The organism is Cellulophaga omnivescoria (genome assembly GCF_027915275.1).
Lineage (GTDB): Bacteria > Bacteroidota > Bacteroidia > Flavobacteriales > Flavobacteriaceae > Cellulophaga > Cellulophaga omnivescoria.
Genome location: NZ_CP115819.1, coordinates 2,248,257 through 2,305,927, shown reverse-complemented (window position 1 = coordinate 2,305,927; position 57,671 = coordinate 2,248,257). Strand labels below are relative to the sequence as shown.

53 protein-coding genes and 2 tRNA genes (2 of these 55 cut by a window edge) are annotated in these 57,671 nt (G+C 33.2%); 18 read left to right on the top strand and 37 right to left on the bottom strand.

Annotated features, from left to right (window positions below; translation table 11 throughout):
- The 10 genes from PBN93_RS10230 to ccoS all read right to left on the bottom strand — a co-directional run.
- Nucleotides 1–128, bottom strand: the 5' end (the start) of a protein-coding gene (locus PBN93_RS10230; RefSeq protein ID WP_271080578.1) for a heavy metal translocating P-type ATPase. It extends 2,368 nt beyond the left edge of the window; the window shows 128 of its 2,496 coding nt (coding positions 1–128); the start codon lies at nucleotides 126–128; the stop codon falls past the left edge of the window.
- 68 nt (nucleotides 129–196) lie between these two features.
- Nucleotides 197–754 carry a helix-turn-helix domain-containing protein gene (locus PBN93_RS10225; RefSeq protein ID WP_271080577.1) on the bottom strand — a complete coding sequence of 186 codons (558 nt, stop codon included), beginning with the start codon at nucleotides 752–754 and terminating at the stop codon, nucleotides 197–199.
- 183 nt (nucleotides 755–937) lie between these two features.
- Complete coding sequence (locus tag PBN93_RS10220) at nucleotides 938–2,206, bottom strand: acetyl-CoA hydrolase/transferase family protein (protein ID WP_271080576.1); 1,269 nt, start codon at nucleotides 2,204–2,206, stop codon at nucleotides 938–940.
- A gap of 19 nt (nucleotides 2,207–2,225) precedes the next feature.
- Nucleotides 2,226–2,927: a sulfite exporter TauE/SafE family protein gene (locus tag PBN93_RS10215; protein WP_271080575.1), complete on the bottom strand. Its 702-nt coding sequence runs from the start codon at nucleotides 2,925–2,927 to the stop codon at nucleotides 2,226–2,228.
- Nucleotides 2,928–2,929: 2 nt separating this feature from the next.
- A complete protein-coding gene (locus PBN93_RS10210; protein WP_077407014.1) occupies nucleotides 2,930–3,376 on the bottom strand; it encodes a FixH family protein in 447 nt (148 codons plus the stop codon).
- Nucleotides 3,377–3,387: 11 nt separating this feature from the next.
- Nucleotides 3,388–4,803: a cytochrome c oxidase accessory protein CcoG gene (gene ccoG / locus PBN93_RS10205; RefSeq protein ID WP_271080574.1), complete on the bottom strand. Its 1,416-nt coding sequence runs from the start codon at nucleotides 4,801–4,803 to the stop codon at nucleotides 3,388–3,390.
- Nucleotides 4,804–4,833: 30 nt separating this feature from the next.
- Entirely contained in the window at nucleotides 4,834–5,721 is an 888-nt protein-coding gene (locus PBN93_RS10200; RefSeq protein ID WP_077407020.1) for a cbb3-type cytochrome c oxidase N-terminal domain-containing protein, read from the bottom strand.
- A 4-nt stretch (nucleotides 5,722–5,725) separates the two neighbouring features.
- The gene (locus PBN93_RS10195) at nucleotides 5,726–5,920 is read right to left on the bottom strand and encodes a CcoQ/FixQ family Cbb3-type cytochrome c oxidase assembly chaperone (protein ID WP_271080573.1); all 195 of its coding nucleotides are present in this window, start codon (nucleotides 5,918–5,920) and stop codon (nucleotides 5,726–5,728) included.
- Nucleotides 5,921–5,924: 4 nt separating this feature from the next.
- The gene (ccoN, locus tag PBN93_RS10190; protein WP_271080572.1) at nucleotides 5,925–8,123 is read right to left on the bottom strand and encodes a cytochrome-c oxidase, cbb3-type subunit I; all 2,199 of its coding nucleotides are present in this window, start codon (nucleotides 8,121–8,123) and stop codon (nucleotides 5,925–5,927) included.
- 3 nt (nucleotides 8,124–8,126) lie between these two features.
- On the bottom strand, nucleotides 8,127–8,327 hold the full coding sequence (gene ccoS / locus PBN93_RS10185) for a cbb3-type cytochrome oxidase assembly protein CcoS (RefSeq protein WP_034642949.1): 201 nt from the start codon (nucleotides 8,325–8,327) through the stop codon (nucleotides 8,127–8,129).
- Nucleotides 8,328–8,510: 183 nt separating this feature from the next.
- Here ccoS and PBN93_RS10180 point away from each other — a divergent pair, with 183 nt between their 5' ends.
- Nucleotides 8,511–9,770, top strand: coding sequence for an alginate export family protein (locus tag PBN93_RS10180; RefSeq protein ID WP_077407031.1), 1,260 nt, complete (start codon nucleotides 8,511–8,513; stop codon nucleotides 9,768–9,770).
- Nucleotides 9,771–9,828: 58 nt separating this feature from the next.
- Here PBN93_RS10180 and PBN93_RS10175 read toward each other — a convergent pair whose 3' ends face one another.
- The gene (locus PBN93_RS10175) at nucleotides 9,829–12,204 is read right to left on the bottom strand and encodes a heavy metal translocating P-type ATPase (protein ID WP_271080571.1); all 2,376 of its coding nucleotides are present in this window, start codon (nucleotides 12,202–12,204) and stop codon (nucleotides 9,829–9,831) included.
- A 117-nt stretch (nucleotides 12,205–12,321) separates the two neighbouring features.
- Here PBN93_RS10175 and PBN93_RS10170 point away from each other — a divergent pair, with 117 nt between their 5' ends.
- Complete coding sequence (locus PBN93_RS10170) at nucleotides 12,322–13,008, top strand: Crp/Fnr family transcriptional regulator (RefSeq protein WP_271080570.1); 687 nt, start codon at nucleotides 12,322–12,324, stop codon at nucleotides 13,006–13,008.
- Between the two features lie 78 nt (nucleotides 13,009–13,086).
- Nucleotides 13,087–13,929 (top strand): universal stress protein, encoded by an 843-nt coding sequence (locus PBN93_RS10165; protein WP_077407039.1) that lies wholly within the window; start codon nucleotides 13,087–13,089, stop codon nucleotides 13,927–13,929.
- A 71-nt stretch (nucleotides 13,930–14,000) separates the two neighbouring features.
- Here the strand turns inward: PBN93_RS10165 and PBN93_RS10160 are convergent, their stop codons facing one another.
- From PBN93_RS10160 to PBN93_RS10125, 8 genes are all read right to left on the bottom strand, one after another.
- Nucleotides 14,001–14,861: an outer membrane beta-barrel protein gene (locus tag PBN93_RS10160; protein ID WP_077407042.1), complete on the bottom strand. Its 861-nt coding sequence runs from the start codon at nucleotides 14,859–14,861 to the stop codon at nucleotides 14,001–14,003.
- A 282-nt stretch (nucleotides 14,862–15,143) separates the two neighbouring features.
- Nucleotides 15,144–15,218, bottom strand: a tRNA-Val gene (locus tag PBN93_RS10155).
- Between the two features lie 89 nt (nucleotides 15,219–15,307).
- Nucleotides 15,308–16,519 (bottom strand): bifunctional folylpolyglutamate synthase/dihydrofolate synthase, encoded by a 1,212-nt coding sequence (locus PBN93_RS10150; protein ID WP_271080569.1) that lies wholly within the window; start codon nucleotides 16,517–16,519, stop codon nucleotides 15,308–15,310.
- A gap of 54 nt (nucleotides 16,520–16,573) precedes the next feature.
- Complete coding sequence (locus tag PBN93_RS10145) at nucleotides 16,574–17,485, bottom strand: energy transducer TonB (RefSeq protein WP_077407048.1); 912 nt, start codon at nucleotides 17,483–17,485, stop codon at nucleotides 16,574–16,576.
- The gene (locus PBN93_RS10140; protein WP_034642970.1) at nucleotides 17,485–17,871 is read right to left on the bottom strand and encodes an ExbD/TolR family protein; all 387 of its coding nucleotides are present in this window, start codon (nucleotides 17,869–17,871) and stop codon (nucleotides 17,485–17,487) included. The genes PBN93_RS10145 and PBN93_RS10140 overlap by 1 nt, the downstream gene beginning before the upstream one ends.
- A gap of 10 nt (nucleotides 17,872–17,881) precedes the next feature.
- Nucleotides 17,882–18,574, bottom strand: coding sequence for a MotA/TolQ/ExbB proton channel family protein (locus PBN93_RS10135; protein ID WP_077407051.1), 693 nt, complete (start codon nucleotides 18,572–18,574; stop codon nucleotides 17,882–17,884).
- 50 nt (nucleotides 18,575–18,624) lie between these two features.
- Nucleotides 18,625–19,959 (bottom strand): sodium:proton antiporter NhaD, encoded by a 1,335-nt coding sequence (gene nhaD, locus PBN93_RS10130; protein WP_077407054.1) that lies wholly within the window; start codon nucleotides 19,957–19,959, stop codon nucleotides 18,625–18,627.
- A 21-nt stretch (nucleotides 19,960–19,980) separates the two neighbouring features.
- Nucleotides 19,981–21,207 carry a Glu/Leu/Phe/Val dehydrogenase dimerization domain-containing protein gene (locus tag PBN93_RS10125; RefSeq protein ID WP_077407057.1) on the bottom strand — a complete coding sequence of 409 codons (1,227 nt, stop codon included), beginning with the start codon at nucleotides 21,205–21,207 and terminating at the stop codon, nucleotides 19,981–19,983.
- Nucleotides 21,208–21,510: 303 nt separating this feature from the next.
- Between PBN93_RS10125 and PBN93_RS10120 the strand changes: the two genes are divergently transcribed.
- The 9 genes from PBN93_RS10120 (at nucleotide 21,511) to PBN93_RS10080 (ending at nucleotide 34,208) form a co-directional block, all read left to right on the top strand.
- Nucleotides 21,511–22,653: an acyl-CoA dehydrogenase gene (locus PBN93_RS10120; RefSeq protein ID WP_271080568.1), complete on the top strand. Its 1,143-nt coding sequence runs from the start codon at nucleotides 21,511–21,513 to the stop codon at nucleotides 22,651–22,653.
- A 235-nt stretch (nucleotides 22,654–22,888) separates the two neighbouring features.
- Nucleotides 22,889–27,400 carry a glutamate synthase large subunit gene (gltB, locus tag PBN93_RS10115; protein ID WP_271080567.1) on the top strand — a complete coding sequence of 1,504 codons (4,512 nt, stop codon included), beginning with the start codon at nucleotides 22,889–22,891 and terminating at the stop codon, nucleotides 27,398–27,400.
- Nucleotides 27,401–27,406: 6 nt separating this feature from the next.
- A complete protein-coding gene (locus PBN93_RS10110) occupies nucleotides 27,407–28,873 on the top strand; it encodes a glutamate synthase subunit beta (RefSeq protein ID WP_077407066.1) in 1,467 nt (488 codons plus the stop codon).
- A gap of 68 nt (nucleotides 28,874–28,941) precedes the next feature.
- Nucleotides 28,942–29,133, top strand: a complete 192-nt coding sequence (locus PBN93_RS10105; protein ID WP_013621600.1) for a cold-shock protein — start codon at nucleotides 28,942–28,944, stop codon at nucleotides 29,131–29,133.
- 163 nt (nucleotides 29,134–29,296) lie between these two features.
- Complete coding sequence (rpe, locus tag PBN93_RS10100; RefSeq protein WP_077407069.1) at nucleotides 29,297–29,956, top strand: ribulose-phosphate 3-epimerase; 660 nt, start codon at nucleotides 29,297–29,299, stop codon at nucleotides 29,954–29,956.
- Nucleotides 29,956–30,921 carry a YpdA family putative bacillithiol disulfide reductase gene (locus tag PBN93_RS10095; RefSeq protein ID WP_271080566.1) on the top strand — a complete coding sequence of 322 codons (966 nt, stop codon included), beginning with the start codon at nucleotides 29,956–29,958 and terminating at the stop codon, nucleotides 30,919–30,921. Before rpe ends, PBN93_RS10095 begins: the two co-directional genes overlap by 1 nt.
- 162 nt (nucleotides 30,922–31,083) lie before the next feature.
- Nucleotides 31,084–33,075 carry a tetratricopeptide repeat-containing sensor histidine kinase gene (locus PBN93_RS10090; RefSeq protein ID WP_077407075.1) on the top strand — a complete coding sequence of 664 codons (1,992 nt, stop codon included), beginning with the start codon at nucleotides 31,084–31,086 and terminating at the stop codon, nucleotides 33,073–33,075.
- Nucleotides 33,062–33,709 (top strand): response regulator, encoded by a 648-nt coding sequence (locus PBN93_RS10085; protein ID WP_077407078.1) that lies wholly within the window; start codon nucleotides 33,062–33,064, stop codon nucleotides 33,707–33,709. The genes PBN93_RS10090 and PBN93_RS10085 overlap by 14 nt, the downstream gene beginning before the upstream one ends.
- Nucleotides 33,710–33,815: 106 nt before the next feature.
- A complete protein-coding gene (locus PBN93_RS10080; protein ID WP_077407081.1) occupies nucleotides 33,816–34,208 on the top strand; it encodes a hypothetical protein in 393 nt (130 codons plus the stop codon).
- A 366-nt stretch (nucleotides 34,209–34,574) separates the two neighbouring features.
- On the opposite strand, the gene PBN93_RS10075 is transcribed toward PBN93_RS10080, so the two are convergent.
- The 15 genes from PBN93_RS10075 to mraZ all read right to left on the bottom strand — a co-directional run bounded on the left by PBN93_RS10075 (nucleotide 34,575) and on the right by mraZ (nucleotide 50,662).
- A tRNA-Arg gene (locus PBN93_RS10075) sits at nucleotides 34,575–34,648 on the bottom strand.
- 21 nt (nucleotides 34,649–34,669) lie between these two features.
- On the bottom strand, nucleotides 34,670–35,119 hold the full coding sequence (locus tag PBN93_RS10070; RefSeq protein WP_077407084.1) for a GatB/YqeY domain-containing protein: 450 nt from the start codon (nucleotides 35,117–35,119) through the stop codon (nucleotides 34,670–34,672).
- Nucleotides 35,120–35,217: 98 nt separating this feature from the next.
- A complete protein-coding gene (gene ftsZ, locus PBN93_RS10065; protein WP_271080565.1) occupies nucleotides 35,218–37,191 on the bottom strand; it encodes a cell division protein FtsZ in 1,974 nt (657 codons plus the stop codon).
- A gap of 45 nt (nucleotides 37,192–37,236) precedes the next feature.
- Nucleotides 37,237–38,595: a cell division protein FtsA gene (gene ftsA / locus PBN93_RS10060; protein WP_077407091.1), complete on the bottom strand. Its 1,359-nt coding sequence runs from the start codon at nucleotides 38,593–38,595 to the stop codon at nucleotides 37,237–37,239.
- Between the two features lie 3 nt (nucleotides 38,596–38,598).
- The gene (locus tag PBN93_RS10055) at nucleotides 38,599–39,318 is read right to left on the bottom strand and encodes a cell division protein FtsQ/DivIB (RefSeq protein ID WP_077407094.1); all 720 of its coding nucleotides are present in this window, start codon (nucleotides 39,316–39,318) and stop codon (nucleotides 38,599–38,601) included.
- Nucleotides 39,315–40,661: a UDP-N-acetylmuramate--L-alanine ligase gene (gene murC / locus PBN93_RS10050; protein WP_271080564.1), complete on the bottom strand. Its 1,347-nt coding sequence runs from the start codon at nucleotides 40,659–40,661 to the stop codon at nucleotides 39,315–39,317. The genes PBN93_RS10055 and murC overlap by 4 nt, the downstream gene beginning before the upstream one ends.
- A complete protein-coding gene (gene murG, locus PBN93_RS10045) occupies nucleotides 40,658–41,749 on the bottom strand; it encodes an undecaprenyldiphospho-muramoylpentapeptide beta-N-acetylglucosaminyltransferase (protein ID WP_271080563.1) in 1,092 nt (363 codons plus the stop codon). Before murG ends, murC begins: the two co-directional genes overlap by 4 nt.
- On the bottom strand, nucleotides 41,736–42,929 hold the full coding sequence (locus tag PBN93_RS10040) for an FtsW/RodA/SpoVE family cell cycle protein (protein WP_077407103.1): 1,194 nt from the start codon (nucleotides 42,927–42,929) through the stop codon (nucleotides 41,736–41,738). Before PBN93_RS10040 ends, murG begins: the two co-directional genes overlap by 14 nt.
- 18 nt (nucleotides 42,930–42,947) lie before the next feature.
- Nucleotides 42,948–44,282 carry a UDP-N-acetylmuramoyl-L-alanine--D-glutamate ligase gene (gene murD / locus PBN93_RS10035; RefSeq protein ID WP_077407106.1) on the bottom strand — a complete coding sequence of 445 codons (1,335 nt, stop codon included), beginning with the start codon at nucleotides 44,280–44,282 and terminating at the stop codon, nucleotides 42,948–42,950.
- Nucleotides 44,283–45,506: a phospho-N-acetylmuramoyl-pentapeptide-transferase gene (gene mraY / locus PBN93_RS10030; RefSeq protein ID WP_077407109.1), complete on the bottom strand. Its 1,224-nt coding sequence runs from the start codon at nucleotides 45,504–45,506 to the stop codon at nucleotides 44,283–44,285.
- 25 nt (nucleotides 45,507–45,531) lie between these two features.
- On the bottom strand, nucleotides 45,532–46,995 hold the full coding sequence (locus PBN93_RS10025; protein WP_077407112.1) for a UDP-N-acetylmuramoyl-L-alanyl-D-glutamate--2,6-diaminopimelate ligase: 1,464 nt from the start codon (nucleotides 46,993–46,995) through the stop codon (nucleotides 45,532–45,534).
- Nucleotides 46,992–48,998, bottom strand: coding sequence for a penicillin-binding protein (locus PBN93_RS10020; RefSeq protein ID WP_077407115.1), 2,007 nt, complete (start codon nucleotides 48,996–48,998; stop codon nucleotides 46,992–46,994). The genes PBN93_RS10025 and PBN93_RS10020 overlap by 4 nt, the downstream gene beginning before the upstream one ends.
- Nucleotides 48,998–49,315 carry an FtsL-like putative cell division protein gene (locus PBN93_RS10015; protein WP_013621583.1) on the bottom strand — a complete coding sequence of 106 codons (318 nt, stop codon included), beginning with the start codon at nucleotides 49,313–49,315 and terminating at the stop codon, nucleotides 48,998–49,000. Before PBN93_RS10015 ends, PBN93_RS10020 begins: the two co-directional genes overlap by 1 nt.
- Nucleotides 49,315–50,211, bottom strand: a complete 897-nt coding sequence (gene rsmH / locus PBN93_RS10010) for a 16S rRNA (cytosine(1402)-N(4))-methyltransferase RsmH (RefSeq protein ID WP_271080562.1) — start codon at nucleotides 50,209–50,211, stop codon at nucleotides 49,315–49,317. Before rsmH ends, PBN93_RS10015 begins: the two co-directional genes overlap by 1 nt.
- Nucleotides 50,198–50,662: a division/cell wall cluster transcriptional repressor MraZ gene (mraZ, locus tag PBN93_RS10005; protein ID WP_013621581.1), complete on the bottom strand. Its 465-nt coding sequence runs from the start codon at nucleotides 50,660–50,662 to the stop codon at nucleotides 50,198–50,200. Before mraZ ends, rsmH begins: the two co-directional genes overlap by 14 nt.
- Nucleotides 50,663–50,901: 239 nt before the next feature.
- On the opposite strand from mraZ, the gene PBN93_RS10000 reads away from it, so the two are divergent.
- On the top strand, nucleotides 50,902–51,666 hold the full coding sequence (locus PBN93_RS10000; protein WP_271080561.1) for an alpha/beta fold hydrolase: 765 nt from the start codon (nucleotides 50,902–50,904) through the stop codon (nucleotides 51,664–51,666).
- Nucleotides 51,667–51,689: 23 nt separating this feature from the next.
- On the top strand, nucleotides 51,690–52,310 hold the full coding sequence (gene yihA, locus PBN93_RS09995; protein ID WP_077407126.1) for a ribosome biogenesis GTP-binding protein YihA/YsxC: 621 nt from the start codon (nucleotides 51,690–51,692) through the stop codon (nucleotides 52,308–52,310).
- Nucleotides 52,311–52,313: 3 nt separating this feature from the next.
- Here the strand turns inward: yihA and PBN93_RS09990 are convergent, their stop codons facing one another.
- On the bottom strand, nucleotides 52,314–52,712 hold the full coding sequence (locus PBN93_RS09990; protein WP_245799651.1) for a GTPase: 399 nt from the start codon (nucleotides 52,710–52,712) through the stop codon (nucleotides 52,314–52,316).
- Between the two features lie 87 nt (nucleotides 52,713–52,799).
- On the opposite strand from PBN93_RS09990, the gene PBN93_RS09985 reads away from it, so the two are divergent.
- The 3 genes from PBN93_RS09985 to PBN93_RS09975 all read left to right on the top strand — a co-directional run bounded on the left by PBN93_RS09985 (nucleotide 52,800) and on the right by PBN93_RS09975 (nucleotide 56,171).
- Complete coding sequence (locus PBN93_RS09985) at nucleotides 52,800–53,111, top strand: hypothetical protein (RefSeq protein ID WP_077407129.1); 312 nt, start codon at nucleotides 52,800–52,802, stop codon at nucleotides 53,109–53,111.
- Between the two features lie 68 nt (nucleotides 53,112–53,179).
- Entirely contained in the window at nucleotides 53,180–55,576 is a 2,397-nt protein-coding gene (locus tag PBN93_RS09980) for a TonB-dependent receptor (RefSeq protein ID WP_271080560.1), read from the top strand.
- A gap of 19 nt (nucleotides 55,577–55,595) precedes the next feature.
- Entirely contained in the window at nucleotides 55,596–56,171 is a 576-nt protein-coding gene (locus tag PBN93_RS09975) for a type 1 periplasmic binding fold superfamily protein (protein ID WP_271080559.1), read from the top strand.
- A gap of 73 nt (nucleotides 56,172–56,244) precedes the next feature.
- On the opposite strand, the gene gldC is transcribed toward PBN93_RS09975, so the two are convergent.
- Both gldC and gldB read right to left on the bottom strand, forming a co-directional pair.
- Nucleotides 56,245–56,580 (bottom strand): gliding motility protein GldC, encoded by a 336-nt coding sequence (gene gldC, locus PBN93_RS09970; protein WP_077407138.1) that lies wholly within the window; start codon nucleotides 56,578–56,580, stop codon nucleotides 56,245–56,247.
- On the bottom strand, nucleotides 56,581–57,546 hold the full coding sequence (gene gldB / locus PBN93_RS09965; RefSeq protein ID WP_077407140.1) for a gliding motility lipoprotein GldB: 966 nt from the start codon (nucleotides 57,544–57,546) through the stop codon (nucleotides 56,581–56,583).
- Between the two features lie 96 nt (nucleotides 57,547–57,642).
- On the opposite strand from gldB, the gene nadE reads away from it, so the two are divergent.
- Nucleotides 57,643–57,671: the 5' portion of an NAD(+) synthase gene (gene nadE, locus PBN93_RS09960; protein WP_077407143.1), read on the top strand. The gene runs 760 nt beyond the window's last position; the window shows 29 of its 789 coding nt (coding positions 1–29); the start codon lies at nucleotides 57,643–57,645; the stop codon falls past the right edge of the window.

The following is a 57,671-nucleotide window of genomic DNA, read 5'->3' as shown; positions in this document are numbered from 1 at the left end:
ATTGTAGCTTCTGCTTTATCTAAATTAACACTAGCATTGGTAACACCTTCTACATTAGCCAGTGTTTTTTCTACGTGTCCGCGGCAGCCATTACAGGTCATTCCGTGTATATGATAGGTATGTTTCATTTTGTATATTTTACACTACAAAACTAAGCAGACATTGTTTGTAGCACTTTCACAATTCCGATTCTTATTTACACAATTTTGTCTAATGTTTTTCTATCCCAATTCTCCAAATTTTTATAATCACTCATAGACATTCCTGTAACAGTTTTAAACTGACGGGCTAAATGGCTACTTGTTTTATAATTTAAACTATAAGCTATTTCAGAAAAATTAAGTTGTCCTAACTGTATGTGCTCTTTTACTTTTTCTATTTTTAAGTTGATGGTGTATTTCTCTAACGTTACACCTTCAGACTTGCTAAAAAGCTTACTAAGAGCTGTTTCTGTTTTGACAAATTCTTTTGCTAAAGCCTGAAAAATATGAGCTGTTTCTCCACTTTCAATCTTATTAATTATAGCCACTTTTAATTGTTCAATTAAAGTATCTGTCTTGTTAGCTATTACTTCAAAACCTGTTTTATCAAGCACTTTACTTAAGTTTTTAAAACTACTTTTAGCACCTTTTGTAGCAATAACTTTTCCTAATTCTACAGATTCCACCACATAATCTTCAGCATTAAAAATATCTAAAACCGAAGCTATACAACGGTTACAAACCATATTTTTTATATAAATTGTTTCCTGCATAATGTATTGAGGGTACTATTTTTTTAATAAATTGACATAAAAAAATACACTAATGAGCAATTTATAGCTGCTACAATGGTGTATTTTATAATGAATACATTGTAGACAATGCATCAAAATTACTTAAAATAAAAATTTATTACTGTTATATCCCTCTTAAAACAATGTATATAACATTTATAATTAGCTTTTAAAACGATTATAAGCTTCTTTACTTAACTCCTCTCTAAAATTAGGGTGAGAAATAGATATTAATGCCTTTGCTCTTTCTTGCAAATTTTTGCCATATAAATTAACTACACCGTATTCTGTGGCTACATAATGTACGTGAGCACGTGTTGTAGTAACGCCCGCTCCTTGTTTTAAAAACGGTGTTATTTTAGAAATACCTTTTGCGGTTACAGATGGCATTGCAAAAATAGGTTTACCACCTTTAGATAAAGAGGCTCCGCGTATAAAATCCATTTGTCCGCCTACGCCAGAATATTGCCTACTACCTATGGTATCTGCACAAATTTGGCCCGTAAGATCTATTTCTATGGCACTATTAATTGCGGTAACTTTTGGATTTCTGCGTATAATAGAAGTATCATTAGTATAAGCAGCTTCTTTAAAATGCACCAATGGGTTATCATCTACAAAGTCGTATAATTTTTGAGAACCTACAGCAAAACAAGTTACAATTTTTCCGTGTTTTACAGCTTTGTCCTCACCTGTAACTACTCCGCTTTCTATTAAAGGTAACACACCATCAGAAAACATTTCTGTATGTATTCCTAAACGCTTATGGTTACCCAAATTGCTTAATACAGCGTTTGGTATGTTACCAATACCCATTTGCAAAGTTGCACCATCATCTATTAAACCTGCAACATGTTTACCTATCTCTTGCTCTATCTTAGATATTGGTGTAATACTATGTGTATGTATTGGAGTATTGACCTCAACAGCACAGTCTATATCATTAATGTGTATAATTCCGTCACCGTGAGTTCTGGGCACGCAAGAGTTTATTTGTGCTATAACTTTTTTTGCTGTTTGTATGGCTGGTAATGTTATGTCTACAGAAACACCTAAAGAACAATACCCGTGTTTATCTGGTGGAGACACTTGCACCACAGCAACATCTAACGGAAGAATACCGTTTCTGAACAACAGGTTAATTTCGCTTAAAAAAATTGGAATATAATCTCCCTGTGTGGTGTTTATTAATTGCCTGACATTGCTGCCAACAAAGCAACTATTCATTTTAAAACTTTTACTGTAAGGCTCTTGTGCGTATTTTGCTTGCCCCTCTGTATGTATAGATACAATTTCTACGTTTTGTAACTCGTTATACCTGGCACACATAGCATCTATTAACACATTAGGTGTCATTGCTGCACCCTGTAAAAATACTCTATTACCAGATTTTATAGATTGTGCTGCTTGCGCTGCAGAAACAATATTCATAACATTAAAAATTTAGTGATTAGTGACATTCCATATTGGTAGAAACCATTTCTACCACAGGTTTTGGAGAAACATAAGGAATACCAAGGCCCAAGCCCCTAAGAATAAACAAGACTCCAATTACAATTACAAAAACAGGAATTAATTGCTGTACCTTTTTACGCGCAACACCTTTTAGCATTCCACCAAAATAAACAGCAATTGTCATAAGTGGTATAGTACCAGCGCCAAAGATTATCATATACAAAGAGCCTTGCACTGCATTACCCATAGCAATAGCACCAAACAATGCCATATATACCAAGCCGCAAGGTAAAAATCCGTTTAAAAAACCAATGGTTAAAAACGTATCTGGAGTTCTTTTTTTAAGCTCTTTTCCCAGTCTAGATTTTACTTTAGAAATAAGCCTATAAATAGGTTTAGACACATTGTATTTTTGTAATTTTTTAGATGGAATTAAAACAATAATAATCATTAAAACTCCAATTGCAATTGATAATTTCTGCTGTAAGCCAAAAACATACAAGCCTTTGCCTAACAACCCAAAAACAAGACCTATTACTCCATAAGCAAGCAACCTACCAAAATGATAAATAAATATCTGAATTGTTTTTTTAAACTTGCTATGCCTATCTACCGGTAACATAAAGGCTATTGGTCCGCACATACCAACGCAGTGCAAACTCCCCATTAACCCTAATATAAAAGCAGAAAATAGCATACTTAATACGTTATACTTTGTTTGTGTAAATACTCTTCTTTGTTGTATTGCCAAGCAATTTTAATGTCCCAACGACCATCTAATAAACGTTTGTCAGGTATGAGCAAATGTGTTTTGGATAAACTTATGGGTAAGCTAAAATCCAATTGTTTATTAGATGGCCTATATAGGGACACCTTACCTGTTATTTTATTAAAATCTTGATCCTTTGGAAAAACTATTAATAAGCCATCTTTAGTTTTATCTACAGCTAGTTTATTAGTTAATTTATAAGCATTGGTAACGTCATTAATTTCTTTTTGATACCCTAACTCTGCCTTATAATACTCTTCTGTAACCAAATCATGTTTTGCTCTGTTCTCAGAATTCATTCTAACAACAAAGTATAATATAAAGCTAATGAAGCCTACAAATGCCAGTACTATTCCTGTTCCCCAATTTATTTTCATAACTTATTTTTTTATTTGTAGCTTCTTGGTGCCAAAAAGCGTGCTGTAGTTGTTTCTACCAATTTATTATTGCTATACACTCCTATTTTAAGCTTGTCTTTATCACCATTTAAAGCTGCATTATTAATTTCTATAAATAATGTGCCTTCTGCCAGCTCTTGTGCTGGCACGTTAAAGTTTTTATGTGTAACCAGTTTAATTGTTCCTTTGTGGGATAGCAGTTTAAAACTAACATCTGTAACATCTTCTGTTGTTTTATTCACCAGTTTAAACGTATATACATTACTAATTATATTACCTTCTTTATGCTCGTATAACTGACCTGGAAGTCGTAAAATATTTGCTTCTAAATCGTTTCTTAAAAACAGCATACCAATAAGCAATCCAATTAAAATTATTAAAACAGCCGAGTAACCTTTTAGTCTTGGTGTAAATTTAAACTTGGCTTTCTTCTCTATATTATCTTCACTGGCATACCTAATTAAACCTTTTGGCAAGTTTACTTTTTCCATTATGGTATTACACTCATCTATACAAGCAGTACAATTAACACATTCTAGTTGCGTACCATTTCTTATGTCTATACCTGTAGGACAAACGTTTACACATTGCGCACAGTCTATACAATCTCCGTGACCAAGTGCTGTGCGATCTTCATTTTTTCTAAACTTTTTTCTTCCATTTTGTCCTTCGCCTCTTTTATGGTCATACGCTACTACAATAGATTTATTATCTAAAAGTACACCTTGCATACGACCGTAAGGACAAGCTATTATACATACTTGCTCTCTAAACCAAGCAAAAACAAAATAGAAAACCGCAGTAAAAATCAACAATGAAATTATTGTACTGGTATGCAACAATGGTCCGTCTGTTATGTATTTAATTAGCGTATCACTACTAATTAAATACGCCAAAAAAACGTTAGCAATTATAAATGAGATGATAAAAAAGATAATCCATTTGGTAACTCTTTTTCTTATTTTATCTGCATTCCATTTTTGCTTATCTAAACGCATTTGTGCACCACGGTCACCCTCTATCCAATATTCTATTCTGCGAAAAACCATTTCTAAAAAAATGGTTTGCGGACACATCCAGCCACAAAAAATACGCCCAAAAGCAACGGTAAAAAGAGCAATAAAAACAACACCTATAATCATTGATATTACTACCAAATGAAAATCTTGTGGCCAAAAAGGAAAACCAAATATGTTAAAACGACGATCTATGACATTAAATAATATAAATTGGTTGCCCTTTATTTTTATAAAAGGAGATACTAGTAAAAACAACAGCAAAGTGTAGCTAACAATTTTGCGATAATTGTAAAATTTGCCACTAGGTTTTTTAGGAAAAACCCAAGCTCTTTTGCCGTCAGTATCTATTGTACCAATAGAATCTCTAAACTTTTCATCTGCAGCCATTGTGTTGTTTTTACTAGTAATACTCCGTTGTTATTCTTCTGTTGGTTCTGGTTTCCAAATTTCTCCTTGCGGTTCTTTAGGACTAGCAGGGGTTGTACCTTGTAATGTTAAAACATAACTTGCTACCTGTGCACGTTCTAAAGGTTTTAATATTTGTTTCCAGGCAACCATACCTTTACCGTCTCTACCACCTTCAGATATGGTATTAAAAACGTTTTTAATACCACCACCTAAAATCCAATATTCATCCGTAAGGTTAGGTCCTATACCGCCTCCACCATCTGCTATATGACAAGCAACACAACTTGTTTGATATATTTTTTCACCAGCTTTTATATCTGCAGTTTCAGTTAGCACCTCAACTGTATTAACATCTACCAAACCCTTAGCTGTTTTTTTGTACTCTTCTATTTCTATTTTGGCTGCAGCAACATCTTGCTCATACTCCAAAGCCTGGTCATAATCATTAAACACATGAAATCTTGCTAAATACACCACACCAAATATTATACCTGCATAAAAAAGGTACACCCACCAAGGCGGCAAATTGTTATCTAACTCTTGTATACCATCATAATTATGATCTAAAATTATTTCATGCTCTTCTTCCATAGGCTTAGAACCTAATAGTTTAGCATAAACTCTTTTCCCCCATTTCCACTCAAACTTTTTAGTATCTTCTTCTAAATACTTCTGTTTTGCTTCTTCTGGTAAGGTCTGGAACATTACATTTTCTATAGACCTAACTATTACTTCTGATGCTATTAAGATTAATAACACTAGTACTAAAAAACCTAAAACAATTGGGTAAGCAATAAACGCTGGCTGGTCACCAGAATCTATAAAGTATTCCATTAATCCAAAAACGATAAAGAAAACTAGAGGTATCCTTATCCACCAAGGTGTCATATTTTTCATAGTACTATTCTTTTGTTAGGTTGGTTATATCATCATCTTCTAGAGGTATATTACTTACCTCTTTAATATGCTCTTTTGTTGCTGTAAACACCCACCAAAAAAGTATGGTGAAGAACACAAAAAATATAAGTAGCGATATCATAGGATATGTTGCTATACCCTCCATACTCTCCATATGTCCTTTTATAAATTTTAGCATAACTTTATTTCTTAGCTGTTGTTTCTTCTGTGTTTTTTATTTTAATATCTGTACCTAAACGCTGCAAGTAAGCTATTAGAGATACTATTTCTCTGTCTCTCATTTCTACAAAAGGCTGTCCGTTATCTTTAGCAAACTTTTTATCTGCCTCGTAGCTCTTTGCAAAATCTGGATCTGTATATAAGTTCTTTTCTATTTTAGTAGCCTGTACCTCCATAGATTTTTCTGCGTTAGCAATATCTTCTTCTGTATATGGTACACCAAGAGCTATCATTGCTTCCATTTTAGCTTTAATATTACTTCTATCGTGCTCATTACGAACAAGCCATTGGTAAGCTGGCATTATAGAGCCAGATGAGGTACTTTGTGGATCATACATATGGTTTAAGTGCCAATTGTCTGAGTATTTACCACCAACTCTTAATAAATCTGGACCTGTACGCTTACTTCCCCATAAAAAAGGATGATCATACACAAACTCTCCTGCTTTGGCATACTCACCGTAGCGCTCTACCTCCCCTCTAAAAGGGCGAATCATTTGCGAATGGCAACCAACACAACCTTCTCTTATGTACAAATCTCTACCCTCTAACTCTAAAGGTGTATAGGGTTTTACACTAGTTATAGTTGGTATATTAGATTTTACCAATATTGTTGGTATTATTTGCACAATGCCACCAATTAAAATAGCCACAGTAGCCAATATTGTTAACTGTACAGGCTTACGCTCTAACCAAGAGTGGTATGTTTCTCCTTTTGTTCTTTTTTTAGATACTCTGGTAAGCGGTGCAGCTTCTGCCAACTCATCTTCTACTTTTTGTCCAGAACGCACTGTTTTAAACACATTATACAGCATAATAAACGCACCTAATATGTACATACTACCACCTATTGCACGCATCCAGTACATTGGTATAATTTCTTTTACTGTTTCTAAAAAGTTACCATAAACTAATGTCCCATCTGGATTAAAATCTTCCCACATTAAAGCTTGTGTAAAACCAGCCACATACATTGGCAATGCATAAAGAATAATACCCAAAGTACCTATCCAAAAGTGTGCATTAGCTAAACCTGTAGAATGTAATTTTGTTTTAAACATTTTAGGTACCAACCAGTAAATCATACCAAAAGTTAAAAAGCCGTTCCAGGCCAATGCCCCAACGTGTACGTGTGCAATAATCCAGTCACTAAAATGCGCAATTGCATTTACATTTTTTAATGATAGCATAGGACCTTCAAAAGTTGCCATACCATAACCTGTGATAGCTACTACCATAAATTTAAGCATTGGGTCTGTACGTACTTTATCCCAAGCACCACGCAAGGTTAAAAGTCCATTTATCATTCCACCCCAAGATGGTGCTAGTAACATTATAGAGAATGCCACTCCTAAGTTTTGTGCCCAATCTGGCAATGCAGAATACAATAAATGGTGAGGTCCTGCCCAGATATAAATAAATATTAAGGACCAAAAGTGTACTATAGATAACCTGTAAGAATATACAGGTCTGTTAGCTGCCTTAGGCACAAAGTAATACATTAACCCTAAAAACGGCGTTGTTAAGAAAAATGCAACGGCATTATGCCCGTACCACCACTGTACCAATGCATCTTGTACACCTGCATAAACAGAGTAACTTTTTAAGGCACTAACAGGCAACTCCAAACTATTAAAAATATGTAGTACAGCTACAGTTACAAATGTTGCTAGGTAAAACCAAATTGCTACATATAAATGTCTTTGTCTTCTGCGTAACATTGTACCAATAAGGTTCCAACCAAAAGCTACCCAAACAACAGCAATTGCAATATCTATAGGCCACTCTAACTCTGCATATTCTTTAGAAGTACTGTAACCAAGTGGTAGTGTAATAGCTGCAGCAACAATAATAGCTTGCCAACCCCAAAAGTTAAAATTACTTAGGCCATCACTAAACATACGTGCTTTTAGCAAACGTTGTGTAGAGTAATATACACCTGCAAAAATAGCATTACCTACAAAGGCAAAAATTACCGCATTGGTATGTAATGGTCTTAACCTACCAAAACTTAACCATGAAATACCATCGGTTAAATTTGGGAAAAGAAACATAAAGGCTAATAACAGACCTACTGACATCCCTACAATACCCCAAAATATTGTAGCATAGAGAAATTTCTTTACGATTTTGTTATCGTAATAAAACTGTTGTACTTCCATAATTTAATTCATCTTAGTTTGTTCGATTTTTTTACTTTCTTGAGTCTTAGAGCTCTTTTGTACAAGTTCGTCTTCAAAAAGCATACGTATAGATGGTGTATAAGAATCATCATACTGACCACTCTTTACCGATATTATAAATGCTAAAAAGAAAAACAGCGCCACTATAATACTTATAGACAGCAACACATAAATTACACTCATACCTACCTGAATTTATAAGACAAAATTACCGGCTATGCACTTCTTATAATATGATATATATCATACTTTAAAGAAATTTGAGAAAAAGATAGTTTAGTTTATTCTTAATAAGATTACTATAGTGATTAGCCTATGAAATAAAAGCTAGTATATTTGAATAAACATTACAAATAGAGAACTACAATGAAGTTATTGAAAAATGTATTTTTTACTACATTCCTAATTATTATACAGCAAGTAAATGCACAACAGTTTAATTTAGATGCAGAAATAAAACCTCGTTTTGAGTTTAGAAACGGTTACAGCACCTTAAATTCTGATGCTGTTGATCCTGCTTCTTTTGTATCACAAAGAACTAGATTAAATTTTGGTTACAAAGGAACCGAATTTAACGCTTTTGTTGCTGCACAGAACGTTAGGGTTTGGGGAGATGCCGCTACATTGTCTACTACAGATGCTAATGGCATAACACTACAACAAGCTTGGGCTGAAGCTTTTTTAGGAAAATGGAGTTTTAAACTAGGAAGGCAACATATTGCTTATGATACAGAACGTATTTTTGGACGTGCAGACTGGAACCAACAAGGTAGAAGCCACGACGCTCTTAAAATAAAATTTAAACCAAATGCAACTAACAGAATAGATATTGGTTTTGCGCTAAATGAAACGTCACAATCTATTTTTGAGGAAGATTACACCTTAAATAACTATAAAAACTTTCAATATTTATGGTACAACACCAAGTTTAACAAAATAGGCTTAAGTTTTTTATTTTTAAATACTGGTTTTGCTTTTGATGATAATAATGAGCAAAAAATAGCGTACAACCAAACCATTGGTTTAACAAGTGCCTTAAATGATACTAGATGGAGTGCAAATGCATCAATTTATTTACAAACTGGTAAAATTGAAAATTCAGATTTATCTGCTTTAAATGCTAGTGCAACCATAAACTACAGCTTAAACTCTGAGTTTTTAGTAGGGCTTGGAGCCGAGTATATGTCTGGTACAGATATGAACGAAACAACTGGCGATTTAAATTCTTTTACGCCTTGGTTTGGCACCAACCACAGGTATAATGGTATTATGGATTATTTTTATGTTGGCAACCACAGCAACTCTGTTGGTTTAGTAGATATTAACGCTAAAATTAATTACAGTAAAAATAAGTTTTCTGTAAACTTGGCACCTCACTTTTTTAGTTCTGCTGCTACTATAGTAAATGGTAACGGTATAGAGCAAGATAGCTATTTAGGAACTGAAATAGACCTTACATTTGGTTACAAAGCATCTAAAAGTATACTTTTTAATGCCGGATACTCACAAATGTTTGCTTCTGATTCTATGGAAATTATTAAAGGAGGAGACGCCTCTATGACCAACAATTGGGCTTGGGCTATGATTACTTTTAAACCACATTTTTTTAGTTATAACGGCAATTAAACTTTAATGTTTTACGCATAAAAAGAGCAGTTTTACAAATTGTAAAACTGCTCTTTTTTTATTCTAATTTTTTACCTACTAAATTGGTTGCAATAGTAGTAAACAAAACAATACTTATAGAGCTTAAAGGCATTAATATAGCTGCAATAACAGGCATTAATTGTCCTGTAGTAGCAAAATACAAACCAATTAAATTGTATAACAATGAAAAACCAAAACTTAGTTTTATAATCTGCATTGCACTTTTAGATGCTTTAATATAATTATTTAACTCTTTAAATTTTGATGCATCTAAAATACCATCGCAAGCGGGAGAAAACACATTTACATTTTCTGATATAGCAATACCAACATTACTTTGTGCCAAAGCACCGGCATCATTTAAACCATCACCAACCATAAGTACTTTTTTACCTTGGTCTTGTAAACTTTTTATAAAGTTTAATTTATCTTCTGGTTTCTGATTAAAGTAAAGCGGAGTTAATTTAGGCAATAAAGCTTGTAAACGTTCTTTTTCTCCTTCATTATCACCAGATAAAACACCTAAATCCAAAGAGTTCTGCATTTCACTAAACAATTTAGATACACCTTTTCTGTATTGGTTACTAAAAACAAACTTGCCTTTATAAGCATCATTACTACTAATATACACCGCTGTATTTTCTTGACCACTTACAGTACCGTTTCCTGCAAAATTTGCAGATCCTACTTTTATATTATTATCTTCTAAAACTCCTATTATCCCTTTTCCTAAATGTTCTTGATACTCATCCAAAGTTAAAATATCTTGTGCTGCTAATAAATTGTAAAGTGTTCTACTTAATGGGTGGTTAGAGGCTCTTAATGTATTTTTTAATAACGATTCTTCTTCTGCACTTAACGCCATACCCTCATAGCTAGCTGTACTCTTTTGAGCTGTTGTTAAGGTACCTGTTTTATCAAAAATAGCTGTAGTTAACTGTGCTAACTGCTCTATAGTTTGTGTGTTTTTTAAATAGAATTTTTTACGCCCAAAAATGCGTAACATATTACCCAATGTAAATGGTGCTGCCAATGCTATGGCACAAGGGCAAGCAATGATTAAAACCGCAGTAAAAACATTTATAGCCTTACTACTGTCTATAAACATCCAAATAAATGTAGCTATAAAAGCAATACTTAAAACTGCAATTGTAAAACGCTCACTTATTTTATCTGTAATGGTTTGGAACTTGCTTGTTTTATCTACTGTAAAAACAGAATTCCCCCAGAGTTGCGTTAAATAACTTTGTGATACCGATTTTAAAGCTTCCATTTCTATTGCTCCTTGCAACTGCTTACCACCTGCTAAAATTTTATCGCCACTTGCCTTTTCAACAACTTCAGATTCACCTGTAACAAAGCTATAATCTATACGCGCATTACCTTTTAACACAATACCATCTACAGGTATTAACTCTTCATTTCTTATTAAAAGTTTATCTCCTTGCTTAATATCATACACTTGTACTGTTTCTTCTTCTCCTCCAGGCAAAATTCTAGTCACAGCAATAGGAAAATAAGACTTGTAATCTCTCTCAAAAGATAAAAAGGAATATGTTTTTTGCTGAAAAAATTTACCTAAAAGCAGAAAAAATATCAACCCTGTTAAACTATCAAAAAAACCAGTTCCCCAATCAAAAATAATTTCTAATGTACTACGTACAAAAAGCACTAAAACACCTAATGCAATTGGCACATCTATATTTAAAATTTTAGAGGAAATACTTTTGTAAGCAGATATTAAATAATCTTGTGCAGAATAAAAAACTACAGGCAATGAAAAAGCAAACATTAACCACCTAAACACATTTTTATACTGGTCTAACCAAAACTCTTGTACTTCAAAATACTCTGGAAAAGACAAAAACATAACATTTCCAAAGGCAAAACCAGCTACTCCTAATTTATAAATAAGACTGCGGTCTACGCTTTTTTTACCTTTGCTATAATCCTCTAAAGAAATATATGGCTCATAACCAATTTTAGCCAATAAAATTACCAACTGCTTTAAACTTAATTCTTCTGGATTATAAGCTATACGAACCATTTTTTTAGGAAAATCTACTTGAGATGATCTTACTGCTTTTGCTAATTTATTTAAGTTCTCTAAAACCCAAATACAAGAACTACAATGTATATGTGGTATATATAAATTTACTATTTGGTGATTTTCTTCATTAAACTCTATTAGTTTATCTAAAATTTTAGGAGAGTCTAAAAAGTTATATTTATCCGCTACTTCATTTGGTGTGGCACCAGCAGCAGATTGTAAGTCATAGTAATAAGTTAAGTCGTTAGACTCAAAAATTTCAAAAACTGTTTTACAGCCATTGCAACAAAAATGCTTACCTTTAAATTTAATAGGTATTGTGTCACAATCATCTCCACAATGAAAACATTTTTCTTTTATCATCTTTAACATTTTAGACCAAAACAAAGGTCTGTTAAAGTGCTATTTTAAAATATGACAAATGTCAGGTTTTGATTTTAACATTAACCGTAAATTTGTAATGCAAGCAAAAACAATGTTATGAGTAGGTGTGAAAATTGTATTATTCGTCAGTTTAATTCGTTACGAGCAATGAGCAAAGACGAGTTAAAAAAAGTATCTGATACTAAGGTTTCTAAAACTTTTAAAAAGGGAGATGCAATTTTTGAAGAAGGAGAACGCTTAGATGGTGTTTTTTGTGTTAGAAATGGCGTGTCTAAACTATCTAAACTTAGTTCTAACGGAAAAGACCAAATAATTAAGCTTGCAACAAAAGGAGAAATTTTAGGGCAACGTTCTGTAATTGCAGAAGAATCTGCTAACTTAAGCGCTGTAGCTATTAAAGATGTAGATCTTTGTTTTATTCCTAAAGAAAGTATTTTACATACTTTAAACACCAACCCTAATTTTGCTGTTGAGGTATTGCGTCATATGGCAAACGATTTAAGAGAGGCAGATGATGTTATTGTAAATATGTCTCAAAAAACCGTTAAACAACGTATAGCAGAAGCCTTTATTTATTTAAAAAACGAATTTGGCGAAGATGATAATGGTTTTTTAAAACTAAGCTTAAGCAGAGAAGATATGAGTAATGTTGTGGGTACTGCAACAGAGTCTACTATTAGAATTATATCTGAATTTAAAAAGAAAGGTATGATTGAAACCTCTGGAAAACAAGTTAGAATTAAAGATATAGCAAAATTACAAAACGTTGTAAGCGGATTATAAGTTTTTAAAACTGACAAATATCATAGTTTACGGTTGTAACTACTTTTATTTTTACATCAGATATTTTAACACAGTCTGATGAAAAATATACTCTTACCCACAGATTTTTCTGAAAATGCAAACAATGCAATTACGTATGCTCTTGAGCTTTTTAAAAAAGAAAAGTGTAATTTTTACTTATTAAATACTTACGTACCCGCTATAACACATAGCAGGTTTATGGCAGAAAGCTCTAAAACTCTGGTTGTAGAAAAGAATACAGAAACAAGCTCTAAAAATGGGTTAAAAAAGACAATAGAATATATTAGGCAAAAACACGCTAACCCTTTACATAGTTTTAAAACCATATCTTCTTTTGATTTACTAACCCATGAAGTTGTAGATATTATTAAAAACGAGCATATAAATTTTGTAATATCTGGCACTAAAGGAATAACAAATTTTAAACGTGTATTTATTGGTGCAAATACTATGCACATAATTAATGCAATTAAAGACTGTCCTGTTTTAGCAATACCAAATAACTATAATTTTTGTGTTCCAAAACAATTGGTTTTGGCAACAGACCTTAAACGCAGCTTAAGTCCCGAAGCATTGCAAGCACTTTTGTTTATAACAAAATTGTATAGTTGCACAGTACATATTCTTCATTTAAAAACAAATGTATTGTTAGATGATTTTCAGCAATCTAATTTAAAAATAGTACAAAATTGTTTAGCTAGTGCCCCTTTAAAACTACATTTATTACCATATTACGCAAATAAATCTGAAATTATAAGCAGATTTATAAAAGACCACGCAATAGATACTTTGGCATTAGTTTATAATAACCGTAGTTATTTAGAAGAATTAATACAAGAACCCGTTGTAGAAAATGCAGATTACCATACAAAAATTCCATTACTGGTTTTACCTAGCTAATCATTAGCAATAAAAAAGCTCCAAAAATGCAAAACACATCTTTAGAGCTTTTTTAAAGTTTTAATTTAAGCTTACTGTTTAGCAGCCTTTTTAAACTTATATGTTATACCTACGTTAACTCCAAAAGAAGAATATGGTACTTTTTGTGATAATTTTTTAGATGGATCTGTATTGTCATTTCTTAACTCATCTACATAAGTAGTTTTTTTACTGTAACCTGGAGGTAAGTTATCTAAAGTAAAAACACTTTCTGCAACCATATTACCATCAGGAGTAAATAGGTTTGTATTAAACTCTTGCAATTCAGAATCTTTACGTTTTAGGCTAATACCGTAGTATTCTGCCTCTACGTATATACTAAAGTTGTTATCTATAGGGAATTTATATCCTAAAGCACCAACAAAACCTAAAGGAAACTTACCGTGAAAATCTTCTGTGTAATTCGTTTCTGAGTAAGAACCCTCAGGAAGGCTATATGGCTCTCTCTCTGCCTCAGACATTAATGTACTACTAAAAACTACAGCTTCTGTTTTACCTGCTATTTTTAATAATGCACCTGCACGACCATAAAAATTATCTGTAAATTTGTAAGCTACAGCTACAGTTGCACCATAAGCTCTACCTCTTGCAATTGCATCTACATCTACTCCTGGTACTGTGGTCTTATTTATAGTATGGTCTGCTCCATTTAAATAACCAACACCCACATCTAAACCAACTTTTTCATTAAAAAAATAAGTTCCTCTTAGCTGAAAGTTAACACCCTCTCCGTAACTACCATAAGTATTTTCTACACTTGTTGTTGTTGTTTCTGTTCCTAATTTCATCTCAGCGCTTCCAATTGCATAACCTGTACCTGCCGAAATTTCAAATTGAGCATAAGACATAGTACTAATTAAAATACCGACTAATAATATTACTCTTTGTTTCAAAATATATAGTTTTAAGTTAATATAATGTAAAGGTAGAAAAAAGGAAAATGAAGAACACACCAATTGTAGTAATTTCTGACGTTTAACACTAATATTATAGAAATGATAATTTATTATTTAAATTATAGAACAATAATAAACACAGCTACCAATAAGCTTAATTATACCTAAATTTATTAAGATATATTGTAGTTTCAGTATAAGATTGTATAACAAGAAGTTTACTTACAAAACGATATAAAATAAAAAAGCTCCCGATAAAATCGGAAGCTTTAATTACTGTGGGCCCTACTGGATTCGAACCAGTGACCCCCTGCTTGTAAGGCAGGTGCTCTGAACCAACTGAGCTAAGAGCCCTCATTCACAATTTAGAAATTTGTTTTCCGTATTGCGAGTGCAAATATATAACTGTTTTTCGTTTCTCGCAAATAAAAAATGAAAAAAAATTAAACTATTTCTGCAACAACAAAAGTGCTGCCTCCAACGTAAATTAAATCTTCTTTTTTTGCTAAAGATTTTGCTTTTTCAAGTGCTTCTTTTACAGATGAATAAGCATCACCCCGTAATAAAAAGCTACTTGCTTTAGCTTGTAATTCCTCTGCATTTAATCCTCTTTCTATTTTTGGACAACAGAAAAAATAATTTGCATTTTTTGGAAAAAGAGGTAAAATAGCATCCAAATTCTTATCCTTAACAACTCCTAAGACAATAAAAAGCGACTTATATTTTTGCTGTTTTAATTGATCTAAAGTTAAACTTAAGCCTTCTTTATTGTGTGCTGTGTCGCAAATTACCCTAGGTTGCTCCTGTAATAGTTGCCACCTACCCATTAATCCAGTATTTTCTACCACATTTAACAGCCCTTTTTCAATTGCACTATTCGTAATTGTAAATTCTTTTAATTGTTTAAGTGTAGCTAAAACACCTTTTATATTTTTTTGCTGATAATTACCCAATAAAGATGTTTTGTATGTTTTTACTAAAATAGCATCTGCATAAATTAAATGCGCGTTTTTAGACTCTGCAATTTCCTTAAACACAGCTACTGTTTCTTTTTGATTTTCACTTACTACAACCGGCACATTATTTTTTATAATACCTGCTTTTTCTGCTGCAATTTTTTCTAATGTATCTCCTAATAAATCTGTATGATCTAGTCCTATATTTGTTATTAATGAAACCTCGGGCGTAATAATATTAGTAGAATCAAGTCTTCCACCTAAACCAACTTCTATAATGGCTATGTCTACTTTTTCTTTAGCAAAGTAATTAAACGCCATTGCCACAGTCATTTCAAAAAATGAAAGTTTATGATCATTAAAAAAAGGCATATTACTTTCTACAAAGTTTATAACATCATCCTCTGGAATTTTAATTCCATTAATTCTTATGCGCTCCCTAAAATCTTTTAAATGCGGAGAAGTATATAAACCTACATTGTAACCAGCTTCTTGTAAAATAGATGCTAACATATGGCTACTAGAACCTTTACCGTTAGTACCAGCTACGTGTATACTTTTAAACTGTTGTTCTGGAGATCCTAAAGCTTTAGAAAATAGCTTTATATTGTCTAGCTTTACATTAAACGCAGATTTTCCTTTGTTTTGGTATATTGGAAGTTGAGCAAACATCCAATCTAACGTTTGGCTATATGTCATTAAAGTATATTAAATTGAGTAAATAAGGAGTAAAATTAAAGTAATTTTAGATAATTACTCTCCTAATTTAAAGTTTACAACAACAAAACCTATTTGTCTGCTTGGAGCATTAGCATCTAAGTTCCACTTATGTAAACGTGCAGTTGCCTCTGCTGGCTTTAATAAACAAGGATGGTTGTTAGTTGTACCTTTTACGCCTGGTGTTGCAGATAGCACTTTACCGTTACGGTCTACAATAATTTTAACAACAACTCTACCCTCTTCATTACACTCTTGCTTTACTTTACCTTTTGCTAGTAGTTTTCTTCCAGATAATCCGTAACCAGCCCCACCACTACCAGAACCTGGAGAACCATAATAACTAGTTGCATAAGGGTCTCCTTGTGGATTTCCCTTGTCACCAGCTTTATTATCATCTCCTTCTCCTCCTGTGGCTTTACCGTCAGACTTAGCTAAGCCACCAAAAAGGTTATCTACCTTATCCCTTTTTGCCTGCTCTGCTTTACGCTTACGCTCTGCTTCTGCTTTTTCTGCAGCAATACGCTGCTGCTCCTTACGCTCTGCCTCTGCCTTAGCTTTTTTTGCTGCGGCATCTGCTTTACGTTTAGCTTCTTGCTGTTGTTTTATTAAAATTGATTCTTCATTATCTTGAGTAACCAATTTTTCTGCTGCCTTTTCTTGTGCAGACTCTTGTTGTACTTGTGGTTCTGCTACAGGCTTAACTTCTTCTTGTTGTTCTTCTACAACCTCTTTTGTAGTCTTTACTGGTTCAGATTTTATTTTCTCTTTTGGTTGTACGTTACCTTTACCAAAATCCATCTGACCAAAATTAACCGCAATACCCTTTTCTTCTGGCGGATCCATATAAGTTAAACCAACATAAAAAAGCAACAACAAGAAAACGCTTAACAACAAGGTTGTAAGCGTAAAAGATTTTTTCTTGTGTTTGGTATCTAAGAACGACATTATTTTGCTCGCACAGCTAAAATAACCTTGTAATTATTTTTATTAGCAATATCCATTACGTTTACTGCTTCTTTTACAGGCACTGTTTCTTCTGCCCTTAAAATAATTGTAGGTTTTTCTTGACCTTCTAGTGCTTTCTTTAATTCAATTTCTATGTATTTCCCGTTTATTTTTTCATTATTCACAAAATACTCTAAGTTTTTATTAATACTTACAGATACATTTTGTGTGTTGGTTGACTTCCCTTTTGCCTTAGGAAGCAACAGATCTAGTGCATTTGGTGCATTTGACGTTAGCATAAAAAATACCAACAATAAAAACACAATGTCTGTCATAGACGACATACTAAAGTCCGGACTTACTTTATTTCTTCCTTTTAATTTCATCTAAAGGAATTTAAAGTGGTTCGTTTAATAAGTCTAAAAAGTCTACAGCGTTAGCTTCCATAGCGTGTACAACTTTACCCGTTCTGTTTACAAGGTGGTTGTAGCCAATGTATGCAATAATACCCACAACTAAACCAGCTACTGTAGTTGTCATTGCTGTATAAATACCAGATGCTAAAGAACCCATTTCTGCTTGCCCTCCTGCAGATGCCATTTCATGGAATGCCAAAATCATACCAATTACAGTTCCTAAGAAACCAATCATAGGTGCAGCACCAGCAACAGTAGCTAAAACACTAACATTTTTTTCTAATTTATATACTTCTAAAGTACCCGCATTTTCAATAGCAGTATTAATATCATCTAAAGGTTTTCCTATTCTAGATATCCCTTTTTCAGTTAATCTTGCCACCGGAGAATCTGTTTGTGCACACAACATACGAGCAGCGTCTAGCTTACCATTTGTTACGTGGTCTTTAATCTGATTCATAAAATTTTTATCAATTTTAGAAGCAGCCTTTATTGCAAAGATTCTTTCAAAATAAATATATAGAGCAACAAACAAAAGAATTCCTAAAATTGCTATAATAATAATGCTACCCGCACCACCATTTACAATTAAATCTATTACTGATAGTGTTTTTTCTTCGGATACACTTTCTCCCATTACTACCTCATTAGCAGCATCTTGAAACAATAACATATATTTTCCAGTATTTAAGTTGCTCTTATAACGCTATTTTACAAATAAAATTATACGTTTAATATAAAATCTCTGATTAAAATAAAAGAAGCTGCACCTGCTAAAAAGCCTACTAAAGCCAACCAAGTGATTTTCTTAAAATACCAGAAGAAATCTATTTTTTCCATACCCATTGCAACTACACCTGCAGCAGAGCCAATAATTAACATACTACCACCCGTACCGGCAGAATATGCAATAAAGTGCCATAAAGGATCATCCATAGTTTGAGGAAACATACCAATACTAGCTGCTACCAACGGAACGTTATCTATAACCGCAGAACCTGCCCCTAATAACATTACTACAATATCTGAATTTGGAATTGCCGCATTTAGATTTTCTGCAAAGTGGAATAACATACCTAACGATTCTAAAGCAGCTACAGCTAACAATATACCCAAGAAAAATAAAATACTTGGTAACTCTATCTTAGACAAAGAATGATGAACTGGACTATGGTGAGCAGCAGCTTCACTTTCACCATCTACATTAGATATACTAAATTTAGAGTTACTGTAAATTTCTGCAAAAGTTGCAACAACAGCTAAAGACAACATCATACCTACATATGGTGGTAAGTGCGTAATAGTTTTAAAGAAAGGAACAAAAACAATAGCTCCTAAACCTAAATATAGCATTGTAGATCCAAATTTAGATTTTTTATCGCTATCGGTTTCTTCAATATCTTCAATATTACCTTTAAAGGCTTTAAATCTACTTGCAATAAGTGTTGGTACTACCATACAAACAATAGATGGTACAAATACGTGCTCTACTAATTGTGCAGCAGAAACTTTATCTGCTATCCATAGCATTGTGGTTGTAACATCTCCAATAGGAGACCAAGCTCCACCAGCATTAGCTGCAATAATAATCATACCAGCAAACCACAAACGAGTTTCTCTGTTTCTAATTACTTTTTGTAAAATTGTTATTAATACAATAGTAGCTGTTAAGTTATCTATAATTGCTGATAAGATAAAAGCAAGAATGGAGAACAACCATAATAGTTTACGTTTGCTTTTTGTTTTTATAAACCCTTTAATTGTGGCAAAACCATTAAAGTAATCTATAATTTCTACAATAGTCATTGCCCCTAATAAAAAGACCAATATTTCTGCAGTTTTTCCTAAGTGATGTAGTAAAATTTCATCTACGTGGCTTGGTGCTAATTCTCGCAAAGCCGCATCAACTTCAAAAACTGGCATATGAGCTAATGCTATTACCGCCCAAAGTAATGCCATCATGGCAAGTGCAGGTATTAGCTTATCTATTTTAAGATTGTGCTCTAAGGTTATTGCTAAATAACCAACAAAAAAAATAATTATTATAATGGTCTCCATTCTTCTTCTTCTTAGTTTAGTTTATATTAATTGTTTTAAAGCTATCTCAAAAGCAGTCTTACTTAACTGTTTTTTTGAAGCGTTATTTTTATATACATTTTGCATTGCTTTCTTTATAGTTTCAGATGTATCTAGAAAAACCAACTCATCATTCATTTCTACTCTTCTTTCCATAAAGTAAGCAAATACTCTAGCCATACCACAGTTAGATATAAAATCTGGAATTAAACTTACACGCTCATCTGTATACTCCATTATAGGACCAAAGAAAATTTCTTTATCTGCAAATGGCACATTAGCTCCACATGTAATAACTTCTAGACCTGTATCTATTAACTGTGTTATTTGTTCTTTGGTTATTAGTCTAGATGCGGCACAAGGTGCAAATATTTCAGCTTCTAAACCCCAAATTTGTTTATTAATTTCTTCAAACGGAATCATATTATCCGCTACAAGAGTATTTCCGTTTTTGTTAAGGTAAAGCTCTTTTACTTCTTCAAAAGAAAAACCGTCTTTGTTAATTATACCACCATCACGGTCTATAATACCTACAATTTTAGCTCCCATTTGACTAAGGTAATATGCTGCAGCAGCACCCACGTTACCAAAACCTTGTACTATTGCTCTTTTACCTTTTATGGTACCACCATAAATATCATAATAATGTTTTGCTGCTTCTGCTACGCCAAAACCAGTAATCATATCTGCTACTGTGTACTTACGCTCTACAGAAGGAGAATACGTATTACTCTCTATCACTTTTATAACACCCAAGCGCAATTGGCCAATACGGTTAATTTTATCTGCTTCTGTAGGTTTAAAATGTCCGTTAAAAACCCCTTCTTGTGGATGCCAAACACCAGCATCTTCAGTAATAGGAATTACTTCGTGTATTTCATCAACATTTAAATCTCCGCCAGTACCATAATAACTTTTTAATAATGGAGCAACGGCATTGTACCAACGTTTTAGAACTCCTTTTTTTCTTGGATCACTAGGATCAAAATTAATTCCTGATTTTGCGCCACCAATTGCTGGCCCAGAAACTGTAAACTTCACCTCCATAGTTTTTGCCAAAGACAAAACTTCATTCATATCCAAACCTTTACGCATTCTTGTGCCACCACCGGCTGCACCGCCACGTAAAGAATTTATAACCGTCCACCCTTCGGCTTCCGTTTCAGAATCTTTCCAATTAAAAACTATTTCAGGTTGTTTGTCCTCGTATTTTTGTAGTAAATCTTTCATTTTAAATTGATTGTAAATTATGTAACATATTATTGCATTGCTATTGTTGTTAAAAATATCCCTCCCAAACGGGAGTTACTGCTGTCTCATAATTTTAATATTAAATCAATTACTAAAAGTTCAATTCAACAAATATAAAAATATTGCGGCATTTTTAAACTTTTAACAACCATAGAATGATTAATTTTTCATTAATTTTACGTTGAACCGTACTAAAGTATAGAGAAAGAGAACAATATACTGTTGAATATATCACAATATAAAGCTATATTTGTACACATAAATTAACATTATCGCAATAAGATGGACTTTAAGTTAACAGAAGAACAATTAATGATTCAGCAAGCAGCAAGAGATTTTGCTCAAAATGAATTATTACCAGAAGTAATTGAAAGAGATGACGCCCAAAGATTCCCTGAAGAAGAAGTAAAAAAAATGGGCGAGCTAGGCTTTTTAGGAATGATGGTAGACTCTAAATACGGAGGAAGCGGCCTAGACACCCTTTCATACGTTTTAGTAATGGAAGAATTGTCTAAAGTAGATGCTTCTTGTTCTGTAATTGTTTCTGTAAACAACTCTCTAGTTTGTTGGGGCTTAGAAACTTTTGGCACAGAAGAACAAAAACAAAAATACTTAACTCGTTTAACAACAGGAGAAAGTATAGGTGCTTTTTGTTTGTCTGAACCTGAAGCTGGTAGTGATGCTACATCACAAAAAACTACAGCAATAGACAAAGGAGATCACTACGTATTAAACGGTACAAAAAACTGGATTACCAATGGTAGTTCTGCAGACATATACTTAGTAATTGCACAAACAGACATAGAAAAAGGGCACAAAGGAATTAATGCTTTAATTGTAGAAAAAGGAGCTGAAGGGTTTGAAATTGGACCAAAAGAAAATAAATTAGGTATTAGAGGTAGTGACACACACTCATTAATATTTAATGATGTAAAAGTACCTAAGAAAAACAGAATTGGAGAAGACGGTTTTGGTTTTAAATTTGCTATGAAAACACTTTCTGGTGGAAGAATTGGTATTGCTGCACAAGCATTAGGTATTGCTGCAGGCGCATATGAATTAGCATTAAAATACTCTAAACAAAGAAAAGCATTTGGTACTGAGATTGCCAACCACCAAGCTATTGCTTTTAAATTAGCTGATATGCACACTTCTATAGAAGCTGCAAGGATGTTAGTTTACAAAGCTGCTATGGATAAAGATAATCATGAAAATTATGATTTATCTGGTGCAATGGCAAAACTCTACGCATCTAAAGTTGCTATGGATGTTGCTGTAGAAGCCGTACAAATACACGGTGGTAACGGTTTTGTTAAAGATTACCATGTAGAGCGTTTAATGAGAGATGCTAAAATTACACAGATTTATGAAGGCACATCTGAAATACAAAAAATAGTAATTTCAAGAAGCATTTTAAGAGATTAAATTACAATAATATCTTTTTTTAATAGAAATGCTGCACAAGTTCACTTGTGCAGCATTTTTTTATGACAAATTCATAATTTAACATTATGAATTTGATAATTTATACACCCTTAAAAATTTAAAATTTCACATAATTTATCAATACACTGAAAATGATGAATTAATTTCTTACTTATCATTAAATCTTTAAATATAATTTAACGATTGTAATATATTTGAAGAAATGTGATAATTTATGAAGCTGAAAAAACAAGGGTTATACCTACCGGATTTTGAACATGACAACTGTGGAGCAGGTTTTATATGTAGCTTAAAAGGAAAGAAGTCTAACGACATAATACATAAAGCCTTAGAGATATTAGATAAACTAGAGCACCGAGGAGCCGTTAGTTCTGATGGCAAAACGGGTGACGGGGCTGGTATCTTAATAGATATACCACATGATTACTTTGTAGAGGTTTGTAATTTTACTCTGCCAGAACCAGGCGAATATGCTGTTGCAAACATATTTTTGCCGCAAAAGGAAAACCAAAGAGATTTTTGTATTTCTGTTTTTGAAGAAAACATAAAAAAACAAGGGTTAAAATTGCTTGGCTGGAGAGATGCGCCTGTAAACAAAAATGTTCCTGGGCGTATTGCTATGGAAACAGAGCCCTTTGTTAAGCAAATATTTATAGCAAAAGAAGACAGCTCACAAGATTACGCTTCTTTTAACCTAAAATTATACATTGCTCGTAAAGTTACAGAGCACACAATTTTGGGATCTAAATTATCTGAAAGTGGCTTTTTCTATGTACCAAGCTTATCTACAAAAATTATTATTTTTAAAGGTCTTTTAATGCCGCAAGACATTAAATTTTACTTTAAAGATTTAATGGATCCTAGAGTGGTTACAAGACTTGCCTTAGTACACCAACGTTTTTCTACAAACACTTTTCCTACTTGGGATTTAGCACAACCATTTAGGTATATGTGCCATAACGGAGAAATAAATACATTACGCGGTAATGTGTCTAGAATGCGCTCTAGAGAAGAGTTATTAAAAAGTGATTTATTTGGAGATGAAATAAAAAACATACTTCCTATAATATTACCTGGCAAATCTGACTCTGCAACTATGGATATGGTGGTAGAATTACTGTTGATGACAGGCAGATCTTTACCAGAAGTAATGATGATTATGGTACCAGAAGCCTGGGAAAAAAACCCAGATATGTCTGCTGCTAAAAGAGCTTTTTACGAGTACAACTCTTGTATGATGGAGCCTTGGGACGGACCTGCATCTGTACCATTTACAGATGGCAACTATATTGGAGCAGTTTTAGATCGTAACGGTTTAAGACCTTCTAGATATTCTGTCACCAAAGATGGCTACGTAATTATGTCATCAGAAACTGGTGTGGTAGATATAGAACCAGAAAACATTGAGTTCCACGGCAGATTAGAGCCTGGGAAAATGTTTTTAGTTAATATGGAAGAAGGCCGAATAGTTAATGACGAAGAAATAAAAGAAAAAATTGCTCAATTAAAGCCTTACCAAAAATGGTTAGACAATAATTTGGTACATTTAAAAGATATACCTTATAATGACTGCCCTTTATTTTTAGGAGAGGAAAGTCTTGATAAAAGAAAATCTCTTTTTGGATATACTTTAGAAGATATAAACACTATTATATTACCAATGGGCAAAACAGCCAAAGAACCTATTGGTTCTATGGGGTCTGATACTCCAATTGCTGTATTATCTGAAAAACCACAACTTATTTACAATTACTTTAAGCAATTATTTGCCCAAGTTACTAATCCACCTTTAGACGGGATAAGAGAAGAGTTAATTACAGATATTAGCTTAACTCTTGGTAGTGATCATAATATTTTTGATTTTTCGGAATTGCATTGCCGTAAATTAAAAATTCAGAATCCTGTAATATCTAAAGAAGATTTAGACAAGATAAAGAACTATGATGCTAGTCCAGATTACAAAGTAACATCTATTCCTATTTTATACAAAATAGCACGTGGGCACAATGCTTTAGAAGAAGCTTTAGCTAGCATACTAGACCAGGCCTCTAAAGCAATAGATAGCGGTACAAATATCATTATTTTATCAGACAGAAATGTAAACAAAGACAACGCACCTATACCTGCTTTGCTAGCTTTATCTTTTGTAAATAGCGGACTTCAAAAACTAGGAAAAAGATCTAAACTTAGTATCATTATTGAGTCTGCAGAACCTAGAGAAGTACATCATTTTGCATTATTATTTGGTTACGGAGCAAGTGCTGTAAACCCATATTTGGTAAACGAAATTATTGCTGAGCAAATAGAAGAAAATGACATTACAGACATTACTTTTGATGAGGCAATTAAAAATTACAACAAAGGTATTGGCAAGGGAGTTTTAAAAGTGATGAACAAAATAGGCATCTCTACCTTAAACTCTTACAGAGGTTCGCAATTATTTGAGTGCATTGGTATAAACACCAAGGTGGTAGATAAATATTTTCCAAATACCCCAACAAGAATACAAGGTATTGGCTTGTATCAAATAGAAAAAGAAATAGCAAAGAGACATCAAAAAGCATTTAACACTAAAGAAGTAGCTGCTAGTTTAGAACTAGAAATGGGCGGTGCATACAGATGGCGTAGAGATGGTGAAAAACACTTATTTAATCCACTTACCATTGCTAAACTACAAAAATCTGTACGTAACAACGAACCAGAAACCTACAAAGAATACTCTAAGCTAATTAATGAGCAATCAAAACACTTAATGACTATTAGAGGTTTATTTGAATTCTCTAACTACGATCCAATTCCTATTGAAGAGGTAGAACCTTGGACAGATATTGTAAAGCGCTTTAAAACTGGTGCAATGTCTTACGGATCTATAAGTAAGGAAGCTCATGAAAATTTAGCAATTGCTATGAACCGTATTGGCGGTAAAAGCAATTCTGGTGAAGGTGGTGAAGATGCAGAGCGTTTTTACAAAAATGAAACCGGAGATTGGAGAAACAGCGCTATAAAACAAGTTGCTTCAGGTAGGTTTGGAGTAACATCTAATTACTTAACAAGTGCCAAGGAAATACAAATAAAAATGGCACAAGGCGCTAAACCTGGAGAAGGCGGACAATTGCCTGGGCCAAAAGTAAATCCGTCTATAGCAAAAACAAGAAACTCTACTCCGTACGTAGGTCTTATTTCCCCTCCTCCACATCATGATATTTATTCAATTGAAGATTTATCACAATTAATATACGATTTAAAATCTGCCAACAGAGAGGCAAGAATAAATGTAAAATTAGTATCAGAAGTTGGTGTAGGTACCGTAGCTGCTGGTGTAGCAAAAGCAAAAGCAGATGTAGTATTAATTTCTGGTCATGATGGAGGAACAGGAGCATCTCCTTTAACATCTTTAAAACACGCAGGCTTACCTTGGGAACTTGGTATTGCAGAAGCGCAACAAACTTTGGTTATGAACGACCTAAGAAATAGAGTTGTTGTAGAGTGTGACGGACAATTAAAAACGGGTCGTGACGTTGCAATTGCATGTTTACTTGGAGCAGAAGAATTTGGTTTTGCAACCGCTCCTTTAGTAGCTTCTGGATGTATCATGATGCGTGTTTGTCACTTAAACACTTGTCCGGTTGGTATTGCTACTCAAAATCCTGAACTACGTAAAAAGTTTAAAGGAAAACCAGAACACGTAGTTAATTATATGTACTTTATTGCTCAAGAATTAAGAGAAATAATGGCACAGTTGGGCTTTAGAACGGTTAACGAAATGGTTGGTCAGGTTCAAAAACTAGACCGCAACAAAGCCATAGAACACTACAAAGCAGAAGGCATAGACCTTACCCCTATTTTACATCAAGTAGATGTACCTGCTGATACCAAACTATACAATACACAAAAACAAGAGCACGATATTTATAAATCTATAGAGTTTAAAATTATAGAAAAAGCGCATCCATCTTTATTCAGAAAAGAAAAACTAACACTAGATTTTCCTATTAAAAATACAGACAGAGCAGTTGGTGCAATTATAAGTAATGAAATTTCAAAAACCTATGGTGCAAAAGGTTTACCTATAAACACGCTACGTTTAAACTTTACTGGTTCTGCCGGACAAAGCTTTGGTGCCTTTGCAACCAGAGGTTTAACTATGACCGTTAATGGCAACACTAATGATTATTTAGGAAAAGGGCTTTCTGGCGGTAAACTAGTAATAAAAGTTCCTGAAGGTGCTACTATAATTCCAGAAGACAATGTTATAACTGGTAACGTAACCTTATATGGTGCTACTGCTGGTAGAGCCTACATTAATGGTAAAGCAGGTGAACGTTTCTGCGTGCGTAACTCTGGAGCAAAAACTGTTGTAGAGGGCATTGGAGACCACGGTTGCGAGTATATGACTGGTGGTGTTGCAGTAATTTTAGGTGAAGTAGGCCGTAATTTTGGAGCAGGTATGAGTGGCGGTATTGCTTACGTATTAGACCCAAACAAAACTTTTGAAAAAAATTGCAACAAAGAGTCTCTTAATTTACTACCTGTAGAAGAAGCTAATGACATTGCAGAATTAAAAGACCTTATAGAGAGTCATTACAACTACACTATGAGTCCTTTAGCACAACGTTTATTAGAAAACTGGGAAAACAGCTTACCAATGTTTGTAAAAGTATTCCCTGAAGAATACCGCCAAGCATTAAAAAGATTAGAAGAAGAAGAAAAAGCTAGCATAATATAGAGCACTATGGGAAAAACAACTGGATTTTTAGAGTTCGAAAGAAAAATAGAAGACTATGCTCCTGTAGAAGAGCGTATAAAAAATTATAAAGAATTTACACAGCCATTAAAAGAAACAGAATTAAAAAACCAAGGCGCACGTTGTATGGATTGCGGAGTTCCGTTTTGCCATAGCGGATGCCCACTAGGAAATTTAATTCCAGATTTTAATGATGCTGTTTACAAAGGAAAATGGGAAAAAGCAGCTACCATATTACACTCTACAAACAACTTTCCTGAGTTTACAGGTAGATTATGCCCTGCTCCCTGTGAAGAAGCCTGTGTATTAGGCATTAACGAAGATCCTGTATCTATAGAAAATATAGAAAAAAACATTGTAGAAACCGCATTCTCTAAAGGATGGATAACAGCACAACCACCTAAAACAAGAACAGGTAAAACTGTTGCTATTATAGGATCTGGACCGGCTGGCTTAGCAACTGCACAACAATTAAACAGAGCCGGACACTTGGTTACTGTTTTTGAGCGCGATGCAAAAGTTGGTGGATTATTACGCTATGGTATTCCAGATTTTAAAATGGAAAAAAACGTAATTGACCGTAGACTAGAAGTCCTGAAAGAGGAAGGGATAATTTTTAAGACTAACACACATATAGGAGTAGATATAGACGCCAACACTCTAAAAGAAGATTTTGATGCCGTTGTACTTTCTGGCGGTGCCACAGTACGCAGAAAATTACCTATAAAAGGAGCCGATTTAAAAGGAGTTGTACAAGCAATGGACTTTTTAAAGCAAAACAACAAACGTGTAGATGGTATTACCGATTTAGGAGAAGAAATAAAGGCTACCAACAAAGATGTTATTGTTATTGGTGGTGGTGATACTGGATCTGACTGTATAGGAACATCTATACGCCACGGAGCAAACTCTGTTTCTAATTTTGAGATTATGAGCAAAGCAACTCCAGAAAGGCCTGTAGATCAACCTTGGCCGTTTTGGCCAATGCGCTTACGCACTAGCTCATCTCATAAAGAAGGCGCAGAACGTTTTTTTAGCATATCTACCAAAGAATTTATTGGAGATGAAAAAGGAAACTTAAAAGGACTTATAACCGCAGAAGTAGAGTGGATAAAAACACCTGGACAAAGACCTACATTAAAAGAAGTTCCTGGTACAGAAAAAGAATGGAAATGCGACTTAGTTTTACTTGCAATGGGTTTTACAGGTTCAGAAATGACTGTAGCTCAGCAATTAGGCTTAGAAGCAGATCCTAGAACAAATATTAAAGCGTCTGCAAAAAACTATATGACCAATGTACCCGGTGTTTTTGTGGCAGGAGACCAAAGAAGAGGGCAATCTCTAATTGTATGGGCAATCTCAGAAGGCAGACAGGCTGCGCATCACGTAGATGTTTACCTAACAGGAAGCTCTACTTTACCACTAAAAGGAGAAGGAGATTTACCTAGGGTTTAGAAAAAAAAATAAAAAACGCTTTGTATTGATATTATACTATCTTTGCACTTTAAATTAAAAATAAAATTATGAGTAACGGTACAGTAAAATTTTTTAACGACTCTAAAGGTTTCGGTTTTATCACTCCAGATGATGGTGGTAAAGACGTTTTTGTTCACATTAGTGGATTAACTCACGAAATAGCTGAAGGAGACAAAGTTAGTTATGACGTTGAAGAAGGAAAAAAAGGACCTAATGCAGTAAACGTTGAAGTCCTTTAATATATAAAGAATTTAACTTATTACATGCAAAGCCTGTTGTTTTTAACAACAGGCTTTTTTGTTTCATCTAACTACTAATCTTAAACAATTTATAAAGGTTAATTTCCACTGTTTCAATTTACATCAAATGCGTACTTTTGCATAAATATCAATCTAAAACAAAATGAGCAACAACAAAATTGCACCTTCTTTATTAGCAGCAGACTTTGGAAACCTACAGAGAGATGTAGAAATGGTAAACAATAGTGAGGCAGATTGGCACCATATAGATATTATGGACGGCGTTTTTGTTCCTAATATATCTTACGGTATGCCGGTTTTAAAAAGTATAGCACAGCACGCTACAAAAACATTAGATGTACATTTAATGATTGTAGACCCTGATAGGTACATTAAAACCTTTGCTGAATTAGGTGCAAATGTGTTAACAGTACACTATGAAGCTTGTACACATTTACACAGAACTTTACAAGCAATTAAAGCAGAAGGTATGATGGCTGGCGTTGCTTTAAATCCGCATACAAGCATACACTTATTAGAAGATATAATAAACGACATTGATGTTGTTTGTTTAATGAGTGTTAATCCTGGTTTTGGCGGACAATCTTTTATTGAGAATACTTACTATAAGGTAAAAGCATTAAAGGAATTAATCATTAAAAAAAATGCTAAAACTCTTATAGAGATAGATGGTGGTGTTACCTCTAAAAATGCAAAGGATTTAGTAGATGCAGGTGCAGATGTACTAGTTGCGGGAAGCTTTGTTTTTAAGAGCGATAACCCTACGGATACAATTAAAAACTTAAAAGAAATTATAGGCTAGTGAATTTATTAGATGTTGTAATTATTGGCGGCGGACCCATTGGTATTGCCTGCGGATTAGAGGCTAAAAAAAACGGACTTTCTTATCTTATTTTAGAAAAAGGGTGTATTGTAAACTCGTTATACAACTACCCTGCTAAAATGCAATTTTTTTCATCATCAGAAAAACTAGAAATAGACAATATTCCTTTTATTAGTAATGAAGCCAAACCTAAAAAAGAAGAAGCTTTAGAGTACTACAGAAGAATTGTAAGCAGTAATAATTTAGACATTAATTTATTTGAAAAAGTAACTAATGTCACCAAAGACACTACTTATTATATTGTAAAAACCAGTAAAGCAACTTATACAGCAAATAGCGTAATAATAGCTACTGGTTTTTACGATATACCTAATAAATTAAATATTCTAGGAGAAGACTTACCAAAAGTTAGCCACTATTATAATAATCCACATTTTTTTTCTAAACAAAAATTAGCTGTTGTTGGCGCAAGTAACTCATCAATAGATGCCGCATTAGAATGCTGGCGTAAAGGTGCAGATGTTACTTTAATAATTAGAGGTTCTGAAGTTGGTAAACGTGTAAAATATTGGGTACGCCCAGACATTATTAATCGTATAGAGGAAGGTAGCATAAAAGTTATATACAATGCCAATATTACAGAAATTAAAGAAAGAGAGATAGTAATAAAAACAGCTAACGAAACTATAGTATTAGAAAACGATTATGTTTTAGCCTTAACTGGTTACAGACCTAATTTTAATTTTTTAACCAAAATAGGAATTACTTTATCTAACGACGCAAAAAAAATTCCGACTCATAACACAGACACTATGGAAACAAACCTAAACAATGTTTTTTTAGCCGGTGTAATTTGTGGAGGAATGGAAACACACAAATGGTTTATAGAAAATTCTAGGATACACGCTAAAAAAATAATAAGTACTATTTTAAAAAAGAAATAATAATTATATTACACTGTTTTCAGGGATAGTCATTTCACTAACTAATGGGATTGTCATACTAAATAATAATATAAACTTTGTAAACACTATTAAAACTAACTGTTAGAACTTCTTAATTAGAATAAATTAAGAAAATAACAATCAAATATTAAATCATCTTTTTTGATTACCACCAAATCTTCATACAACCTAAAGAAATATAGTAAGCTTAAATACTTTTTATTATATTTTATAATTGCAACCTTTCAATTAGCTGCAGCACAAGAAAAAGATAGTTTAAATAAAGAAGATAATCCTTCCTTTTTTTCTTTTTCATGGTCAAAAATTCAAAAAGACAAAACTTTACAACCTTTATATGATGCATTAAAAGATGCAACATTTGGAGCACAAAGATTCTCAGTATTTGATCAGCTTATAGAACACCACGCCAAAAAAGCAAATACCGATTCCGTTTTACATTATGGGAATTTATATGTACAAGAATTAGGAAATTGGGATAAACCGGAAAAAGATAAAAAATTTTTATATGCCAAAGCATATTATTTTATGTCTGTTGGTAGTTCGTTAAACGGACTAGTAGACAAGTCTATTGAGTGGAACATAAAAGGATTACAGGAAGCCGAATTTATTAATGACTCTCAGTATATATATTTACATAAAGTTAGTCTGGCAAAAAATTACATTGCTCAAAACAATATAGATAAAGCCATAAAACTACTTCAAGAAAGCATAGCAATTTACAATAAACAGCAACCAACAACTACCTATAAAGCATTTATGCAACTAGGCAATGCTTATTCCAAAAAAGAAGAATATAACAAAGCAGAAGAATACTACAACTCATCTTTAGAGCTTGCAAAACAATTTAAAGATTTAGAATCAGAATTAGAAACCAAACTTCACAAAGCCAAACTTTTAGAAGTAAATAAAGAATACAACAAAGCCATACAAATGTATGCGCAAATAAGTAACCAAGCAAAAGCCAATAATTTTAATGCTATTTATTATGAGGGTGCATTACTAGTAGCTAAATTGTATTATAAATTAGAAGAGTATAATATTGCTAACGTTGGCCTCACTATGGCTTACATTAATGCCGTAGATCATGAAAACTTACAATTTCAAAGAGAATCACTAATTATACAAGCAAGAAGCTTTTACAAACAAGAAGATTATAAAAATGCCTATGCAACAATGACACAACTTTTTGGAGTTTTAAATGAGATAAAAGACAAACAACAAAGAGAAATTATAAAGGAACTAGAGATACAATACGAAACCATAAAAAAAGAACAAGCTATTTCTGACTTAAAAGAGGACCAAATAAAACAACAAGCCGAGCTAGATAGGCAAAAAACTATTAAAGCAGCTTTTTTAATCGGCTTTTTAGTAATTCTTATTCCTGTAATTGCCCTACTCTATACCTATTACCAAAAAATGCAAGCTCAAAGTGAACTTGCTAAAAAGAACGAAGAAATTAACAACCAAAAAGTAACAACTCTAAAACAAGAACAGGAATTAAAGTTAATAAAAGCCGCAATTGAAGGACAAGATGAGGAACGAAAGCGTATAGCCCAAGAATTACACGATAGTATTGGTGGTAATTTAGCTGGAATAAAATTACAGCTTGCTAGCGTAAAAGAAAAAACCAGTACATTACATACCATATCTGGTCAGTTAGATGAAACCTACCAATTGGTTAGAGACATCTCTCACACCCTAATACCAAAAAAGTTTAGACAAGACGATTTTACACAGCTTATAAAAGAATATGCTAAATCTATTACAAGCACTGGCAAGCTAAATGTAGAGTTTTACCCTCACCCAGAAGAAAAAATAAATACCATTAATGAAATGGTAAAAATGGAGTTGTTTAAAATTATTCAAGAATTAATGACAAACACTCTTAAACACGCCAAAGCATCTAATACAGATATACACCTAAATTACTTTGAAGATAGCATTACTTTGCTTTTTGAAGACAACGGTAAAGGATTTGATACAAGCAAAAACGGAGAAGGTATTGGATTTAAAAATATTAAAAGTAGAATAGAAAAACTAAACGGTACTTTACACATAGATTCTGCTGTAAACAGAGGAACAGTAATATCTATAGAAATACCAATAAAAAACACAACCAATGGTAACATATAACCTAATTATTGCAGACGACCATAAAATGTTTATAGACGGACTTACGAGTATTTTAGAAGATGCTCCTGAGTTTAATATTACTACAACCGCTAAAAATGGTGCACAAGTAGTAAAATATTTAGATATTAATGGTGCCGAAGACATTCATTTATTAGTGACAGATTTAACTATGCCAGAAATGAATGGCATAGAATTAAACACTATCGTAAAAGAACGCTTTCCAGGCTTAAAAACACTAGTTGTTAGTATGCATATAGATGGCGGTATGATAGACACACTAATTAGAGGTAATGTAGATGGTTATGTACCCAAAAATGCTGAAAAAGATGAATTACTAGAAGCCATTAGAACAATTATTGGTGGTGAAAAGTATTTTTCTACAGAAATTAAAAAAGCCTATACTGATGCTATGTTTGCCAGTAAAAAAGAAAAAGAAATTTCTTTAACCAATAGAGAAAAAGAAGTTTTAAAACTTATTGCTGAAGAGTACACAACACAAGAAATTGCAGACGAGTTATTTTTAAGCAAGCATACAATAGAAAGTTACCGTAAAAATTTAATATCTAAATTAAATGTAAAAAACTTAGCCGGCTTAACTAAACACGCAATAAAAATGGGACTTCTAGACGATTAAGCCTCTGCCACCCCTGTTTTCAGGGTAATCATTTTCACTAATACAGGCGTATTCTTAGGCCTATAATAGCTTCATCTTTGTAGTGTATTTAAAAAAGCACTCAATTATGAAAACTAAATTATTTGTATCAGTATTAGCAACAGCATCACTTTTCTTATCTTGTAGTAACGATAAAAAAACCGCAGAACAAGCAAAAGCAAACGCAAATATTAAGTCGGATATTATTATTGAAAACACAAAAATAAGAACAGGTATTTCTGCAGAAGATGAAGAACGCTCTTTTATTATGGTAACAGGAAAATCTTTATTAGATGGAACTGCCACCGTAAAAACAACAAACATTAAAGGAGAAGAAATACATTGTGAAAGCTTCCCTGCAAAAAAATTAATTAATCAAGAATACAAAACAGCAAATTCTACTTTAAAAGAATCTCACATTATGGAAAATGTGCAAAATTATTTTGAGGTTAACCACAGTAGAGATTTAGCAAAGTCATAATAACATACTAAACACTTACCACAAAAGCCACGCAAATTGCGTGGCTTTTACATTATATATGCTCCATAAATTTTATCTAAAAGCTCCGCTTTTAAAACAAAAAATCCAAAATTAAAAATACAAGTAAACTGTTATAAATTTTACGAATAGGGATGAACTGCGCTTCGCTTGCTGATCCCTAAAAGCTCCGCTTTTAAAACAAAAAACCCAAAATTAAAAATACAAGTAAACTGTTATAAATTTTACGAATAGGGATGAACTGCGCTCCGCTTGTTGATCCCTAAAAGCTCCGCTTTAAAAACAAAAAATCCAAAATTAAAAATACAAGTAAACTTGATTTTTAATTTTGGATTTTTTGTTTATTCGTGACCCCGGAGGGATTCAAACCCCCAACCCTCAGAGCCGAAATCTGATGCGCTATTCAGTTGCGCCACGGGGCCTTTTATTAGCTTATAAAAAAATTAAGCTAATTTACTTTTTACTATGGTAGAAATTGTTTTACCATCTGCTTTACCTGCCAACTGAGAAGATACCATACCCATAACTTTCCCCATATCTTTCATACCATCTGCGTTAGTTTTAGCTATTACATCATCTACCACTTTAGCTATATCATCCTCAGACATTTGTTCTGGCAAAAACTGTGCAATTACTTCTGCCTGTGCCAGTTCTGGAGCAGCTAAATCTTCTCTGCCCTGTTCCTTATATATAGCAGCACTATCTTTACGCTGCTTTACCAATTTTTGTACAATTTTTATTTCTTCTTCTTCACTTAATTCTGTTTTTGCCCCTGACTCTGTCTGTGCCATTAACAAAACAGATTTTATAGCTCTTAACGACTCTAAGGCAACGCTATCTTTAGCTTTCATAGCTGTTTTCATTGCTGTCATTACATCTTGTTGTAAGCTCATAATTTTTAATTTTTAGGAACACGAAGATAAAAAAATAAACCCGAAAACAATTATTGCTTTCAGGTTTATACACTAAATTATATAGTTTAAAAACTACATTAATCTACATTATCATGTAAAAAAGAATTATTAGAACGCAATTGAATATCGTCTCCGTCTTCACTTAACGTTGTTCTAGAAATTCTGTTTTCAGGATTGTTCTGATTTAAATCTACTCCCTGACGTAAATAAGCTGGCTTTTTCTCCATATCATTTACGGTGTTAATATTGTTTTTAAACTTATGGTTAAAGTCTTTTAATTTCCTTCTACGCTCATCTGCTCTGTTTCTTAACAAATCTTCAATAGGAGTGTTCATTGGGTCTACTTCTATCTCTTTTTCTTCTGGAGCAGGAGTAGGTGCTGGAGCCGGTGCTTGAGTTGCTTTTGGTGCCACAGTTTTTTTCTCAAAAGCCAATGCCTCATCTATTATTTTAGGCTCTGCCTTTTCTGCTTTAGATTTAGCGCCTGTAAGCTCTTTTTCTAACTCCATATAGTCATCTAAACTATATCTTTTTTCTCCTTGTTTATTGTACTCTAATACAGGAACAACCTCTACGTGATCTTTAACATCAATATTATTTACATCTTCATCATCTAAGCTAAATGTAATAGTATGCTCTTGCTCCTCTTCTTCAACTTTTTGTTCCTTACGCGGAATATCAAAACTAAATGCAAATTGATCTTCTTCTTGTACAACCTTTACTTCTTCTGCATCTACAACGTCAAAATCTCTTACATCTACAATAACAAAATCATCTTCTTTAGGAGTCTCTGCTACTACTTCATCATAAAAAACATTAAAGCTTTTAATAAAATTTGTTGTAGGTATTAAATCCATTTCTGGTTTTTCATCCTCAAACAAAGTATGTTTTATTACCTCCGGTTCTGCAGGAGCAACTTCCTTTTTAACAGGAGTAGTTTCTGGCTCAACCACTTCATAAACAACATTTGCATTGTTTGGTGTTAAGTTGTGGGTGGCCTTCTGCTCGTCTTCTAGAGTATGAATTATTTTTTTAGATTCTGTATTTACAATATCGTCTTGCTGATCTACATTAAAACCCGTAGCAATAACTGTAACAGCAATTGCATCTCCTAGGTTTTCATCTTCACCAACACCCATAATAATGTTAGCTCCGTGGCCAGCTTCTGTTTGTATATGATCGTTAATTTCACCTATTTCATCAATAGTAATTTCCTGAGCACCAGAAACTATTAACAACAATACGTTTTTAGCACCAGCAATTTTATTATCATTTAATAAGGGTGAATCTAATGCTTTCATAATAGCCTCTTGCGCTCTAGAAGATCCAGAAGCATTTGCAGAGCCCATAATTGCGGTACCACTGTTTGATAGTACCGTTTTAGCGTCACGTAAATCTATATTTTGTGTATAATGATGAGTTATAACCTCTGCTATACCACGAGCAGCAGTTGCTAAAACTTCATCTGCCTTAGAGAAACCGGCTTTAAAGCCTAAATTACCGTATACTTCTCTAAGTTTATTATTATTAATAACAATTAATGAGTCTACATTAGCACGAAGTTTTTCTATACCAGTCTGAGCTTGCTGGCATCTCATTTTTCCTTCGAACTGAAAAGGCATTGTAACAATACCCACTGTAAGGATATCCATACCTTTTGCTTGTTTTGCTATTATTGGAGCAGCACCTGTACCTGTACCACCACCCATACCAGCAGTAATAAAAACCATTTTAGTATTAGAATCTAACATACTTTTTATGTCTTCCATACTTTCTATGGCAGCTTGCTCACCAACCTCTGGGTTGGCACCCGCACCTAAACCTTCTGTTAAGGTAACACCTAATCTTATTTTATTAGGCACTGTACTGTTTTCTAATGCTTGTGAGTCTGTATTACAAACAATAAAATCTACACCATTTATTCCGGCTTGGAACATGTGATTTATTGCGTTACTACCACCGCCACCAACACCAATGACTTTTATTACGTTACTTTGATTTTTAGGCAAATCAAAAGAGATATTACTTTCTAATTCAGTGTTCTTGCTCATACTGTTATTTTACTGAGTTATTTTTTCAATTTTTCTATTTATGCGTTACTCTGCATTATCTAAAAAGTCTTTCAACTTATCAGACCATTTTTCAAAAATGGATTTACGTTCTGGTTTCACTTCTTTTTTGGTTGATGTGGTATTTGGTTCTTCTGTTTGGAAACCTTCTTCTGTTTGATTACTCTCTACTATTTCTTCTTTTTCTGTTTGAGCCTCTTCTAATGCTAATTCTTTGTTTTTAGCATTAGTTTCAATTGCGTTCATTAACAACCCTACACCTGTTGCGTATAACGGACTTGCTATATCTTGGGTAGAGTCTCCTGCTAAATGCTCATTAGGATACCCTATTCTTGTATCCATACCAGTTATATATTCTACCAATTGCTTTAAATGTTTTAACTGGCTACCACCACCTGTTAAAACAATACCACCAATTAGTTTCTTTTTTTGGTCTTCATGGCCATAATTTTTTATCTCCATATACACCTGCTCTATGATCTCTACAACACGAGCATGTATAATTTTAGAAAGATTTTTAAGTGTAATTTCTTTAGGCTCTCTACCTCGTAATCCTGGTATAGAAACTATTTCATTATCCTTATTTTCTCCTGGCCAAGCAGACCCAAATTTAATTTTTAATAGTTCGGCTTGTTTTTCAATAATAGAACAGCCTTCTTTTATATCTTCTGTTATAACATTTCCTCCAAAAGGAATTACAGCAGTGTGCCTTATAATACCATCTTTAAAAATAGCAACATCTGTTGTACCACCTCCTATATCTATTAATGCAATACCAGCTTCTTTTTCTTCTTGGCTTAGTACAGCATTTGCAGATGCTAAAGGCTCTAACGTTATACTACCTAAATCTAAGCCAGCGCTTTTAATACACCTACCAACATTTTTAATAGATGATACCTGCCCAACTACTACATGGAAATTAGCTTCTAACCTACCACCATACATACCAATTGGCTCTTTAATTTCTGCCTGCCCATCTACCTTATATTCTTGTGGTAACACATGAATAATTTCTTCTCCAGGAAGCATAATTAATTTGTAAACTTGGTTTACAAGTATATCTACATCATCTTCATTAATAACCTGCTCAGAGTCTGGTCTTGTAATGTAATCACTATGTTGCAAGCTACGTATGTGTTGCCCAGCAATACCAACCACAACAGAACTAATTTTTAAACCAGAAGTAGCCTCTGCTTCTTCTACCGCTTGTTGTATAGATTTTATAGTTTGTGTAATATTATTTACCACACCTCTATGTACACCAAGGCTTTTAGATTTACCAATACCTAAAACTTCAATTTTACCATACTCGTTTTCTTTACCAATTATGGCTACAATCTTTGTTGTCCCTATGTCTAATCCTACTGAATATTTACCTGGCTCCATAACTTAAATTTTGGTACACACTACTTGATTATTGTACTCTAAACTAACAGCTTTATAACTACCTAAAGCTTTATCTTTTATTGCTTTACTATAAAAAGCTTTGTAATTATTAAACTTAGCTTTTAAATTTTCTACCTTACCTAAATTAACTACATAATCCTCTAACCTAAGCTTAAGCTGAAAATCGTTTTCATCTGCAATATGAATACCAATAATATTTTTCTTTAAAAAATCATCAGAATTAATAAAATTCAAAAAAGCAAAGCAATTTTGAAGGCTATTATCTGTAATTTTTCCAGTAATAATTGGCACTCTTGCAGAGTGGTTACTAGATAAAGGCATACGCTTACCCTCGTCATCCAAATAAAAATTTGAATTTCCTTGAATACGCCCTATTGGTTTACGTTGTACAATTTTAGATATAAGTTCCCCATTTACAGTAAGATAAACCTGAGCACTCTTCACCATTTTATTGGCTTCTAAAACCTTTTCTACTTTATTCAAAACTAGCGCATCTTTTGGCACGTTTGTAAGACTTCCCAAATTTTGTATTAACAATTTATTAACCATCTGTTGAGTTATAAACAAATTGTCTTCACCTAAAAACTCAACTTTAGTTTTTACTATTTTTTTAGATTGATGTCTAACACCTGTAAAAGCATACACTCCTAATAACAAGAGCAACAGAAATACCAATTTTATGTAGTTCCAGTTTACTTTCATTTTGCAAAAGCGTTTTTAATATTATCAATCTCCTGTCCTATATCACCAGCTCCCATTACTACTAACACCTCTGGATTTTGTTTTTTTAACTCAGCAATTAATTCTTTTTTAGAACATATTTTTTTATTTGGATTATTTATTTTACCCAACAACCATTCAGAAGTAACTCCCTCTATTGGCTCTTCTCTAGCCGGATAAATATCTAACAAAATAATGCTTTGAAATTGCGATAAACTAGCTGCAAAATCATTTATAAAATCTTTTGTTCTAGAAAATAAATGTGGCTGAAAAACGGCAACTGTATTTTTATCTGGATGCATTTCAGACACCGCATTATATACCGCATTTATTTCTGTAGGATGATGCGCATAATCATCTATAAACACAAAATCTTCATTTTTAATACGGTATGAAAATCTACGTTGCACCCCTTTAAATGTTCCTAAAGCAGCAGCAACTACCTCTGGAGATTTACCAGCTTCTAAAGCCATTGCAAAAGCAACCAATCCGTTTAATAAATTATGTCTCCCTGGTTTGCTAAATTTTACTCCGTTTATAACAGAATCTGGCGTTTTTATATTAAAAACATAAGAGCCATTTTTTATTTGCACATCTGTAATGCAAAAATCAGAGTCATCTTCAATTCCGTATGTGATACCATCTAATGGCAAACCGTTACGCACAAACAATTTTCCGTTAGCTTCTAATTTGTTTGTATAAGCAATAAACGCATCTTTTAAATCGTCTCCAGTACCATAAATATCTAAATGATCTGCATCTATAGAAGTTATACAAGCCACGTTGGGAGAAAGTTGCAAAAAGGATCTATCAAACTCATCTGCTTCCACAACAGAATAATCTGTGCCCTCTAACAAAAAATTACTGTTAAAATCTTCTGATATACCTCCTAAAAATGCCGTTATTGGTGTACCTGTAGCGTGTAGCAAATGTGCTAAAATACTAGATGTTGTAGTTTTACCGTGCGTACCTGCAACGCCAAAACAAAATGTATTTTTAGTAATAATCCCTAAAACTTCAGAACGCTTTTTTACCGAAAAACCATTGGACAAATAGTAATTTAACTCCGTATGGTTTTTAGGCATTGCTGGCGTATAAACCACCAAAGTATTGTTTATGTTTTTATAGTATTCTGGTATAAGATCTACATTGTCATTGTAATGTATTTCTATACCAGATGCTGCAAGCTCTTTAGTTAAAGGCGTTTCGGTTTTATCATAACCAGCAACTTCTTTCCCAATAAATTTAAAATAGCGAGCCAAGGCAGACATTCCAATGCCACCAATACCCAAAAAGTAAACGCTATGTATATTTTTTAAATTCATTTTTTTAATAACTTTTGCACCTCTAAAGCAATGTTTTTTGTTGCATTTGGTAGTGCTTGCTTTTTTATATTTTTAGCTAACTCTAGCTGTTTTTCTTTATCTTGAAACAAATCTGTAAAAACAGTCTTAAAATTATCTTGTAACTCTTTTTCTCTAATTAAAATGGCAGCATTTTTATCTGCGTACGCTAAGGCATTTTTTGTTTGATGATCCTCTGCAACATTAGGAGACGGTATAAAAATAACCGGCTTACCAACAATACTTAATTCTGACACAGAACCAGCACCAGCCCTAGATATTATTACATCTGCAGCAGCGTATGCGTAATCCATTTTATTTAAAAAATCGAACACCAAAACATTTTCATTCTGACACTCTTTATATTCCTCATAATATAACTTACCACATTGCCAAATAACCTGTACTCCCAAAGATTTAAATAATGGCAACTGCTCTTTAATAAGCACATTAATTCTTCTGGCTCCCAGACTACCACCCAAAACAAGCAAAACTGGCTTATCCTGTTTTAATCCAAAAAACTCCAAAGCTTCTTGTTTAGAAACCTTCATTTCTACCAAGTCTTTACGAACAGGATTACCTGTTTTTATAATTTTATTAGCAGGAAAAAAACGCTCCATAGCATCATAAGCAACACAAATTTTTTGAACCTTACCAGATAATAATTTATTGGTAATACCTGCATATGAGTTTTGCTCTTGCAACACACAAGGAATATTTTTACCAGCAGCAACGCGTAATAGTGGTCCGCTTGCAAAGCCACCTGTACCTATAACTGCGTTAGGTTTAAACTTTTTTATAATTTTGTTGGACTTATACAAACTGCTAACAACCTTTAAGGGAAATAGCATATTTTTAAGTGTTAACTTACGCTGTAAACCAGAAATCCACAGTCCTTCTATATTGTAACCAGCTTGTGGTACTTTTTCCATTTCCATACGGTCCTTGGCACCAACAAATAAAAACTCAGCATCCGGATACATTTCCTTTAGCTGATTAGCTATTGCTATGGCCGGATATATATGTCCGCCTGTACCACCTCCAGATAATATAAATTTATAATTGCCCACTTAAAACATCTAAAGGGTTAGACTCATCTACAACTTGTTTTTCTTTTGCTGGATTTTTGTTACTTGCACTAAGCACAATGCCTATTGCCAAACACGTCATCCAGATAGACGTACCTCCACTACTTATTAATGGTAAGGTTTGCCCAGTTACAGGAAATAATTCTACTGCTACTGCCATATTTATAAACGCCTGAAAAACTATTGGTAATCCAACACCCACTACCAACAACTTACCAAACACTGTAGGATTTGCATTTGCAACCACCACAATCCTAAATAATAGTAATAAGTAAAAAAACATTACTACCAAACCACCAACTAAACCATATTCCTCTACAATAATTGCATAAATAAAATCTGATGAACTCTGTGGCAAAAAGTTTTTTTGCACACTTTTACCAGATCCTTTACCCAAAATACCACCAGATGCTATTGCTATTTTTGCACGTTCTATTTGGTAATCTTCACTGGTGTCTTCTCCATTTATAAAATTTGCTATTCTGTTTTCCCAAGTGTCAATTCTGTTATCAAACAAATCCGGTACTGCCTTAGCTACTAGAATAAATAATGCTAAACAAGCCAAACCTGTACCAACTATACCTAATAAATATTTAAAAGGATAACCACCTAAAAATGTAAGTGTAAGCACCATAAAAAATATAATTGCAGCTGTAGAAAAATTGGCAGGTAAAATTAACACTACAACTAAAAAGACAGGTACCCATAGCGGAAGAATAGACTCCTTAAACGTTACCACTTTATTTTTAATTTTAGCCAAATATCTAGCAACATAAATCATTAAAACAACAGCCGCTAAAGTTGATGTTTGGAAAGAAAAACCAACAAACGGAATATTTATCCACCTACTTGCATTTGCCCCACCAATAGTTTTACCTTGCGCTAATGTATACCCCAAAAGTAACAGCACAATTGGCATAGCAATAATAGACAAACCTTTAAAAAAGTGCATTGGTATTTTATGAACACCGTAAATAATACCAAAACCAAGCAATAACAAAAAAGCATGCTTTATTAGGTGACTTACAGCAGTACCATTACCAACCACATATACTAAATTACTACTAGCACTGTAAACTGGTAAAAACGAAAATAATGCCAATAGCGCAACAATGCCCCAAATAGCCTTATCCCCTTTTATATTTTTAAAATAACTTAACACTATATTTTACACTATTAATTATAAACTTTTTACAGCTGCTTTAAATTGATTACCTCTATCTTCATAATTCTCAAACAAATCAAAACTAGCACAAGCGGGAGATAATAACACAGTATCTCCACGTTGACCTATTTTATAAGCCATTTTTACAGCTTCATTCATACTTTTAGTTTCTACTAACAGATCTACAACATTACCAAACTCTTCAATAATTTTAGAGTTATCTACTCCTAAACAAATAATAGCTTTTACTTTTTCTCTAACTAACGGCATTAACGACTTGTAATCATTTCCTTTATCTACACCACCAACAATCCATACGGTAGCAGATTTCATACTTTCTAATGCGTAATATGTTGCATTAACATTAGTTGCTTTAGAGTCATTTACATAATGTACATGAGCAATTTTTAAAACACTCTCTAAACGATGAGCTGCACCCTGAAAATTTTCTATACTAGCCCTAATAGTAGCTTTTCTTATGTTTACTAATTTAGAAGCTGCCGAAGCTGCCATTGTATTTTTTAAATTGTGTTTACCTTCTAAAGCTAAGTTATCTGTTGCCATCTCTATTGTATTATTTTGGGTCGTTATATGTATTTTATTATTCTTTAAACAAGCACCTTCTTCAAGTTCTTTTTTTATTGAAAAGGGTATTAATTTTGATTTTACTGGGTGATTCTCTAGCCAACTTACAAGCACTTCATCATCTGCGTCATAAATTAAATAGTCATCTTCTGTTTGGTTTTCTGCTATTCTAAATTTTGATGCGATATAGTTATCAAACTCATAATTATACCTATCTAAATGATCTGGCGTAATGTTAGTTATAATGGCTATGTGCGGTTTAAAATCTACAATACCGTCTAATTGAAAACTACTAATCTCTAACACATAGTAGTCAAAGTTATTTTCTGATACCATTTTAGCGTAGCTATCACCAATATTACCAGCCATACCAACGTGCAAACCTTCTTCTTTTAAAATATGGTTTACCATCATTGTTGTGGTAGTTTTACCGTTACTACCCGTTATACCAATTATTGTAGCATCTGTATATTTGCTTGCAAATTCTATTTCAGAAATTACAGGAACACGTAACGCTAATAATTTTTGCACAAGAGTTACCTTGTCTGGTATACCAGGGCTTTTCATAACCAAATCTGCATTTAAAATTTTAGATTCTGTATGCTGTTCTTCTTCCCAGTCTATCTCAAAATGTTTAAGAACTTTTTTATATTCTTCTTTAATTTTTCCTTTATCAGACACAAACACCTTGTATCCTTTTTTTATTCCTAAAAGTGCTGTTCCTACACCACTTTCTCCACCACCAAGAATGACTAACCTCTTCACCTATCTTACTTTTAAGGTTACAAAAGTTACAATTGCTAAAATGATGCTTACCACCCAAAAACGGGTTACTATTTTACTTTCATGATATCCTTTTTTCTGGTAATGATGGTGCAGTGGCGCCATTAAAAATATACGCTTACCCACACCAGATATTTTTTTTGTGTACTTAAAATAACCTACCTGTAGCATTACAGAAATGGACTCTGCAAAGAAAATTCCGCATAAAACAGGAATTATTAACTCTTTCCTAACAATTATAGCAATAACCGCAATTACGCCTCCAATAGTTAAACTACCAGTATCTCCCATAAAAACACTTGCCGGATAAGCATTGTACCATAAAAAACCAATAAGCGCACCTACAAAAGCAGCTATAAAAACTACCAATTCTCCAGATCTAGGAATAAACATAATATCTAAATAATCTGAAAAAATTATATTTCCAGATACCCAAGCAAAAATACCAAGCGTAAAAACTATAATGGCCGATGTACCAGCAGCTAAACCATCTATACCATCTGTTAAATTAGCTCCGTTAGACACAGCAGTTACAATAAAAATTACAATAGGAATAAATATTAACCAAGCGTAATCTTCTGCGCCATCACCCATCCAAGAAATAAGACTGGTATAGTCTAACTCATTATTTTTTACTAACGGCACAGTGGTAGCCATAGATTTAATTTCTGGCACAGCAACTGGTGCTACTACAGATCCTTTAGTTGCTATACCTGCAATTGCATTTTCTTTAATAGTTACGCCAGGATGAAAATAAAGAGTACAACCTACTATTAAACCAAGCACAACTTGACCTAGAATTTTAAATTTTCCTTTTAACCCTTCTTTATCCTTTTTAAATATTTTTATATAGTCATCAACAAAACCAATAACACCCATCCAAAGCATTGTTACTATTAATAGTAAAATGTAAACGTTATCTAACTTAGCAAACAATAAAACAGGAATTAAAGTAGCCATAATAATAATTAAGCCTCCCATTGTTGGTGTACCCGCTTTTTGTTTTTGTCCGTCTAAACCTAAATCCCTAACCGTTTCTCCTATCTGCTTTTTTTGAAGAAAAAGAATAATTTTTTTACCGTAAACAGTAGCTATTAACAAAGACACAATTATTGCCATAGCAGCTCTAAACGTGATAAACTGAAACAGACTTGCTCCAGGCAATTGATACTCATTTTCTAAAAACTCAAATAAATAGTATAACATATATTGTGTGTTGTATAACTAGCTTTTACTTTTCTAAACTTGTTAGTAATTGTTTTACAATTTTATAATCGTCAAAATCTATGCGCACACCATTAGTTTCTTGGTATGTTTCATGACCTTTACCTGCTATTAAAATAATATCTTTAGGTTGTGCTAACTGACAAGCCGTTTTTATGGCCTGCTCTCTATTTTCTATTGTTAACACCTTGCGCGTATTTTGTGCTTCTACACCAGCCTCTACTTCCCTTAAAATTTCTGAAGGAGATTCAGTCCTTGGATTATCTGATGTAAAAACAACTTTTGTACTCATTTCTGAAGCAATATGACCCATAACCGGACGTTTTGACTTGTCTCTGTCGCCACCACACCCCACAACGGTGATAACGTCTTCATTTCCTGTCCTCAATGCATTGATAGTGTTCAGTACATTTTTTAAAGCATCCGGAGTATGAGCATAATCTACTATAGCTGTAATATTATTACTAGAAATGTAATATTGAAATCTTCCGTCTACGTTTTCTAATTCGCTTAAAAGACGTAAAATTTCCATTTTTTCTAATCCTAACAATTGTGCAGTTGCATATATTGCAAGCATATTGTAGGCGTTAAAATCTCCAATTAATTTAGACCAAAGCTCATTATCATCAATCTTTAGCAATTGTCCGCTAAATTGGTTTTCTAATATTTGAGCTCTAAAATCTGCGTATGTTTTTAATGCGTATGTCTGTTTTTTTGCCTTTGTATTCTGCAACATAACAGCACCGTTTTTATCATCTATATTAGTTAATGCCCAAGCTGATTTTGGTAAACCATCAAACAACAATTTTTTAGTATCTCTATATTCAGCAAAAGTTTTGTGATAATCTAAATGATCATGAGATAAATTAGTGAAAATTGCACCTTCAAAAACTAAACCTTCTATCCTTTTTTGATGAATACCGTGAGAACTAACTTCCATAAAACAAAACTCAACTCCGACTTCACTCATTTCTGCCAAAGACTTATTTATGGTTATTGCATCTGGAGTAGTATGTGTTGCCTTAACCTCTTTATCATCTATCATTATTTTAATGGTTGACAACAAACCTACTTTATAACCTGCCTTTTTAAATAATTGATACAACAAGCTGCTAATAGTGGTTTTACCATTAGTGCCAGTTACACCAACTAGTTTTAAATTTTTAGACGGCGTACCGTAAAAATTAGAAGCCATTATTGCCAAGGCAGCATTACCATTTTTTACTTGTACATATGTAATACCATTAACCAGGTTAACTGGCATAGTTTCACATATTATAGCATTTGCACCAGCATTTAAAGCGGTATCTATATAACTATGACCATCTACAAGTGTTCCTTTTACAGCTACAAACACATCATCTAACCCTACTTTTCTAGAGTCAAAACATATAGCATTAACCATAGTATCTGTAGTGCCATTTACAGCAACAATACCTACACCGTATAATATGTCTTTTAATAATTTCACGATAATTCTAACGTTATTTTAGACACTCCGTTTACAGCTGTTCCCTGAGCCACAGATTGTGCTTTTACTTTTCCGTTCCCTTTAACTACTACCTTTATACCCATATTCTCTAAAAGAGATACAGCATCCATACCACTCATTCCTTTTACATTAGGAACCGTTCTGTATTTTTTTTGAACACTTTTATAGTAAGCTTCATAATCTCCATTTAACTTTTTACTACTAACCGCCAAACCTTTAACTATATCTGTTTTTGGTGATGTAGCATATATTTTATGTGCCACAGACTTAAATACAGGCCCAGCAACATCTGCTCCATAAAAACCCGCTTTTTTATCTGGGTCATGCACTACCACAATACAAGAATATTTTGGTTCATCTGCCGGAAAATAACCCGCAAAAGAGGATATATACTGTAATTTATTTGGATCTTTAGCCACATAGTTTTTTTGAGCCGTACCTGTTTTACCTGCCATTGAAAAATTAGGCGAATACAATTTATGCCCCGTTCCTTTTTTACTCTCTACCACATTTTTTAATAAAGCCTGTACTTTTTTAACAGTTTCCTTGGAGCATATAGACGGATTTATAACCTCTTTATCAAACTTATAAATAGTTTTATTCCACTCTTTCACCTCTTTTATTAACCTTGGCCTTACCATTTCCCCACCGTTAGCAATAGCATTATAAAAAGTTAATGTTTGCAGTGGCGTTAAAGACACCTCATACCCGTGAGACATCCAAGCTAATGAAATACCAGACCAACCTTTATCTCCCGGATACCTAATAACAGGTTTTCCTTCACCCTTAATTGGCAAACCCAAATCTCGGTTTAAGTTCATTTCCATTAAACGGTCTACAAATTTTTCTGGATTATTTTTATACCCATTATGTATAACCTTAGCAAACGCTGTGTTTGAAGAATACTCAAATGCCTTTCCAAAAGAAATTTTACCGTAACCACCCCATTTAGAGTCGCGTACTGTTCTGTCGTATATTTTCCAACGTCCATTTTCTGTATCAACAACCGTACTGGTGTCTATAATTTTATCTTCTAATGCAGCTACCATAGACACTAACTTAAATGTTGACCCAGGCTCAGAAGACTCTCCTACCGCATAGTTAAGACGCTCATAATATGTATTGTTTTTAGTACGACCCAGGTTAGATATTGCTTTTACCTCACCGGTAGCAACTTCCATTACAATTACACAACCATGATCTGCATTGTATTTCTCTAACTGACCCAACAAGGCGTGGTGAGCTATATCTTGTATATTAATATCTATTGTAGAAACAACATCATAACCATCTTTTGGCTCCACATCATTATCTGGTCCAATAGGTTTCCACTGTCCTTTTGCTATTTTCTGCTTTAAACGTCTACCCTCTTCACCTCGCAGATACTCACCAAAAGCACCTTCTAAACCAACTCTAGTATAATGCCCTTCATCATCTACACGCTCATAACCAACACTACGCTCTGCTATTTTACCTAACGGATGCTCACGCACAGTTTTTTGCTCAACAATAAGTCCACCTCTATTAGGTCCTTTTTCAAATAGCGGAAATTTTTTAATTTTTATGTAATCAGAATAATCTAAGTTACGCGCAATAAGTTTATACCTATTTTTATTAGACCTTGCTTTTCTTAATAGTTGCTGGTAATAAGATGAAGGTTTCTGAAACATTTTACCCAAAGCATCAGACAATGGTTTTATGTTATCATTAAAATCGGAGTTACGTACTGTTACAGCATCAAACCTAATAGTATACTTATTTACAGATGTAGCCAACAAGCTACCATCATCAGAAATTAAATTACCTCTATTAGGTTCAATTACAAAAACACGCTCTGTACGGTCCATTGCCAGTTTACGATATTTATCACCATCTACTACTTGTATGCTAACTAGCTTTACAGCCACAGCAATAGCAAACAGAAACAGAAAGCCTGCAACTATATACAAACGAGTTAATATGTTTTTTTCTGATGTAGCCACTACTTAACTGGTATTACTCTTATTTTTTTTGGTGGTGTCTCTGACGGGTACAAATCCCTTTTTTTCACCTCTTCTACAATTGAAGATTCTAGCTTAAGCTCCTGCAAATTAGAGCGCCCATCTAAAAACTGGCTACGCAACTCTTTTACCTCTTCACTTAAAGCCGCAATTTTATGCACTTTAGCATCTGCACTATGCGCACTAGCTATCATTAAAGCAGCTAAAAAAGATGCAAACAGGATAAACATCCAATTTTTAGGAGCATCACCACTCACTAAAAACTTTCCTTTTAATATGTCTAACAATCCTTTTCTCATTACTTACGCTCTGCAATTCTTAATTTTGCACTTCTTGCCCTGTTGTTTAGCGCAATTTCATCCTTAGACGGCACTATTAAACCACCCACTTTTTTAAACGGCACATCTACATTACCATAAAAATCTTTCTCTGGCTCGCCCTCAAACTTACCAGCTCTTATATACCTTTTAACCAACCTATCTTCTAAAGAATGGTAACTTATTAAACTTAACCTACCACCAACTTCCAACAAATCGTTAGTTTGCTCTAAAAATTCTTTAATAACTTGTATCTCTTGGTTAACCTCTATACGAATTGCCTGGTATATTTGAGCCAAAATTTTATGCTCTTTAAAAGCTGGCAAAAACTTTTTTAACACCTGCTTTAACTGATCTGTAGTTTTTATTTCTCCTTGCTGCCTATAATCTACAATAGTATTTGCCATAGCATTAGCATTTCTTAAATCGCCATACTGAAACAACACTTTTCTTAAATCATCATACTCATAATTATTAACCACATCAAAAGCAGAAACTGTGTTTTTCTGACTCATTCTCATATCCAAATCAGCATCAAAACGAGTAGAAAACCCTCTTTCTGCCTTATCAAATTGATGAGAAGAAACCCCAAAATCACCTAAAATCCCATCGACCTTGCGAATTCCATGAAATTTCAAAAATTGACGTATATACCTAAAATTTTCATTAATTAATAAAAACCTATCATCATCTAAAGCATTAGCAAGCGCATCTTCATCTTGATCAAAACCAATAAGCCTACCTTTTTCTCCAAGCCTACTCAAAATTTCTCTAGAGTGTCCTCCGCCACCAAAAGTAACATCAACATACACTCCGTCTTCCTTAATACTTAGTCCATCTACAGACTCCTTTAACAAAACTGGATTATGATAACTCATCTTCTTCACCTCCCATTACTTCTTCTGCCAAATCCGCAAAATTCTCTGCGTCTTCCTCAATTACTTTTTCATAACTATCTTTATCCCAAATTTCAATAATATTTATAGCAGAACTTAAAACCACATCTTTGGTAATATTTGCTATTTCTACTAAATTTTTCGGAATTAATAAACGCCCTGTGGCATCTAACTCTACAATTTTAACCCCTGCAGAAAAACGTCTAATAAAGTCGTTGTTCTTCTTTTTAAAGCGGTTTTTCTTGTTCATCTTCTCCATTAGAAGATTCCATTCTTCCATAGGATACAACTCTAAACAAGGCTGAAAAACAGAACGTTTTATAACAAAACCTTTATTTAGAACACTGGCCATCTGACTCTTAAGAGCTGAGGGTACCATTACCCTGCCCTTAACGTCTGCTTTGCACTCGTATGTTCCTATGAAGTTTACCATTTAAAATCAGCTGAATTTTAAAACTGATATCAAAGATAAAAAATATTACCACAATTTACCACTAAATACCACATTGTTAATAAGTTTCCCCACATTAAACACCACTTTTAGACTAACAACCTAAAAAACAGGATGTAATGTGGTGGTAGAAATCTAAATTTATCTACAAAAAAGAATGACGATTCTTTTTATGGAAATGCCTATATTTGCTACTTAATAGCATAAGAGCTATCCTATTAATGGAAGAAAAGATTATTACAGAAGGCAAATACAGATATATAGAGATTGGGGAAGGAACACCACTAATTATTTTACACGGATTAATGGGTGGATTGAGTAATTTTCAAGGTGTTATGGAACACTTTCCTGCAAAAGGATACAAAGTTTTAGTACCAGAATTACCTATATACGACAAACCTCTACTAAAAACTACTGTAAAAAGTTTTGCGAAATTTGTACAAGAATTTATTACCCATAAAGGGCTAAAAGACGTTATTTTACTAGGCAACTCTTTAGGTGGACATATAGGTTTATTACACACTAAATTATACCCAGAGACTGTAAAGGCATTAGTTATAACAGGCAGCTCTGGTTTATACGAAAGCGCAATGGGAGATGGCTACCCAAGAAGGGGTGATTATGAATTTATAAAGAAAAAAGCACAAGATGTTTTTTATGACCCTGAGGTTGCCACAAAAGAAATAGTAGACGAAGTATTTGCTACCGTAAACGACCGTATTAAATTGGTAAAAACATTAGCAATTGCCAAAAGTGCTATAAGACATAATATGGCCAAAGACTTACCAAATATGCACACACCAACCTGTATTATTTGGGGTGAAGATGACACCGTTACTCCACCAGATGTAGCCAATGATTTTAATAAACTATTACCAGACTCTGATTTATATTGGATTAAAAAATGCGGGCACGCTCCAATGATGGAACACCCAGATGAGTTTAATACTATACTAGAAAACTGGCTACAAAAACGTAGTTTGTAAGCCCAAACCTAAAAACACTTATTTTGAAAATAAAATCTGCCAGCTTTGTAATGAGTAACTCTAACGTAAAGTCTTGCCCAAGCGAGCCTTTGCCAGAGTATGCTTTTATTGGCAGATCTAACGTAGGTAAATCTTCCTTAATAAATATGTTAATGCAACGCAAGAGTTTAGCAAAAACATCTGGAAGACCAGGAAAAACACAATTGATAAATCATTTTAAAATTAATGAAAATTGGTTTTTAGTAGATTTACCAGGTTATGGCTATGCACGTGTTTCTAAAAAAGAGAAAAAAACATTTCAGAAATACATTACCGACTACTTTAAAGAAAGAGTACAGCTTGTTTGTGCCTTTGTTTTGGTTGATATACGCCACGAACCACAAAAAGTTGATTTAGAATTTTTAGAGTGGATGGGAGAAAATCAAATTCCGTTTGCCCTAATTTTCACCAAAGCAGATAAACTAAAACCACAGGTAATACAAAAACAAGCAGACAACTACATTAATGCATTACTAGAAGGTATTTGGGAAGACGCTCCCCAATACTTTATAACATCATCTGCAAATAACTTGGGCAGAGAAGATGTTTTAGAGTTTATAGACGGTATTAACGAAGAATTTTTTAAAGCAACAGCTGCTAAATAAAAATTACAACTTAGCCTTTATAGTAGCAATTAGCTCCACAGAATTTTTTAAATCATTTAGTTCGTCCGCAGCAATAAGCGGTGTAAGCTCTCCTTTTTCCTTTTTAAAAATAACTGGCAACGTAGTATTTACAAACTCATTACCAACAAATTTCTTTTTAAATTCATCTTTGTGTAAAAACTGAAGTTCCAAATTATTCGTACTTCTAAATTTTTTCCAAACATTATCCTCTGTAAAAACACCAAAAGTAATATTACACAAATTACAATTATAAGTAGAAGGGCTAAATATTTTATGGGCGCTATCTAACATTGCATTACCTATACCGGATTTAGCATTATAAACAAATATAATTTCTTGAATCATTACTATTTTTAAAAGTTGGTCTAAACTTATTTGCATTACTTATCTTTAAAACAATTAATATTTTGTTAATTTTACCAGATACAATTTTTATTGCATTTTAAAAAAAGTATTTTCGCAAAACGTATGAAGCTGAAAGAAATTACATTATCGGTTTTTAGCGTAGTAATGATTGGGTTTCTGTTACTTGGATCTCAAAACATACACACGCTAAGCTACCACGCTGATGACGATGGCACTGCCATTGTACATTGTGAGCAGTGTGATTTTATTTTTACCAACAACCATACTTCCTTTACAAACTATAGTTTTACAACTATTGTAACGCCATATATTTTTACCGGAACTAAAGCTAAAACCGTAACTAATTACAAAAAGCCTAAGGTTAAAAATACAGTTACACCTAAGCATTTAAACAAGCCTCCACCAGCTGTTTAACCCTACACTAAACACTGCTTTTTTTATACAACAAAAAAGCACCTAATTATTTACACAAAAATATTATTATGCGCTATACGCTAACAATACTATGTATTATAGTTTGTCAGTCTTTTGTATTTAGCCAAGATTGTTCTAATATTCTTTTAGGAGAAGTAATAGACTTTCATGACAAAGAACCATTAGCAGACGCTATTATACAAGTAAGAGGAAACAAGAAGCAAGTATATTCTGATGAGTTTGGAAAGTTTACTCTAAAAAATTTATGCAACGGCATTATAGAGTTAGAAATATCTCACCCAGAATGCAGTACAAGATTTGTAACAGTAGAAATTTATGGCAACACCCATAAAAAAATAACCTTAGAACATCATTTAGAAGAGTTAAATGAAGTTAAGGTTACGGGCTCTACCATTAAAGAAACCAATTCTGCACAAGAAAAAACAATAAAAACAGAGGAGCTAGAACGTTTTGGCAGCAACAATTTGGGTGATGCGCTTAAACAAATAAACGGAGTATCTAGCTTAAACACAGGTTCAAATATTGTAAAACCTATAATACAAGGTTTAGGAGGCAGTAGAGTACTTATACTTAATAATGGTACTCGTATGCAAGATATGGAATGGGGTGCAGAACACGCACCAAACATAGATATTAATGCAGCCAACAAAGTTACAGTTGTAAAAGGTGCTGCCGCATTAAAATATGGTGGTGATGCTATTGGAGGTATTATTTTACTAGACCAAAATAGAATACCTAAAAAAGATACTATTTACGGCAAAACACTTATAAATGGAGTGTCTAACGGAAGAGGTGGAAACATTTCTACCGAACTTACAAAAGCATATGAAAATGGTTTTTATATTAAAGGACAAGCGTCTTACAAAAAACTGGGTGATGCTGAAGCTCCTAATTATATTTTGTCTAACACAGGAGTTTCTCAATTTGGAGCTAGCATAGATTTTGGAAAACTTGGTTTTGAAAGTGGCTGGAGTACCCACTACTCCTACTTTGATACAAACATTGGTATTTTAAGTGCATCTCATATAGGTAATGTAGACGATTTAATTACCGCGATTAATAGTGATGAACCAAGTAAAATAAGCGACTTTACCTATAACATTAAAGAGCCTAGACAACACGTTAAACATCATTTAGGAAAACTTAAATATTACAAGCGATTTGAAGGTTTAGGAAAATTAAACTTACAATATGACATACAACAAAACCATAGGTTTGAGTATGATATACGTGTTGGTGACGACAAAGGAAAAGCCTCTTTAGATCTTAAGCTTACAACACAAACACTTGCTGCAGATATAAATATTGATGCTTTTGAAAAGCAAAAATTTTCTTTTGGGATTCTAGGTAGATATCAAGAAAATTTTCCTAATCCAGAAACTGGAGTACGTCGTTTAATTCCTGACTACGAAAAAGTAGATTTTGGAGTTTTTGCTACTACAGAATATAAATTTTCTGATGCTACTACTCTAGATGCGGGTATTAGGTATGATTACAGTAAAATTGATGCTCAAAAGTTTTACATAACTTCTAGGTGGGAAGAACGTGGTTATGATGAAGATTATAGCGATATAGTTGTTAGTGATCGTGGCACTCAGCTTTTAGTAAACCCTAAATTTAACTACCATAATTTTTCTGCATCTGCAGGCTTAAAACATAGATTTAGCAATGAAAATCAGTTTAGATTTAATTACTCCTTAGCACAACGTGCTCCAAATCCAGCTGAATTATTTAGCGATGGTCTTCATCATTCGGCTGCACGAATTGAATTGGGCGATTTACGTATTAAGAGTGAAACATCGCACAGAATATCTGCAAGCCTAGGAAAAAACTCATACACATGGGGTTACGAGATTGAACCTTACTTAAATTTAATTAAAGATTTTATTTTAATAGAGCCAACAGGAATAGAATTCTCTTTACGCGGTGCATTTCCTGTGTGGGAATACAGACAAACCAATGCAAGTTTACTTGGCGTAGACGCATCTATCTTTAATAATTGGACAAACAATTGGAGAACAGATCATAAATTTTCTATAGTTAAGGGAAAAGACAAAACTAAAAATGAAGCTTTAATTAACATTCCTTCAGCTCGTTTACAAAACCAGATAACATTTACTAAACAAGAATGGAACAACTTTAATATTAGCTTACAAAGTGAATATGTATTTAAACAAAATGAATACATAGATAATATTATGGTATACTCACCACAACAAGACCAAGTAGTGGAACTAGATATAAACACACCACCAAGTGCCTACCATTTATTAAAATTAGATTCAGAAATTAAATTAAACTTAAAAAACAGCAAAGCACTAACTGTTGGTTTAGGTATAACCAATTTATTGAACACAGAATATAGAGACTACCTTAACAGACAACGTTATTTTACAGACGATTTGGGAAGGTCTTTTACACTTAGATTAAAATTAAATTACTAACACTAAAACAATTGACAAAATGATTAAAAGAAACACAATTTTAAAAAACATTAAAAAAGTAAGTTTAATTGCATTCTCTAGTATTGCTTTAATTTCTTGTTCTGATGATGACGATGCACCGGAAGAACAAAATGAAGAAGAAGTAATAACAACAGTAATAGTAAAACTTACACCACAAGGCGGAGGAACAGCAGTTACTCTAACATCTAAAGATGATGATGGCGCTGATGGCCCAAACGCTCCCGTAATTAGTGTTGAAAGCTTAGCAGCTAACACAACCTACAACGGTACTATTACATTACTTAACGAAACTGAAAGTCCTGCTGAAGATATTACACTAGAAGTTGAAGAAGAAGATGATGAGCACCAATTCTTTTATACTGTTTCTGGTGCTATTAGCGGTACAGATTACACAGATATGGATGAAGATGGCAACCCTGTAGGTATAACATTTACCCTTTCTACAGGAGATGCTGGCAATGCTACATTAGGCGTAACTTTAAGACACGAGCCTAAAAAACCTAACGATGGCTCTTTAGCAGACGCTGGAGGATCAACAGATGTAGATCAAACTTTTTCTCTTGAAGTAGAATAATTTACTTTTACGGTTAAAACTAAAAAAACTCCCAGATTTTTCTGGGAGTTTTTTTAATTTAATTAACGCATAATTATTTTTTAAGCTCTAGCTTATCTGCAAAATACTCGCAAAAGTCTTTCATAGTAGCAGTCATTTTTTCGTCTTGTGTAGCTTTATAAAAAGTATCAGACAAAGACACTAGTGTTTGATGAAAAAATACCTTCATTTCATCTACAGGCATATCTTTAGTCCATAAATCTATTTTTAAGGATTCTTGGTTTTTACTATCCCAAACAGATAAAAGCATTGCTTTTGCCTCTTCATTCTCTATTCCTCCGTCTTCTGCAGACCAATTTAAAGCCTCTGGCACTCTGTTTTCATCCAGACCAACAGTTAACTTAATTTCTGATGTATGTATTTTTGACATTTATCGTTTTGGTTTATAATTAGATTTTTTAAATATTTCCTCAGCAGGCAGCTGTAGCATTTGTTGCAAAGTTACATTATTATTATCCATAAAAGAACGCACAATTTGCCATCCTAAAAAACGTCCTAATCTTCCAGGCGACTCACTATCTAACTCCAACTGAAACTTAGAAAATGGTGCAGGATCTAAAAAACGCTTATTTAAATTTTTATCTGTACTATATAAATACTGGTTTTCAATAAAATTTCGCCAAATTGGCTCTTCATTAGCAAAAGCCCAATCTAAATCTTGCTGAGTATATTTTATTTTTACTGCATCATCTACAAAAGGTATTAGCTTATCTTTTACATATAACTCTTTTCCATAATATACCAGCTGCGCTAAAAAAGTTCTGTCGTTTGCCGGATAAGGCACAACTTTTTTTGCAAATGCATTAGCCACATCTGTAATTAAAAATTTTTTATCTAAACCCTCTGCTATGTAATTTTGTAATCCCTGATAAAACTTATGATCCTTACCTAAATAATTATCTAACCCAAGCAACAAAAGCTCATTTGTAAGTATAACAGGACTATTGTAATTCACATCAGATATTACTGTAACCACCTTAGGCTCTGATTCTTTTGGAAAATAATACTTCACATGTTTGTAAAACAATTCAAGGTCATTTTTCTGCTGTTTAAAGTCACCAAAAGCCACATTAACTTCTTTTAACAAAGATATTTGTAATGTATCTCTTAACTTTGCGACCCATAAACTATCCGGGTATTGCGCAGGAAATAAGTAAGGGTATTTTTCTTTTAATACAGGAATATCTACTGGTTTAGCATCAGCAATTTCCCTATCAAACCTAGCAATATCTAATGATACATTTACTTTGGCTATCTGTTTTGCCTCTTTAGATTCTTGTTTGCACCCATAAAAAAGGAAAAAAACAAGTAAAAAGATATAAAATGGTTGTTTCATTTAAAAGTAATTACAGTAACATTTTAATATTAAAATGTTAGCGTTTATTTTTACAGGATACAAAGTTAACAGTTTTCAACGTAATAAAGGAATTCTATGCAAACAGAAAAAGTAACAGACTATAT

Bases quoted from the DNA above. Each gene is read 5' to 3' on its own strand.
- rsmH (WP_271080562.1), bottom strand. From the start codon at position 50,211: ATGAGTTATCATAATCCAGTTTTGTTAAAGGAGTCTGTAGATGGACTA.
- PBN93_RS10015 (WP_013621583.1), bottom strand. From the start codon at position 49,315: ATGAGAAAAGGATTGTTAGACATATTAAAAGGAAAGTTTTTAGTGAGT.
- ccoN (WP_271080572.1), bottom strand. From the start codon at position 8,123: ATGGAAGTACAACAGTTTTATTACGATAACAAAATCGTAAAGAAATTT.
- gldC (WP_077407138.1), bottom strand. From the start codon at position 56,580: ATGTCAAAAATACATACATCAGAAATTAAGTTAACTGTTGGTCTGGAT.
- PBN93_RS09980 (WP_271080560.1), top strand. From the start codon at position 53,180: ATGCGCTATACGCTAACAATACTATGTATTATAGTTTGTCAGTCTTTT.
- PBN93_RS10000 (WP_271080561.1), top strand. From the start codon at position 50,902: ATGGAAGAAAAGATTATTACAGAAGGCAAATACAGATATATAGAGATT.
- PBN93_RS10120 (WP_271080568.1), top strand. From the start codon at position 21,511: ATGGACTTTAAGTTAACAGAAGAACAATTAATGATTCAGCAAGCAGCA.
- PBN93_RS10175 (WP_271080571.1), bottom strand. From the start codon at position 12,204: ATGATAAAAGAAAAATGTTTTCATTGTGGAGATGATTGTGACACAATA.
- PBN93_RS10165 (WP_077407039.1), top strand. From the start codon at position 13,087: ATGAAAAATATACTCTTACCCACAGATTTTTCTGAAAATGCAAACAAT.
- ftsA (WP_077407091.1), bottom strand. From the start codon at position 38,595: ATGGAGCCAGGTAAATATTCAGTAGGATTAGACATAGGGACAACAAAG.
- PBN93_RS10225 (WP_271080577.1), bottom strand. From the start codon at position 754: ATGCAGGAAACAATTTATATAAAAAATATGGTTTGTAACCGTTGTATA.
- PBN93_RS10200 (WP_077407020.1), bottom strand. From the start codon at position 5,721: ATGAAAAATATGACACCTTGGTGGATAAGGATACCTCTAGTTTTCTTT.
- mraY (WP_077407109.1), bottom strand. From the start codon at position 45,506: ATGTTATACTATTTATTTGAGTTTTTAGAAAATGAGTATCAATTGCCT.
- PBN93_RS09990 (WP_245799651.1), bottom strand. From the start codon at position 52,712: ATGCAAATAAGTTTAGACCAACTTTTAAAAATAGTAATGATTCAAGAA.
- PBN93_RS10085 (WP_077407078.1), top strand. From the start codon at position 33,062: ATGGTAACATATAACCTAATTATTGCAGACGACCATAAAATGTTTATA.
- rpe (WP_077407069.1), top strand. From the start codon at position 29,297: ATGAGCAACAACAAAATTGCACCTTCTTTATTAGCAGCAGACTTTGGA.
- PBN93_RS10195 (WP_271080573.1), bottom strand. From the start codon at position 5,920: ATGCTAAAATTTATAAAAGGACATATGGAGAGTATGGAGGGTATAGCA.
- gldB (WP_077407140.1), bottom strand. From the start codon at position 57,546: ATGAAACAACCATTTTATATCTTTTTACTTGTTTTTTTCCTTTTTTAT.
- PBN93_RS10080 (WP_077407081.1), top strand. From the start codon at position 33,816: ATGAAAACTAAATTATTTGTATCAGTATTAGCAACAGCATCACTTTTC.
- PBN93_RS10180 (WP_077407031.1), top strand. From the start codon at position 8,511: ATGAAGTTATTGAAAAATGTATTTTTTACTACATTCCTAATTATTATA.
- PBN93_RS10055 (WP_077407094.1), bottom strand. From the start codon at position 39,318: ATGAAAGTAAACTGGAACTACATAAAATTGGTATTTCTGTTGCTCTTG.
- PBN93_RS10140 (WP_034642970.1), bottom strand. From the start codon at position 17,871: ATGAAATTAAAAGGAAGAAATAAAGTAAGTCCGGACTTTAGTATGTCG.
- mraZ (WP_013621581.1), bottom strand. From the start codon at position 50,662: ATGGTAAACTTCATAGGAACATACGAGTGCAAAGCAGACGTTAAGGGC.
- PBN93_RS10210 (WP_077407014.1), bottom strand. From the start codon at position 3,376: ATGAAAATAAATTGGGGAACAGGAATAGTACTGGCATTTGTAGGCTTC.
- PBN93_RS10215 (WP_271080575.1), bottom strand. From the start codon at position 2,927: ATGCTATTTTCTGCTTTTATATTAGGGTTAATGGGGAGTTTGCACTGC.
- PBN93_RS10145 (WP_077407048.1), bottom strand. From the start codon at position 17,485: ATGTCGTTCTTAGATACCAAACACAAGAAAAAATCTTTTACGCTTACA.
- gltB (WP_271080567.1), top strand. From the start codon at position 22,889: ATGAAGCTGAAAAAACAAGGGTTATACCTACCGGATTTTGAACATGAC.
- murC (WP_271080564.1), bottom strand. From the start codon at position 40,661: ATGAATTTAAAAAATATACATAGCGTTTACTTTTTGGGTATTGGTGGC.
- PBN93_RS10220 (WP_271080576.1), bottom strand. From the start codon at position 2,206: ATGAATATTGTTTCTGCAGCGCAAGCAGCACAATCTATAAAATCTGGT.
- PBN93_RS10110 (WP_077407066.1), top strand. From the start codon at position 27,407: ATGGGAAAAACAACTGGATTTTTAGAGTTCGAAAGAAAAATAGAAGAC.
- PBN93_RS10135 (WP_077407051.1), bottom strand. From the start codon at position 18,574: ATGTTATTGTTTCAAGATGCTGCTAATGAGGTAGTAATGGGAGAAAGT.
- PBN93_RS09985 (WP_077407129.1), top strand. From the start codon at position 52,800: ATGAAGCTGAAAGAAATTACATTATCGGTTTTTAGCGTAGTAATGATT.
- nhaD (WP_077407054.1), bottom strand. From the start codon at position 19,959: ATGGAGACCATTATAATAATTATTTTTTTTGTTGGTTATTTAGCAATA.
- PBN93_RS10070 (WP_077407084.1), bottom strand. From the start codon at position 35,119: ATGAGCTTACAACAAGATGTAATGACAGCAATGAAAACAGCTATGAAA.
- PBN93_RS09975 (WP_271080559.1), top strand. From the start codon at position 55,596: ATGATTAAAAGAAACACAATTTTAAAAAACATTAAAAAAGTAAGTTTA.
- PBN93_RS10105 (WP_013621600.1), top strand. From the start codon at position 28,942: ATGAGTAACGGTACAGTAAAATTTTTTAACGACTCTAAAGGTTTCGGT.
- ftsZ (WP_271080565.1), bottom strand. From the start codon at position 37,191: ATGAGCAAGAACACTGAATTAGAAAGTAATATCTCTTTTGATTTGCCT.
- PBN93_RS10150 (WP_271080569.1), bottom strand. From the start codon at position 16,519: ATGACATATAGCCAAACGTTAGATTGGATGTTTGCTCAACTTCCAATA.
- ccoS (WP_034642949.1), bottom strand. From the start codon at position 8,327: ATGAGTGTAATTTATGTGTTGCTGTCTATAAGTATTATAGTGGCGCTG.
- PBN93_RS10125 (WP_077407057.1), bottom strand. From the start codon at position 21,207: ATGAAAGATTTACTACAAAAATACGAGGACAAACAACCTGAAATAGTT.
- ccoG (WP_271080574.1), bottom strand. From the start codon at position 4,803: ATGGCTGCAGATGAAAAGTTTAGAGATTCTATTGGTACAATAGATACT.
- PBN93_RS10170 (WP_271080570.1), top strand. From the start codon at position 12,322: ATGAGTAGGTGTGAAAATTGTATTATTCGTCAGTTTAATTCGTTACGA.